The 57,671-nt window shown below is 66.7% G+C and carries 51 protein-coding genes, 4 tRNA genes and 3 pseudogenes (1 of these 58 running past the window's edge); 22 read left to right on the top strand and 36 right to left on the bottom strand.

Translation table 11 applies throughout. The features are described from left to right. Window positions 1-272, bottom strand: partial view of an ABC transporter permease gene (locus KIK15_RS06185; protein WP_214243333.1) — the beginning only. 379 nt of this gene lie to the left of the window's left edge; 272 of the gene's 651 nt are visible here — the first part of the coding sequence; the start codon lies at window positions 270-272; its stop codon lies off the left edge, out of view. 235 nt (window positions 273-507) lie between these two features. Here KIK15_RS06185 and KIK15_RS06180 point away from each other — a divergent pair, with 235 nt between their 5' ends. From KIK15_RS06180 to KIK15_RS06165, 4 genes and pseudogenes are all read left to right on the top strand, one after another. Further along, entirely contained in the window at window positions 508-942 is a 435-nt protein-coding gene (locus tag KIK15_RS06180; protein WP_214243332.1) for a VOC family protein, read from the top strand. A 67-nt stretch (window positions 943-1,009) separates the two neighbouring features. Beyond that, entirely contained in the window at window positions 1,010-1,516 is a 507-nt protein-coding gene (locus KIK15_RS06175) for a GNAT family N-acetyltransferase (protein WP_214243331.1), read from the top strand. Further along, window positions 1,513-1,929 (top strand): hypothetical protein, encoded by a 417-nt coding sequence (locus KIK15_RS06170; protein ID WP_214243330.1) that lies wholly within the window; start codon window positions 1,513-1,515, stop codon window positions 1,927-1,929. The genes KIK15_RS06175 and KIK15_RS06170 overlap by 4 nt, the downstream gene beginning before the upstream one ends. Before the next feature lie 154 nt (window positions 1,930-2,083). Then, window positions 2,084-2,731, top strand: a pseudogene (locus KIK15_RS06165) (aldo/keto reductase). 30 nt (window positions 2,732-2,761) lie between these two features. Here the strand turns inward: KIK15_RS06165 and KIK15_RS06160 are convergent. The 6 genes and pseudogenes from KIK15_RS06160 to KIK15_RS06135 form a co-directional block, all read right to left on the bottom strand. Continuing rightward, window positions 2,762-4,006: pseudogene (locus KIK15_RS06160) on the bottom strand (NADH:flavin oxidoreductase/NADH oxidase family protein); the annotation flags it as partial. Window positions 4,007-4,078: 72 nt separating this feature from the next. Then, window positions 4,079-4,436 (bottom strand): annotated as a pseudogene (locus tag KIK15_RS06155) (hypothetical protein). Between the two features lie 216 nt (window positions 4,437-4,652). Continuing rightward, window positions 4,653-4,726, bottom strand: a tRNA-Phe gene (locus tag KIK15_RS06150). A 70-nt stretch (window positions 4,727-4,796) separates the two neighbouring features. Further along, window positions 4,797-4,870, bottom strand: a tRNA-Asp gene (locus KIK15_RS06145). 55 nt (window positions 4,871-4,925) lie between these two features. Next, window positions 4,926-4,998: transfer RNA gene (locus KIK15_RS06140), tRNA-Glu, on the bottom strand. Window positions 4,999-5,109: 111 nt separating this feature from the next. Next, window positions 5,110-6,621 (bottom strand): DHA2 family efflux MFS transporter permease subunit, encoded by a 1,512-nt coding sequence (locus tag KIK15_RS06135; protein WP_214243328.1) that lies wholly within the window; start codon window positions 6,619-6,621, stop codon window positions 5,110-5,112. Window positions 6,622-6,790: 169 nt separating this feature from the next. Here KIK15_RS06135 and KIK15_RS06130 point away from each other — a divergent pair, with 169 nt between their 5' ends. Both KIK15_RS06130 and KIK15_RS06125 read left to right on the top strand, forming a co-directional pair. Then, window positions 6,791-7,465: a TetR/AcrR family transcriptional regulator gene (locus KIK15_RS06130; protein WP_307851763.1), complete on the top strand. Its 675-nt coding sequence runs from the start codon at window positions 6,791-6,793 to the stop codon at window positions 7,463-7,465. Window positions 7,466-7,531: 66 nt separating this feature from the next. After that, window positions 7,532-7,604: transfer RNA gene (locus tag KIK15_RS06125), tRNA-Lys, on the top strand. A gap of 71 nt (window positions 7,605-7,675) precedes the next feature. Here KIK15_RS06125 and KIK15_RS06120 read toward each other — a convergent pair. Together KIK15_RS06120 and KIK15_RS06115 are read right to left on the bottom strand one after the other, a co-directional pair. Next, window positions 7,676-7,933 (bottom strand): hypothetical protein, encoded by a 258-nt coding sequence (locus KIK15_RS06120; RefSeq protein ID WP_214243326.1) that lies wholly within the window; start codon window positions 7,931-7,933, stop codon window positions 7,676-7,678. Between the two features lie 54 nt (window positions 7,934-7,987). Beyond that, window positions 7,988-8,662 (bottom strand): response regulator, encoded by a 675-nt coding sequence (locus tag KIK15_RS06115; RefSeq protein WP_214243325.1) that lies wholly within the window; start codon window positions 8,660-8,662, stop codon window positions 7,988-7,990. 219 nt (window positions 8,663-8,881) lie between these two features. Here KIK15_RS06115 and KIK15_RS06110 point away from each other — a divergent pair, with 219 nt between their 5' ends. Further along, window positions 8,882-10,096, top strand: a complete 1,215-nt coding sequence (locus KIK15_RS06110; RefSeq protein ID WP_214243324.1) for a hypothetical protein — start codon at window positions 8,882-8,884, stop codon at window positions 10,094-10,096. A 9-nt stretch (window positions 10,097-10,105) separates the two neighbouring features. Here the strand turns inward: KIK15_RS06110 and KIK15_RS06105 are convergent, their stop codons facing one another. Beyond that, window positions 10,106-11,872 (bottom strand): ATP-binding protein, encoded by a 1,767-nt coding sequence (locus KIK15_RS06105; RefSeq protein WP_250324272.1) that lies wholly within the window; start codon window positions 11,870-11,872, stop codon window positions 10,106-10,108. 58 nt (window positions 11,873-11,930) lie between these two features. Next, window positions 11,931-13,421 carry a CitMHS family transporter gene (locus tag KIK15_RS06100; RefSeq protein ID WP_214243323.1) on the bottom strand — a complete coding sequence of 497 codons (1,491 nt, stop codon included), beginning with the start codon at window positions 13,419-13,421 and terminating at the stop codon, window positions 11,931-11,933. A 330-nt stretch (window positions 13,422-13,751) separates the two neighbouring features. Here KIK15_RS06100 and KIK15_RS06095 point away from each other — a divergent pair, with 330 nt between their 5' ends. The 4 genes from KIK15_RS06095 to phoU all read left to right on the top strand — a co-directional run bounded on the left by KIK15_RS06095 (window position 13,752) and on the right by phoU (window position 18,905). Next, complete coding sequence (locus KIK15_RS06095; protein ID WP_214243322.1) at window positions 13,752-14,744, top strand: acyl-ACP desaturase; 993 nt, start codon at window positions 13,752-13,754, stop codon at window positions 14,742-14,744. 95 nt (window positions 14,745-14,839) lie between these two features. Next, a complete protein-coding gene (gene dusB / locus KIK15_RS06090; RefSeq protein ID WP_250324316.1) occupies window positions 14,840-15,925 on the top strand; it encodes a tRNA dihydrouridine synthase DusB in 1,086 nt (361 codons plus the stop codon). A 148-nt stretch (window positions 15,926-16,073) separates the two neighbouring features. Further along, window positions 16,074-18,146 (top strand): LCP family protein, encoded by a 2,073-nt coding sequence (locus tag KIK15_RS06085; protein WP_307851761.1) that lies wholly within the window; start codon window positions 16,074-16,076, stop codon window positions 18,144-18,146. Between the two features lie 93 nt (window positions 18,147-18,239). Further along, window positions 18,240-18,905: a phosphate signaling complex protein PhoU gene (gene phoU / locus KIK15_RS06080; RefSeq protein ID WP_214243321.1), complete on the top strand. Its 666-nt coding sequence runs from the start codon at window positions 18,240-18,242 to the stop codon at window positions 18,903-18,905. Window positions 18,906-19,057: 152 nt separating this feature from the next. On the opposite strand, the gene pstB is transcribed toward phoU, so the two are convergent. The 6 genes from pstB to KIK15_RS06050 form a co-directional block, all read right to left on the bottom strand. Further along, the gene (gene pstB / locus KIK15_RS06075) at window positions 19,058-19,834 is read right to left on the bottom strand and encodes a phosphate ABC transporter ATP-binding protein PstB (RefSeq protein WP_214243320.1); all 777 of its coding nucleotides are present in this window, start codon (window positions 19,832-19,834) and stop codon (window positions 19,058-19,060) included. 30 nt (window positions 19,835-19,864) lie between these two features. Continuing rightward, on the bottom strand, window positions 19,865-20,764 hold the full coding sequence (pstA, locus tag KIK15_RS06070) for a phosphate ABC transporter permease PstA (RefSeq protein WP_214243319.1): 900 nt from the start codon (window positions 20,762-20,764) through the stop codon (window positions 19,865-19,867). 1 nt (window position 20,765) lies between these two features. Next, window positions 20,766-21,848 carry a phosphate ABC transporter permease subunit PstC gene (gene pstC / locus KIK15_RS06065; RefSeq protein WP_374222821.1) on the bottom strand — a complete coding sequence of 361 codons (1,083 nt, stop codon included), beginning with the start codon at window positions 21,846-21,848 and terminating at the stop codon, window positions 20,766-20,768. A gap of 83 nt (window positions 21,849-21,931) precedes the next feature. Next, the gene (pstS, locus tag KIK15_RS06060) at window positions 21,932-23,038 is read right to left on the bottom strand and encodes a phosphate ABC transporter substrate-binding protein PstS (RefSeq protein ID WP_214243318.1); all 1,107 of its coding nucleotides are present in this window, start codon (window positions 23,036-23,038) and stop codon (window positions 21,932-21,934) included. A 260-nt stretch (window positions 23,039-23,298) separates the two neighbouring features. Beyond that, window positions 23,299-24,207: a mycothiol synthase gene (gene mshD, locus KIK15_RS06055; RefSeq protein ID WP_214243804.1), complete on the bottom strand. Its 909-nt coding sequence runs from the start codon at window positions 24,205-24,207 to the stop codon at window positions 23,299-23,301. A 1-nt stretch (window position 24,208) separates the two neighbouring features. After that, window positions 24,209-24,979, bottom strand: coding sequence for a response regulator transcription factor (locus KIK15_RS06050; protein WP_214243317.1), 771 nt, complete (start codon window positions 24,977-24,979; stop codon window positions 24,209-24,211). 94 nt (window positions 24,980-25,073) lie between these two features. Here KIK15_RS06050 and KIK15_RS06045 point away from each other — a divergent pair, with 94 nt between their 5' ends. The 6 genes from KIK15_RS06045 to KIK15_RS06025 all read left to right on the top strand — a co-directional run bounded on the left by KIK15_RS06045 (window position 25,074) and on the right by KIK15_RS06025 (window position 29,032). Then, complete coding sequence (locus tag KIK15_RS06045; protein WP_214243316.1) at window positions 25,074-25,985, top strand: DUF2993 domain-containing protein; 912 nt, start codon at window positions 25,074-25,076, stop codon at window positions 25,983-25,985. Between the two features lie 39 nt (window positions 25,986-26,024). Then, window positions 26,025-26,105 carry a putative leader peptide gene (locus tag KIK15_RS18860; protein ID WP_374222833.1) on the top strand — a complete coding sequence of 27 codons (81 nt, stop codon included), beginning with the start codon at window positions 26,025-26,027 and terminating at the stop codon, window positions 26,103-26,105. A 198-nt stretch (window positions 26,106-26,303) separates the two neighbouring features. Continuing rightward, on the top strand, window positions 26,304-27,137 hold the full coding sequence (locus KIK15_RS06040) for a sulfurtransferase (RefSeq protein ID WP_214243315.1): 834 nt from the start codon (window positions 26,304-26,306) through the stop codon (window positions 27,135-27,137). A 5-nt stretch (window positions 27,138-27,142) separates the two neighbouring features. Beyond that, window positions 27,143-27,451 carry a DUF1416 domain-containing protein gene (locus KIK15_RS06035; protein ID WP_214243803.1) on the top strand — a complete coding sequence of 103 codons (309 nt, stop codon included), beginning with the start codon at window positions 27,143-27,145 and terminating at the stop codon, window positions 27,449-27,451. A 266-nt stretch (window positions 27,452-27,717) separates the two neighbouring features. Continuing rightward, a complete protein-coding gene (locus tag KIK15_RS06030) occupies window positions 27,718-28,374 on the top strand; it encodes an FABP family protein (RefSeq protein WP_374222820.1) in 657 nt (218 codons plus the stop codon). Window positions 28,375-28,468: 94 nt separating this feature from the next. After that, window positions 28,469-29,032, top strand: a complete 564-nt coding sequence (locus tag KIK15_RS06025; protein ID WP_214243314.1) for a DinB family protein — start codon at window positions 28,469-28,471, stop codon at window positions 29,030-29,032. A gap of 262 nt (window positions 29,033-29,294) precedes the next feature. Here KIK15_RS06025 and cydC read toward each other — a convergent pair whose 3' ends face one another. From cydC to KIK15_RS06000, 5 genes are all read right to left on the bottom strand, one after another. Continuing rightward, window positions 29,295-31,028 (bottom strand): thiol reductant ABC exporter subunit CydC, encoded by a 1,734-nt coding sequence (gene cydC / locus KIK15_RS06020; RefSeq protein ID WP_214243313.1) that lies wholly within the window; start codon window positions 31,026-31,028, stop codon window positions 29,295-29,297. Next, complete coding sequence (gene cydD / locus KIK15_RS06015; protein ID WP_214243312.1) at window positions 31,021-32,691, bottom strand: thiol reductant ABC exporter subunit CydD; 1,671 nt, start codon at window positions 32,689-32,691, stop codon at window positions 31,021-31,023. Before cydD ends, cydC begins: the two co-directional genes overlap by 8 nt. Further along, complete coding sequence (gene cydB / locus KIK15_RS06010) at window positions 32,688-33,740, bottom strand: cytochrome d ubiquinol oxidase subunit II (RefSeq protein WP_214243311.1); 1,053 nt, start codon at window positions 33,738-33,740, stop codon at window positions 32,688-32,690. Before cydB ends, cydD begins: the two co-directional genes overlap by 4 nt. Window positions 33,741-33,774: 34 nt before the next feature. Next, window positions 33,775-35,280 (bottom strand): cytochrome ubiquinol oxidase subunit I, encoded by a 1,506-nt coding sequence (locus KIK15_RS06005; RefSeq protein ID WP_214243310.1) that lies wholly within the window; start codon window positions 35,278-35,280, stop codon window positions 33,775-33,777. Window positions 35,281-35,460: 180 nt separating this feature from the next. Further along, window positions 35,461-36,381, bottom strand: coding sequence for an aminodeoxychorismate lyase (locus KIK15_RS06000; protein ID WP_214243309.1), 921 nt, complete (start codon window positions 36,379-36,381; stop codon window positions 35,461-35,463). A gap of 37 nt (window positions 36,382-36,418) precedes the next feature. On the opposite strand from KIK15_RS06000, the gene KIK15_RS05995 reads away from it, so the two are divergent. From KIK15_RS05995 to KIK15_RS05985, 3 genes are all read left to right on the top strand, one after another. Continuing rightward, window positions 36,419-37,579, top strand: coding sequence for a folate-binding protein (locus KIK15_RS05995; RefSeq protein WP_307851759.1), 1,161 nt, complete (start codon window positions 36,419-36,421; stop codon window positions 37,577-37,579). Beyond that, window positions 37,576-38,217, top strand: coding sequence for an MOSC domain-containing protein (locus KIK15_RS05990; RefSeq protein ID WP_214243308.1), 642 nt, complete (start codon window positions 37,576-37,578; stop codon window positions 38,215-38,217). The genes KIK15_RS05995 and KIK15_RS05990 overlap by 4 nt, the downstream gene beginning before the upstream one ends. 135 nt (window positions 38,218-38,352) lie before the next feature. Then, window positions 38,353-38,532 carry a DUF3073 domain-containing protein gene (locus tag KIK15_RS05985; protein WP_214243307.1) on the top strand — a complete coding sequence of 60 codons (180 nt, stop codon included), beginning with the start codon at window positions 38,353-38,355 and terminating at the stop codon, window positions 38,530-38,532. Between the two features lie 21 nt (window positions 38,533-38,553). Here the strand turns inward: KIK15_RS05985 and purM are convergent, their stop codons facing one another. The 9 genes from purM to KIK15_RS05940 all read right to left on the bottom strand — a co-directional run bounded on the left by purM (window position 38,554) and on the right by KIK15_RS05940 (window position 48,346). After that, window positions 38,554-39,660, bottom strand: a complete 1,107-nt coding sequence (gene purM / locus KIK15_RS05980; RefSeq protein WP_214243306.1) for a phosphoribosylformylglycinamidine cyclo-ligase — start codon at window positions 39,658-39,660, stop codon at window positions 38,554-38,556. A gap of 3 nt (window positions 39,661-39,663) precedes the next feature. After that, entirely contained in the window at window positions 39,664-41,331 is a 1,668-nt protein-coding gene (locus KIK15_RS05975; protein ID WP_307851758.1) for an ABC transporter ATP-binding protein, read from the bottom strand. Next, entirely contained in the window at window positions 41,328-42,329 is a 1,002-nt protein-coding gene (locus KIK15_RS05970; RefSeq protein ID WP_214243305.1) for an ABC transporter permease, read from the bottom strand. The genes KIK15_RS05975 and KIK15_RS05970 overlap by 4 nt, the downstream gene beginning before the upstream one ends. Before the next feature lie 13 nt (window positions 42,330-42,342). Beyond that, window positions 42,343-43,452: an ABC transporter permease gene (locus KIK15_RS05965; RefSeq protein ID WP_214243304.1), complete on the bottom strand. Its 1,110-nt coding sequence runs from the start codon at window positions 43,450-43,452 to the stop codon at window positions 42,343-42,345. After that, entirely contained in the window at window positions 43,452-45,086 is a 1,635-nt protein-coding gene (locus tag KIK15_RS05960) for an ABC transporter substrate-binding protein (RefSeq protein ID WP_214243303.1), read from the bottom strand. Before KIK15_RS05960 ends, KIK15_RS05965 begins: the two co-directional genes overlap by 1 nt. A 113-nt stretch (window positions 45,087-45,199) precedes the next feature. Further along, window positions 45,200-46,804, bottom strand: coding sequence for an amidophosphoribosyltransferase (purF, locus tag KIK15_RS05955; RefSeq protein ID WP_214243302.1), 1,605 nt, complete (start codon window positions 46,802-46,804; stop codon window positions 45,200-45,202). 121 nt (window positions 46,805-46,925) lie between these two features. Continuing rightward, the gene (locus KIK15_RS05950) at window positions 46,926-47,357 is read right to left on the bottom strand and encodes a DUF2752 domain-containing protein (RefSeq protein WP_250324271.1); all 432 of its coding nucleotides are present in this window, start codon (window positions 47,355-47,357) and stop codon (window positions 46,926-46,928) included. Next, window positions 47,354-47,887, bottom strand: a complete 534-nt coding sequence (locus KIK15_RS05945; RefSeq protein WP_214243301.1) for a CD225/dispanin family protein — start codon at window positions 47,885-47,887, stop codon at window positions 47,354-47,356. Before KIK15_RS05945 ends, KIK15_RS05950 begins: the two co-directional genes overlap by 4 nt. A 105-nt stretch (window positions 47,888-47,992) precedes the next feature. Continuing rightward, window positions 47,993-48,346 (bottom strand): sterol carrier family protein, encoded by a 354-nt coding sequence (locus tag KIK15_RS05940; RefSeq protein WP_214243798.1) that lies wholly within the window; start codon window positions 48,344-48,346, stop codon window positions 47,993-47,995. An 85-nt stretch (window positions 48,347-48,431) separates the two neighbouring features. On the opposite strand from KIK15_RS05940, the gene KIK15_RS05935 reads away from it, so the two are divergent. Next, on the top strand, window positions 48,432-48,968 hold the full coding sequence (locus tag KIK15_RS05935; protein WP_214243300.1) for a GNAT family N-acetyltransferase: 537 nt from the start codon (window positions 48,432-48,434) through the stop codon (window positions 48,966-48,968). Between the two features lie 71 nt (window positions 48,969-49,039). Here KIK15_RS05935 and KIK15_RS05930 read toward each other — a convergent pair whose 3' ends face one another. The 5 genes from KIK15_RS05930 to KIK15_RS05910 all read right to left on the bottom strand — a co-directional run bounded on the left by KIK15_RS05930 (window position 49,040) and on the right by KIK15_RS05910 (window position 55,289). Next, window positions 49,040-50,230: an RtcB family protein gene (locus tag KIK15_RS05930; RefSeq protein WP_307851757.1), complete on the bottom strand. Its 1,191-nt coding sequence runs from the start codon at window positions 50,228-50,230 to the stop codon at window positions 49,040-49,042. Window positions 50,231-50,300: 70 nt separating this feature from the next. Further along, entirely contained in the window at window positions 50,301-51,146 is an 846-nt protein-coding gene (locus tag KIK15_RS05925; protein ID WP_214243299.1) for a phytanoyl-CoA dioxygenase family protein, read from the bottom strand. A gap of 37 nt (window positions 51,147-51,183) precedes the next feature. After that, window positions 51,184-51,576, bottom strand: coding sequence for a hypothetical protein (locus KIK15_RS05920; protein ID WP_214243298.1), 393 nt, complete (start codon window positions 51,574-51,576; stop codon window positions 51,184-51,186). A 303-nt stretch (window positions 51,577-51,879) separates the two neighbouring features. Next, window positions 51,880-54,180: a phosphoribosylformylglycinamidine synthase subunit PurL gene (purL, locus tag KIK15_RS05915; protein ID WP_214243297.1), complete on the bottom strand. Its 2,301-nt coding sequence runs from the start codon at window positions 54,178-54,180 to the stop codon at window positions 51,880-51,882. An 86-nt stretch (window positions 54,181-54,266) separates the two neighbouring features. Then, window positions 54,267-55,289 carry a DUF3558 family protein gene (locus KIK15_RS05910; protein ID WP_214243296.1) on the bottom strand — a complete coding sequence of 341 codons (1,023 nt, stop codon included), beginning with the start codon at window positions 55,287-55,289 and terminating at the stop codon, window positions 54,267-54,269. 224 nt (window positions 55,290-55,513) lie between these two features. On the opposite strand from KIK15_RS05910, the gene eccA reads away from it, so the two are divergent. Beyond that, complete coding sequence (gene eccA / locus KIK15_RS05905; protein ID WP_214243295.1) at window positions 55,514-57,307, top strand: type VII secretion AAA-ATPase EccA; 1,794 nt, start codon at window positions 55,514-55,516, stop codon at window positions 57,305-57,307. Window positions 57,308-57,671 lie beyond the last annotated feature (364 nt).

Here is a 57,671-nt window from a genome sequence, read left to right as displayed (position 1 = left end):
AAGGTGAGCATGATGAACGCAGGCACCACCCCGAGACCGAACGGCACGATGAGCAGCGCCAGCAGAGCCAGCGACGGAATGGTCAGCGCCACACGGCTGGTGGTCAGCGTGAGCGCACTGAACAACGGCAGTCGGTAGACGGCCACCGCGATGGCGACCGCGATCAGCGACCCCACCAGCGTCGTCTGGAAGGCCAGCGACGCATGCTGATAGGTCAGGAAGGCGAGCGTGTGCTCGCGTCCGGAGATGTAATCCCAGAGCTTCACCAACATCCCCTCTGTGGGCGCCGAGAGAGGAATCGTGGTCTACGAGACCCGTCGGCGCAGTCGTGAGCGCAATAGACGCTACCCGGGCACCCAGGTCCACCCGTGCGAGTTCGCGGCGCAGAGCCCCATTCCGACAGGTTCGACACCGGGTGGGCGGATGCTCACCTGCACAGACACCACAAAGGTCACAAAAGGTAACGATCGCGATCAGGCTGGGCCGAACACGTCGACAATCGCGGGTATGGCTGACAATCTGCCCCCGACCTCGCCGTCACGCCACCTCGACATCGCCGCGGTGCGGTTTGCGCGACCGACCGCCCACTACGACGCGGTCCTGGAGTTCTACCGCGACTGCGTCGGGCTGCCTGTGTTGGCCGCCTGGCGCAACCATCGCGGCTACGACGGCATGGTGTTCGGCCTGCCGGGGTCGTCGGTGCAGATGGAACTGCTCCAGCGCACGCCGCCCGAGGACATCCCCGATCCCGATCCAGAGAACCAACTGGTCCTCTATCTGGGCAGCGGTGCGGCGCTCGAGGTGGTGGCCGCGCGCCTGCGTGCGCATGGCCACACACCGGTGCCCGCGGCCAACCCGTACTGGAACGAGCACGGCGCGGTGCTCTTCGCCGACCCCGACGGCTGGATGGTGGTGTTGGCGCCCTGGGTGTTCGGCGAGTGAATCCCCTGGGACCGACGTCGATGAGAAGTGTTCTGGCAACTCAGGTTCTGGGGGCTAGATTGATCTCATGCCTGCTGTACTCGCCGTTCGCCCCATGACGACAGACGATCTCGAGATGGTGCTGCAGATCTACGCCGAGGGCATCGCCACTTCTCAGGCGACATTCGAGACCGAGGTGCCGACGCCGGAGGCGTTCTGCGCGCGGTGGCATGCCGACCATCGCTGGGTGGCCGAGCTCGACGGCGAGGTGGTCGGGTGGGCTGCCCTGGCGCCGGTGTCGACACGCGCCTGCTACCGGGGTGTGGCCGAGGACTCGGTGTACGTGCGCAACGGATTCCGTTCGCGCGGAATCGGTCTCGGCCTGATGCGCCAGCTGGTGATCGCCGCCGACGAGGCCGGCCTGTGGACGTTGCAGACCTCGATCTTCCCCGACAACGAGACCAGCGTGCGCCTGCACCAGGCGGTGGGATATCGCATCGTCGGGTTGCGCGAGAAGATCGCTCAACTGAACAACCGCTGGCGCGACACGGTACTGATGGAGCGACGGACCGAACCGAGTTTCGAACCCATATGAGCGCGTGGGCGATTGCCCTGCTGTGCACGTCGTCGGCCTATCTGGGGTTTCAGGCGGTGGTGCGGTTCGTGGTCTACCCGCAGTTCGCTGCGGTCGGCGCCGACGAGTTCGCCGACTACGAGGCGCGGCATCAGACATTGATCAGCCGGGTGGTGGGCCCACTGTTCGCTGCACAGCTGGTGACCGGTGTGGGCGCGGTGGTGACGGGGCCGCTGATGCCCGCGCTGATCTCGGGCGCCGGGGTGCTGGTGGTGTTGGCGTTGACCGCAGGTGCCGCGGTGCCCGCACATTCCCGCCTGTCGGAGGGGTTCGATGCGCCGACGCATCGGCGACTGCTGCGGATCGACCTGCTGCGGCTGCTCGCCGCCTCGGTGACCGTGGCCGGCGCCATCTGGTTCGCCACCGCGAGCTGAGTGCCCACCACGTCGAGTGGGCGGTAAACACCGTCGAGTGGGCGGAAAACACCGTCGAGTGGGCGGTAACCGGCGTCGAGTGGGCGGTAACCGGCGTCGAGTGGGCCGCGCGGCCGGACCCCGCACCTGGTCCGGCGCGGTCGACGCAGGCAGAATGAGAGGTGGTCAGCTCACGCTCAACAACGAGGTCACATTCCCGGCCATCGGACTGGGTGTCTTCCAGTCGAGCCTGATCAGACGTGCGCCGCCGTGACACATGCCCTGCGGGCCGGATATCGACTGATCGACACCGCCGCGTCCTACGGCAACGAACGAGCCGTCGGTGAAGCAATCGCCGAATCAGGCGTTCCTCGCGACGAGGTGGTCATCGAGACGAAGGTGTGGATCAGCGACTACGGCTTCGATGAGGCGCGGCACGCTTTCGACAAGAGCGCAGGCACGGTCGGGGTTGATCAGATCGACCTGCTGATCCTGCATCAACCGCTGCCCACCGAGTTTGAGAGAACATTTGGCCGCCTACCGTGGGCTGGAGACCTTGCTCTCCGACGGGAAGGTGCGTGCGATCGGGGTGAGCAACTTCATGGTCGATCACCTGACGCAGTGTTGGACGCGGCGAACGTGGTGCCCGCAGTCAATCAGATCGAGGTTTATCCGTATTTCACTCAGCGCGACGTGCAGGAGCTGGGTGCCCAGAACGGCCGACCTGACTGCGATTGATTCCCTCGACACCGGGGTGCGGGGTGGGCCCGAACCCGAGGACATCACGCTGGAGCGGTTTCACCGCGACATCCCCGAGGCCTGATCACCTCGGGGGTGGTCAGCGAGATCCGCGACGCTTGCTGCGGAAGGCGTCGACACCGTTGCGTTTGACGGTGCTGATGGCCGTCCGCCAGGTGGCCCGACGCGGGTCGGGGTCTTTGCCCGCCGCCATCAGGTGCAGTTGGTCGGTATGCCACTGCAGGTCGAGGACCCCCTCGAGGGCACGCACCGTCGGCTTGGTGGCCAACGCCGAGGGAACGGGCAACCCGATGCTGGGCGTGAGGACCTTGTCGAGGGTGCCGGCCACCAGACCCGCCGCCACCGCAGGGTCGACCGCGGTGGGACGCCCCAAACCGACCACATCGCAGGCTCTCGACTCCACCGCATCGGCCATCGCCGCGCGGGTGCGGAATCCGCCGGTGACCGCCAACGGGATGTCGCCGGCCGCCACCCGGATGGTCTGGGCGTAGTCGAGGAAATAGGCTTCGCGGGCGCGGGTGCTCGCCGCCGCCGGTCGGCCCATCATCGCCTGCGATTCGTAACTGCCGCCGCTGATCTCGATCAGGTCGACCCCTTCACCGATGAGATGCTCGACCACCGCGCGTGATTCGTCCTCGCTGAAACCGCCGCGCTGGAAGTCGGCTGAGTTCAACTTGATTCCCACCGCAAACCCCGGGCTCACCACCGCCCGGATGCGCCGCAGCACCTCCAGCAGGAAGCGACGACGCCGCTGCGGGTCGCCGCCCCAGCCGTCGGTGCGCAGATTCGACAGCGGTGAGAGGAACTGCGAGACCAGGTAGCCGTGGGCGGCGTGGATCTGCACGCCGTCGAATCCGGCCGCCTCGGCCACCTGCGCCGCGGTGGCGAATCTCTCGATGATGTCGACGATCTCGGCCTCGGTGAGTTCACGCGGGGCGGGTAGTCCGGGCAACTTCAGCTCCACTGCCGACGGAGCGACCGGCTGGGCGCGAGTGGCATAGGGGTTGGCCTGTCGCCCAGGATGATTGATCTGCATCCAGATCGGTGATCCGCCGTCCTTGGTGGTCTTGGCCCACCGGGTGAGGCTGTCGAGGTCACGATCGTCTTCGATGACGACGTTGCCCGGCTCACCAAGGTGCGCCCGGTCGATGAGCACGTTGCCGGTGACAACGAGCCCGAAACCACCTGCCCCCCAACGCGTGTACAGCCTCTCCAACCGGATGTCGGGCGAGTTCGCCTCGGTGGCCAGGCTTTCGCTCAGCGCCGACTTCATCAACCGGTTGGGCAGCACCTGCCCGCACGGCAGTGACAGCGGGGTGGCCAAGGTGGCATCAGACATGAACGGCCTTTCGTAGACGAGCTCCCACCGACCCTATCGATCGACACTGGAACACCGGGTGACTGATGTCGCTCAGACGGCGAACGGGAGGGCGATGGTGTGGCCGGTGTGCTCGCTCGACCGCCAGGTAGCGCGCGTTGTTCGCCGACAGGTGCACACCGGTGGGGCAGCTGGATGCGCGTGGCGCCCACGGTCTGCACCATCTGCGCGGCGACGGTGTACTGGCGTTCGTCTCCGCCCCGACCAAGGGGCCACGTTGGCCCGATAGGTGTCCAACCCGCCGTCCTGCAACGCGTAGGCGTCGAGCTTGGCGTACAAACCGATACCGCGTCCCTCCTGACGCAGGCAAAAGGAAGCCGCCGACGTCGGTGATCCGTCGCGCCGCCTCACGCAGCCGCGGTCCGCAGTCGCAGCGTTGCGAGCCGAACACGTCACCGGTCAGGCGTTCGCTGTTGCCGATCCACGATGGCGGGGCCCAAGAGCCCACATCCCTGCGTCGAGATCGGGGGCTTGGGCCCAACCGACGCGATCTTCCGCCCACTCGACGCGATCTTCCGCCCACTCGATGCGATCTTCCGCCCAACCGACGGGTTCAGATCCTCCCCCGAAACCAGAAGAACCACCTGTTGCCAGGTGGTTCATGAAGTGGCCAGAGTCGGGATCGAACCGACGACCTTCCGCTTTTCAGGCGGACGCTCGTACCAACTGAGCTACCTGGCCGTACGGCATCTCACGCACCGATGCCGGGCTTGAAACAGCCGCCGGGCCTCGGTGTGAACCGAGAACCAAGCGACCCTGACGGGACTCGAACCCGCGACCTCCGCCGTGACAGGGCGGCGCGCTAACCAACTGCGCCACAGGGCCTTGCAAACCTCTCCGGCCACCTTCGACTTCACAGTCCAGGACGGCCGGGTCAGCGTACCCCCTACGGGATTCGAACCCGCGCTACCGCCTTGAAAGGGCGGCGTCCTAGGCCGCTAAACGAAGGGGGCCAGTCTCCGGTAGGGAGCTGTATGAGCTTAGGACACAGTCCCGAGAAACCTCAAATCCGCCCCCGACCGCCCCGGGGCCACCCTGTCGGATGGCCCCGGGACCGCATCGGATCACGCGTGGATGACCACCGCGTCCTTGTCCGGCTCGGGCAGCTTGCCGCTGGTGATGACAGCGGCAGCCAGCACCGACCCGATCACGAAAATGCCTGCCGCCCAACCGAAGGCGGTGGTGTAGCTGTGCACCGCAGCCATCGCCTCCAAGGCCTGCGGGTTGCCCACCTTGCCGAGGTTGTCGGTGACGTAGGCACTCGCCGCGCTCGAGGCGATGGTGCTCAGCAGCGCGGTTCCCACCGAACCACCGACCTGCTGCATGGTGTTGACCGTCGCCGAGGCGACGCCTGCGTCATCGGCGGTCACCCCGGAGATGGCGGCCTGCATCGACGGCGGCATCGACGCACCGATGCCCACCCCCATGATCAGCAGTCCGGGCAGGATGTCGGTCGCGTAGCTGCTGGTGGTGCTCAATCCGGTGAGATAGAGCATGCCTCCAGCGGCGATCAACATGCCGATCGCGACGATCCAGCGCGGGCCGAAGCGCGGCAGCAGCACCGAGGTGGTCACCGTGGCGGTGACGATCACCAGACCGATCATCGGCAGGAACGCCAGACCGGTCCGGATCGGCGAGAAGTCCAGGTTCTGCTGCAGGTAGTAGGTGAGGAACAGGAAGATCCCGAACATCCCGATACCCGAGACGAATACCACGAGGAACGATCCCCCGCGGGTGCGGTCGAGCACGATGCGAAGCGGCAGCAGGGCGTGGGTGGTGCGCATCTGCAGCACCACGAACACCGCCAGCAGAGCGGCACCGGCCACCAGCCAGGTGATGGTCGCCCAGTCGGCCCAGCCGTTGGTCTCGGCGTTGGAGAAGCCGTAGACGATGGAAAACAGTGCGGCCGAGACCGTGATGGTGCCGGGGAGATCAAGGACCGGACGGCTCTCCGGGGACTGCTTGCCGATGAACAACACGGCTCCGACCAGCGCGATGGCCGCGATCACCAGGTTCACGTACAGGCACCAGCGCCAGTCGGCCCACTCGGTGAGCATCCCGCCCAGCAGCAGACCCAATGCGCCACCGGCCCCGGCGATGGCACCGAAGATGCCGAACGCCTTGCCGCGTTCCTCGGGGTCGGTGAACGTGGTGGTCAGCAGCGACAGCGCGGCCGGCGCCAGCAGCGCACCGAACACGCCCTGACCGGCGCGGGCGATGACCAGCATCTCGAAGTTGACGGCGGCGCCTCCGAGGGCGGACATGCCCGCGAACCCGACGAGACCGACGATGAGGGTGGCCCGCCGTCCGAACAGATCCGACAGGCGGCCGCCGAGCAGCAGCAGGCTTCCGAAGGCCAACGCGTAGGCGGTGACCACCCATTGCCGCGACGAATCGCCGAAGCCGAGGTCGGCCTGGGCGTGCGGCAGGGCGATGTTCACGATGGTCGCGTCGAGCACGACCATCAGCTGGGCGAGAGCCAGTACACCGAGGATGGCCCACCGCAGACGGTGATGCCGATCGTGGCTCGACTCAGTCACCTCGGACTGGTCGGCCTGGGGAGACACAGTGGTCATGACGACCCCGCTTTCTAGGTGGAGAGATGTTCGTGTTTCACGCTCGGGCGCCGTTGCCCTGACGAGGCGCGCGACACCTCGCGGCGAAAATCCGGAGGAGTGGCCTCCGGTTACGCTGCTCAACGCTAGACTAAGCGGAGGACATTCCTCCAGTTGAGAAAGTGTGATCGTGAGCACCGCTGACCAGACGGCCGCCAAACCACTGCGCGCCGACGCCGAACGCAACCGACTTCGCATCATCGATGCTGCTCGGGACCTGTTCGCCGAACGGGGCCTCGACGTGACCCTCGACGACGTGGCCGGACACGCCGGCGTCGGGGTGGGCACGGTCTACCGCCGGTTCGACAACCGCGACCACCTCATCGAAGGCGTCTTCCTGGAACATCTGCGCAACGTCAACGCCCGGGTCGAAGCCGCATTGGCCACCGAGGATCCCTGGCAGGGGATCGTCGAGGTGTTCACCTTCGTCGGCGAATCCGTCGCCACCGACCGCGGCCTGGCCGCCATCGTCATGCGCGTCGACCCCACCGCCCCCGCGATCGAGGCCGCCAAGTCGGAGATGACCGGGCGGGTAGAACAGATGTATGTGCGCGGCATCGAGGCCGGTGTGTTGCGGCCCGGCATCGACCGCACCGACCTGTTCGCGTTCTTCACCATGCTCACCGCAGTCGCCGATGCCACGCAGGCGGTGGCGCCGGGAACCTGGCGGCGCTATCTCGAACTCATCCTCGACAGCATCCGCGCCAACGGGCGTCACCCGCTGACCACTCCCCCGATGAGCGAGGAGCAGGTCCTCGCCGCGCAGGTCGAACGGGTCGGCGGCCATCGCCGCACAACCTGCTGACCACTGTCGAAACCCGTCGCCGACGATCTGTAAACTCGCCACGGCACGGTGGTCGACACCGTGCACGCCCCTTTAGCTCAGTTGGTAGAGCTACGGACTTTTAATCCGCAGGTCCTCGGTTCGAGCCCGAGAGGGGGCACAATCGGGCGGTTTTGCGCCCACCCGACGCAGTTTTGCGCCCACTCGACGCAGTATTGCGCCCACTCGAGGTCAGACGGGGGTGCGGTCGATCAGGTAGCGCGAGGTCAGCGCATCGATGTGACTGCGGGTCTCGTACAACTCCAGGCGCCGGGCCCGGGCGTCGGTCATCAACCGCTCCGAGGTGCGGGCACCGGGCATCCGGGAGCTCGCCTCCAGGGCTTCGACCTGCTGCTCCAGGCGGGTCGCAATGACTTCCAACTGCTCGATGAACACCCTGGCCTGCTCCTGATCGGCCGCGGTGATCACGCGGTTCGTGCTGTCGCGCATGGGTAAGGACTTTAGTTCAACGGCGCGAACAATTCCGCGCGAACACATTCGCCCTCAGGTGGACCGACCCGCCACCCGGTACTCCTGTTTGGGTCGCCCGGTGCTGCCGTACCGCAGCGTCATCGTCAGCCGCCCGTCGGCGACCATGGCCGCGAGGTAGCGCCGCACCGTGGGCGGCGACACCCCCACCGCCTCGGAGACATCCTCGGCGAACATCGGCCGCGCAGCGTCGGTGATGGCGGTGAGGATCGACCGTTCGGTCTGCGACGACTCCACCGTCCGCGGAGCCGTCGGCCGCTCGCCACGTACCGCCGCCAATGCCGAATCCACTTGCGACTGAGTCAGATTCCGCGAGCTGACGATGCGTCGATACTGCGCGTAGCCGGCCAGCCGGCGGGCCAGCTCGGTGTTGTCGAACGGTTTGATGAGGTACGCCATCACCCCCGCGCCCACCGCGTGACGCACCGCGGCTGCACTGTCCTCGGCGGTGACCACGAATGCGTCGCACCGCATCTCGCGGACCAGCTCGATCCCCGAACCATCGGGGAGGTGCACGTCCACCAGGGCCAGGTCGATCTCGGGATGATCACTCAGTGCGCGGCGCGCCTCCACCACCCCACCGACCCGGGCCACTGTGGCAAAGCCCACCATCGCATCGACGATGGAGGCATGCAGGGCAGCCACCCGGAAGTCGTCGTCGACCACGAGCACCTTCAGTCCTGCGTTCACCCGTCACCGCCCCGTCCCTACGCGATAGTTCTCCGTCCCAGAGATCTCAGCACGTCGTGGCTGACGCAACCGAAGAATCTTGAGGACCCGCACGTTCGCGATCTGCGACGCGCATGCCACGCCTTCCCGAACGCAACGCCTTCGTGTACATCCGCTAAGTTCATAGTCTGTCTCCGAGCTCGGGCCCGGCATGCAGCTCAGAACCATGGAGGACGATCCTTGCCGAAGCACACCATTCTGGTCGCCGCCGCCACCGCGCTTGCGCTGGTCGTCGCCGGGTGCAGCAGTAACACCGCTGGAACCCCCACCCCATCCCCGTCATCGGCATCGGCATCGGCATCGGCATCGGTGAACCTCGCCGCGCTGGACACCGGAACGTATGCGACGTCGCCGCGCGCTCCGTTCGGTTTTGTCAGGGGAGCCGACCTCGCTGAGATCGAAAGCCAGCGGATGGCCGAATTCACGACCCTGCCGTTCGAGGTCGACCCGACATTCACCGAACCGTCGCTGCCGTACGGAACTTTTGTCTCCGAGCGTTCGACAAAGAGGTACTTCCAGCTGACACCTGATGAGTCATTGGCGGCCTTGAAAAAGTCAGGCGGGCTCCTGGCCGGGTTCTACGGGACCGCCGGCCCGACGGGAGATGCCAAGACCTCCTTCAGTCACGGTGTCATCCGCTTCACCGACGATGCGGCGGCCGCCCGCGCGGCACAGGCGCTGCACCAGGTGGACCTGGCACAGAAGTCGAAGTTTCGACCGATGATGCTGCCTTCATCGCCTGGAACCCTGGTTTCTGTCACCGAGGCCGCGGGCGTTCAAGGTTTCAACGCGTTCACTGCGTATAAGAGTTATCTGCTTCTCGACGGCTTCTCCGTGCCGACAGCCAACGCAGCTTCCCGGGCTGACGCGTTGGTGCGCAAGAGTCTCGACCTGCAGCGGCCACTCATCGACAGGTTCCCGCAGACGGCGGCCAAGGGTGGGTCAGTTCTCAAAGATCAGAACAAGATCCTCATCTATGCACTCGCGGACCCGGGATCGGTCAACCCGCTCAACGATGCCGTTCTGGGACCACGCGGCTTGTCGTTCTCCTACGGCCCCTCTGACGAGACGTACAAGCAGTTGATCGACGCAGGGATCGATCACGTGGCCAATGGGATGACGATTGTTGCACGGGCTCGCGACGATGCTGCCGCGATTCGATTCGACAAGGAATTCAACACCCCGAACCCACAGACCGAGGAAGTCGTCGCGGCCTCACCGCGTGGCCTGCCGACAGCGCGATGCAGGGTCAACAACAAGTCCCGCGCATCGTGCAGTGTGGTCGTCGGCCGCTACGTAGCCTCGACCGTGCAAGGTGAAACGCTGGAGCTGATGCAACAGCAGATCTCAGCCCAGTACAAGATCCTGCTCGAAGCCGATCAGAACGCGTCCTGAACCACGCCGTCATAGCGGCGCGTGACCTTCGATGACCGTCGGATCGGCCGGACGCAACACCCCGGGGATCCGCGCCACCATGATGGCCCCACCCAACCGGTTCTCCGCGCCGGGCCCGGCGATGGTGCTCTCGGCGTCCTCGGGCGCGCGGCCCGGGTCGCCGATCACCACGTCACCACCGTGGCCACGCGCGGACTGCCGGCTCAGCGCCAACCCCATACCCCGGCCACCGGGCACGGTCGGGTCGGCGTGTGTGGTCACGCCCTCGACGAACACCGACTCGACGTCGGTGCCCCCGATGGCCTCCAGCGCGATCCCGTCGCCGGAATCGGCCACGGTGACAAGCAGATCCGCTCCGACGGCCACCAGTTCCACCTCGACGATCGGCGGGCTGCGGTGGCCCACCCGGGCGGCGTCGACGGCGTTGTCGATGAGGTTGCCCAGGATGGTCACCACATCGATCGGCGAGGCGAGGGTGGCGTCGAGCCAGGTCTGCGGCCCCAGGGTGAGGGTGACGCCGTGCTCGCGTGCGCTGGCGGCCTTGGCGTCGAGGAAGGCGTGCAGATGCGGTTCGGTGACGTTCTCCAGACCCGACAGCACCCCCGCAAAACGTCCGGTCCCGGCGATCTCGTCGAGGTAGTCCAGCGCCGCACTCGCGTGGCCCGCCCGGATCAGCCCGGCCACCACATGCATCCGATTGGCCGACTCGTGGCGTTGCGCCCGCAACGCATCGCTCATCGCCTTGATCGACTCCACCTCGCGGGTCAACCCCTCGACGTCGGTACGGTCGACCACCGACATCACCACGCCCAGGTCGCGGCCGTCGCGTCGCACCCGCCGCGAGCTGGCCAGCACGATGCGATCGCCCACCGCCGCAGCCCGGGGGGTGTCGACCGGGTTGCGCGCGATTTCCATGATTCGCGGGGTCAGACCGATCTCGTCGAGCCGGTCACCCACCGAACCGTTGGGCGCCAACAGTTCTCGAGCCCGGTCATTGATGACGCGCACCACCCCGGCCGCGTCCACGGCAACCACCCCCTCACCCACCGAATGCAGCACCGCCTCCTGCTCGCGCACCAGCTCGGTGAGTTGATCGGGTTCCAGGCCCAGAGTCAGCCGACGCCACCGGCGAGCCAACGCCGCAGAGCCGACCACTCCCACCGCCAGCGCCGCGACCGCGATGCCGATGGTGGTCAGCAGGTCCGATCGCTGATCGTCACGGATGCGCTCGGTGGAGATGCCAACGCTGACCAACCCGACCACCCCACCCCTGGCGTCGAGGACGGGAACCTTGGCGCGCACCGACTCGCCCAGCGTGCCCCGCTCGGTGGTGATGTCCTCGGCGCCGGCCAACGCGCGGGCCGGATCGGTGCTCAGCGGCCTCCCGACCTGGGTCGGATCGGGATGGGCCAGCCGCATCCCGCGCACGTCGGCGATCACGACGAACAGCGCACCGGTCCGTCGGGTGACTGCACTCGCCTGCCTCTGCAACGGCCCGTCGAGCAGCCGCGCCACCGGACGTTCAGAGGCGGGATCGGCACTGTGACCAGCCACCGCATCGCGGACCTGCTGGTCGGCGGCCACCGAGCGGGCGATGGCCAGCGCGCGCTGGGCGTACTCGTCGCGCAGCCGGTCGCCCGACCCGGAGATCAACACCCCGAACCCGACCGCGAGACTCACCGCGATCACCCCGATCTGCAGCAACAACACCTGGGTGCGCAGCCGCAGGCGCGTGCGCCTGCGCCCAACGGGGACCGACGCACGCGACCACAGCATCTGCATCAGAGTAGGGATCGGCTGCAGCGACCGGGACCTGATCGGCCCAGGGGTCGGATCAGAAGGGGATCTGACCCAGCACCACCGCGACGACCAGCATCACCAGCGACACCACCGCCGCCCGCCACAACACCTTGCGGTGATGGTCGGCCAGCGACACCCCGGCCAGCGCCACCAGCAGCAGGATGGCCGGCACCAGCGGGCTCTGCAGATGCACCGGCTGCCCGATGATCGAGGCGCGCGCCACCTCCACCGGATCGACCCCATAGTTGGTGGCCGTCTCCGACAGCACCGGCAGCACCCCGAAGTAGAAGGCGTCGTTGGTCATGAAGAACGTCAGCGGGATCGACAGCACCGCCACCACGATGGCCAGGTGCGGTCCCAGCGACGACGGCAACAGGTCGGTGATGCCCTTGGCCATCGCCTCGACCATCCCGGTGCCCTGGAACACCCCGGTGAGCACCGCGGCCGCCAGCACCATGCCGACCACCGAGACGATGCTGGCCGAGTGCCGGGTGATGGCCTGCGCCTGATCGGCCACCTTCGGGAAGTTGACGGCCAACGCGACCGCGGCGGCGATCATGAACAGCACGGTCAGGGAGATGACGTCCATCCCGAGCACCACCAGCAGCGCCACGGTGAGGGCGGCGTTGAACCACAACAGTTTGGGCCGCAACGTCTCTCGAGCCGGATCAAGGGTGCCGTCGGTGAACGCATCGATACCGTCGGCGTCGTGGGGACCCGATCCGGTTGTGCCCGAACCCGATCCACCTGCGCCTGCTCCCGGTCGACCCGCATCGAATCCACCCGTGCCGGATCCACCCGTGCCTGATCCACCCCTGCCTGATCCACCCGTGCCTGATCCACCCGAGCCGGGACCGTCGACGACAGTGTCACCGCCGGCGGCGACCAGCACACGCTCACCGATGACGATCCGTCCGATACGTCGACGCTCCAGGACACCGAGGTGGTAGCTGAACGCCAACACGATGACCAGACCTGCGATCAGCGACGGGATCATCGGGACGAACACGTCGGACACCGGAACCTTGAGAGCGCTGGCCGCGCGCACCGTCGGGCCACCCCAGGGAAGGATGTTCATGGTGCCGTTGGCCAGACCGGCCACCACGGTCAACACCACCGGGCTGACGCCCAGACGCAGATACAGCGGCAGCAACGCCGACGTAGTGATGATGAACGTCGTCGAGCCGTCGCCGTCGAGTGAGACCACCATCGCCAGCACCGCGGTGCCCACGACCAGCTTGGCCGGATCCTCGTCGACCACCCGCACCACGAAACGCACGATCGGGTCGAACAAGCCGACGTCGATCATGATCCCGAAGAACACGATCGCGAAGAACAGCAGCGCCGCGGTGGGGGCCAGCGACTTGATGCCGTCGGTGATCATGTCGCCGATGCCCAGACCGGCACCCGCGAAGAGTCCGAAAACCACCGGCACCACGATCAGCGCCACCACCGGTGTGGCGCGTTTGGTGATGATGAGGGCCATGAACGAGGCCACCATCAGGAGGCCGAGAGTGACGAGCATGTCGGTTACCGCTTTCCTAGCGCCGACTCACGACCCGCTCGCACGATCAGCCGGGCCCGGTCGGCGATGACCAGAGGGGGTGGGCGCGGTGTTCTGCGCCACACTCGAGGAAGTTTCGGCGGTAATCCAGGTCACAGTCACGCTTGCGAGCTTTAGCAACCCTTTTGCGCATTTCGCGCATCGCTCTCGACGAACTTGGGATGCCCTGCCCGGTCCCGTACTCTGGAGCCTTGATCACGCTTTGATCACGCAGCCGTTGGATGGTCACGAGAACGGCACGGCCGTCGACAAGCCAGAAGAACGGCACGCCGTTCAGAGGGAACGAGGGACATGGCACGCGTACTGACGCAACTGGAACTCCTCAAGGAGCTCTCCCCCGCCGCCGAGGCGAACGTCAACCGGCACCTCGGGGTGGCCAAAGACTGGAATCCGCACGACTACATCCCGTGGGATGAGGGTCGCAACTTCGCCGCCCTCGGCGGACGGGACTGGTCGGAGGAGCAGTCCGAACTCGGTGATGTGGCCAAGGCCGCGATGATCACCAACCTGCTCACCGAGGACAACCTGCCCTCGTACCACCGCGAGATCGCCGACAACTTCTCCACCGATGACGCCTGGGGCCACTGGGTGGGCCGCTGGACCGCCGAGGAGAACCGGCACGGCATCGCGATGCGCGACTACCTGGTGGTCACCCGCGGCGTCGACCCGGTGGCCCTGGAAGAGGCGCGGATGATCCACATGACCAACGGGTTCACCTCCGTCGGCCTCGGTGGCGATCAGTCCGATCGGGTCATCCGCAACGGCGGCGGCATGGGACTGCTGCACACGGTCACCTACGTCACCTTCCAGGAGCTGGCCACCCGGGTGTCGCACCGCAACACCGGTCGCGCCTGCAACGATCCGGTCGCCGACAAGCTGCTGCAGCGGATCGCCGCCGACGAGAACCTGCACATGATCTTCTACCGCAACATCGTGACCGCAGCGATGGAGATCTCGCCGGATCAGACCATGGAGGCGATCACCGACATCGTCACCAACTTCCAGATGCCCGGAAACGGGATGCCCAACTTTCGGCGCCACGGCGTGTTGATGGCCAAGCACGGCATCTACGACCTGCGCCAGCATCACGAAGAGGTGCTGCTGCCGGTGCTGCGCAAGCTCAACGTCTTCGACCGCAGCGACTTCGGTCCGCAGGGTGAGCAGCAGCGCGAGCGGCTTGCGGCGTTCATGGAGAAACTGGCCGACGACACCCTCAAGTTCGAGGAGATGCGCGACCGGGCGTTGGCACGTGAGGCGGCCAAGCGCGAGGCCAAGGCCTCCTGAGGGCGGTTGTGACCACGTTCGCCGACACCCGAACCGAGACTCCGGCTCTGCGGATCGGGTCGATCCCGCTGAGCAGTCCGGTGGTGCTGGCCCCGATGGCCGGGGTGACGAACGTGGCCTTCCGCACGCTGTGCCGCGAGCTGGAACTCGAACGCACCGGCACGGTGTCGGGGCTGTACGTATGCGAGATGGTCACCGCGCGGGCGCTGGTGGAACGGCACGAGGCCACCATGCACATGACCACCTTCGGCCCCACCGAGAACCCGCGGTCGATGCAGCTCTACACCGTGGACCCCGACTACACCTACGCTGCGGCCAAGATGATCGTCGACGAGAACCTGGCCGATCACATCGACATGAACTTCGGGTGCCCGGTACCCAAGGTGACCCGGCGCGGTGGCGGCTCGGCCATCCCCTATAAGCGCCGACTGTTCGCCAAGATCGTGGCGGCCGCGGTGCGCGCGGTGCAGGGCACCGACGTTCCGGTGACGGTCAAGTTCCGCATCGGCATCGACGACGACCATCACACACACCTCGACGCCGGACGCATCGCCGCGGCCGAAGGGGCCAAAGCTGTTGCGCTGCATGCCCGTACCGCATCCCAGCGGTATTCCGGGGCCGCCGACTGGACCGAGATCGCCCGACTCAAAGAGCACGTCACCGACGTGCCGGTGCTGGGCAACGGCGACATCTTCGAACCCGCCGACGCCATCGCCATGATGGATCAGACCGGCTGCGACGGGGTGGTGATCGGCCGTGGCTGCCTCGGTCGCCCGTGGCTGTTCGCCGAGTTGAGCGCGGCCCTGCGTGGATTGCCCGCTCCCGCCCAGCCGAACCTCGGTGAGGTGGCGTCGATCATCGTGCGCCACGGCCGTCTGTTGGCCGACCACCATGGCGAGGACAAGGGCATGCGGGAGATCCGCAAGCATGTGGCCTGGTACCTGCGCGGTTTCCCGGTCGGATCCGATCTGCGTCGAGCCCTGGCGCTGGTCACCACCGTCGATCAGCTGACCGAGCTGGTGGGCGGCCTCGACGCCGACGCCCCGTTCCCCCCCGACGGGCACGGTCCGCGCGGTCGGCAGGGGTCGCCGGCCACGGTCGCGCTGCCCGATGGCTGGCTCGACGACCCCGACGACGAGTACGTGCCCGCCGGCGCCGACGAGATGCACTCGGGAGGCTGACCCGAGCGCGACCCGCTCGGCGGCGTCCACGTGCACGCGTATCAGTACGATCGGCGCAGGCGCGGGCAACAGGTCCACATGACCGCTTCAGATGGCGTGATCGGCTTTGATCCGGTGACGCAGGCACGACCCAGACAGGGGAACGACGGTGAGTGACGACACGACACCCGAATCGGGTGACGGAGGGACCCCTCCGGCGCGTGGCTCGTCGCGCCGCGACCCCGACCGACCGCGCCATTCCGATGCCGAGGCAGTGCCCGGTCCCCGCGAGGACATCCGCCGCCGCCTCGACCAGCCATCCGACGAGGTGCTGCGGGAACCGGCCGACCGCCGACCGTTCAACCAGGGCCGTAACCGCCGGATGACCGTGGCCGAACTGCTGGCCGCGCTGGAAGCCGAGAACTCCGATCGCCCGACCCCTCCGCAGCCGCCGTCATCGACACCTCCACCGTCGTCGACTCCTACGCCACCGGCGTCTGCACGCCAGGGCGCCCGACCGACGGACGAGGAGGTGACCGCGCTGCTGCCGCCGGTCGGCCCCGACCCGACCGTCACCGCGCCCACCACCCGCGTCCCCCCGGTCCTCGATCCCGCCCCCACCGAGTCGGCCGATCCTCCCGTGACCCGCCGGGTGGCCACCGTGCCGCCCGACGACGCGCAGACCCGCAGAGACAGCGCACGCAGACGCCGACGTCGCGTGGCCACTGCATCGGGTCGGGTGGTGGTGGCGCTGGCGTGCGTGCTGGCCCTGACCGGGACCGGTTTTGTCTGGGGTTACCTCAAGTCGTTCAACGGTGACTTCCAGAACGTCAAGGCGGTCAACGCCAACGACAAGAACATCCGCAACAAGGGCGCGCAGAGCGGCGATCAGACCTACCTGATCGTCGGTACCGACACCCGCGCCGGCAAGAACTCGACCGTGGGTGCAGGTACCACCGCCCAGGCCGACGGTGCCCGGTCAGACACCATCATCTTGATCAACGTGCCCGCCAGCCGTGATCGTGTGGTGGCGGTGTCGTTTCCGCGCGACCTGCAGGTGGACCGCCCCGAATGCCGGGCGTGGGACAACAACAGCGGCACCTACAGCGACACCGAGACGGTGCCCGCCGAGACCGGCGCCAAGCTCAACACCGCCTACGGCGACGGCGGACCCGAGTGCGCGGTGAAGGTCATCCAGCAGCTCTCGGGCCTCAACGTCAACCACTTCATCGCGATGGATTTCTTCGGGTTCGAGCAGGTGGTCAACAAGCTCGGCGGCGTGCAGGTGTGTTCACCCACGCCGCTGTACGACTACGAGTTGGGGCAGATCCTGTCCAAACCGGGTCGGCAGGTCCTCAGCGGCAAACGAGCGCTGAACTATGTGCGTGCGCGCACCATCGACACCGAGGGCAACGGCGACTACGGGCGCATCAAACGTCAGCAGCTGTTCCTCTCGGCTCTGCTACGAGGGATGCTGTCGGGCCAGGTGCTGTCCAACCCGGGCAAGCTGACCAACATCGTCTCCACGTTCATCAAGTACAGCTTCGTCGACCAGGTCGACACCGAGAACCTGCTTGACCTGGCGCAGTCGCTGGAGGGCCTGCAGGCCGGGAGGGTCACGTTCCTCACCATCCCCACCTCGGGCACCGCCACCGACGGCAGCAACAACGAGATCCCGCGGATCGACGACATCAATGCGATCTTCGACGCGATCATCAACGACCAGCCGTTGCCCGGCGAGAAGCGCAAGGTCGCACCGCCGAGTTCGTCGAGCAAGTCCAGCAGCGCCGCGCCCACCAGCACCACCCCCGAGGCGCCGAAGTCGGTGCAGTCCACCGCGTTGAGCCCCAGCGACGTGGGTGTGCGTGTGCTCAACGGCACCGGCCAAACCGGTCTGGCGTCGAAGACCTCGACCCTGTTGTCCAACTTGGGTTTCGACGTGCGCGGTGTCGCCGACGCCTCGGAGAACCAGACGCAGACAGTGGTCCGCTACGGTCCGGGCACCCAGGCGCAGGCCGCCACCGTGGCTGCCCTGTTCTCGGGCGCGGTGATCCAGCCCGACCGCACCGTCAAGTCGGGTGTGGAGGTGCTGCTGGGATCGGACTACTCAGGCACCGTGGGCGATGTGCCCACCGAGGGCAGCACGCTGACCGTCACCCAGAACCCGGCATCGAACTCGATCGTACAGTTGCCCAGCGACCTGACGGTCACCAACGCCGCCGACACCACCTGCCAGGGCTGATCCCACATCTTCTGAACATTCGTCCGCGACTCGTTCACCCTGCGTTCACCAGGTGACCACCGACTCCACCCATCGGGTCAGTACGCTCAGCGAATGCGTACCGCGTACCACGATCAGATGGCCGAGCTGAACAACGTCCTGGGCCAGATGTCCGAGTTGGCCGGCGTGGCCATGGAGCGTTCCACCCAGGCTTTGCTGCAGGCCGACCTCGCCGTCGCCGAGTCGGTCATCACCGATCACGAGCAGATCGTGCGTCTGTCGGCGCAGGCCGAGGAGATGGCGTTCGCGCTGCTGGCGCTGCAGGCACCGGTGGCCGGTGATCTGCGGGCCATCGTCAGCGGCTTCCAGATCGTCGCCGACGTGGATCGGATGGGCGCCCTGGCCCTGCACGTGGCCAAAGTGGCGCGGCGACGCCACCCGGCCAAGGCACTGCCCGAAGAGGTGAACGGCTACTTCGCCGAGATGGGCCGTCTGGCCGTGCAGCTGGCGATGAACGCCCGCGAGGTGCTCAACAGCCAGGACCCCGACGATGCGTTGCGCCTGCAGAGTGACGACGACGCCATGGACGATCTGCACCGCCACCTGTTCACGGTGTTGATGGACCGTGATTGGCGCCACGGTGTGGCGGCGGCGGTGGATGTGACCCTGCTGGGCCGCTACTACGAGCGTTTCGCCGACCACGCGGTGCTGATCGGTCGGCGCGTGGTTTTCCAGGCCACCGGCAAGACCCCCGAGCAGTTTCAGGAGTCCGAGGTCTGAGACTCGGGTTCGCCTGGCCCACAACGACATCAGCCCCGACCTGAAGGTCGGGGCTGATGTCGTCGAGCGAGTCGGTGCGAGGTCTAGCCGAACCCGCCGGAGAAGTAGTCCCCCCTCCGACGGTTCGGCCTCCTCAAGATCGTTGCGTGCTCTTAGCCGAACCGGCCGGAGATGTAGTCTTCAGTCGCCTTCTGCTCCGGGTTGGAGAAGATGGTCTCGGTGTCGTTGATCTCGATCAGCTGGCCGGGCTGCCCGATGCCTGCAAGGTTGAAGAAAGCCGTCTTGTCGCTGACTCGCGCAGCCTGCTGCATGTTGTGGGTCACGATGACGATCGTGAAGTCCTTCTTCAGCTCGGTGATGAGGTCTTCGATGGCCAGCGTGGAGATGGGGTCGAGTGCTGAACACGGCTCGTCCATCAGCAACACCTCGGGTGAGACGGCGATGGCGCGGGCGATGCACAGTCGCTGCTGCTGACCGCCCGACAGACCGCCGCCGGGCTTGGTGAGGCGGTCTTTGACCTCTTCCCACAGGTTGGCGCCGCGCAGGCTGCGTTCGGCCACTTCGTCGAGTTCCTTCTTGTTGCGCACGCCCTGCAGCTTGAGCCCGGCCACCACATTGTCGCGAATCGACATGGTGGGGAACGGGTTCGGGCGCTGGAACACCATGCCGATGGTGGAACGCACGCTGACGGGGTCGATGCCGCGTCCGTAGATGTCTTCGCCGTCGAGGAGCACCTTGCCTTCGACGCGGGCACCCGGGGTCACCTCGTGCATGCGGTTGAGGGTGCGCAGCACGGTGGACTTGCCACAGCCCGACGGGCCGATGAAGGCGGTGATGCTGCGCGGCGCCACCTCCAGGGACACGTCCTTGACCGCGTGGAAGGCGCCGTAATAGATGTTCAGGTCTTTGATGTCGAGACGCTTTGCCATGATGTGACTTTCGTTAGAGCGGAATCAGTTTCAGGACGTTTTGGGGGCGAAGAGCTTGGCCACGACCTTGGCACCGAAGTAGACGATGGCCACCAGGATCACCAGGGTCAGGGCAGCACCCCACACCTGAGGGAAGGCGTCGGACCCGTTGTTGTACTGCTGCACCATCATCAGCGGCAGCGACTGCTGGTTGCCCTCGAACGGGTTGTTGTTGATGGCGCGCGTCGAGCCGACCAGGATCAGCACCGGGGCCGATTCACCCATCACGCGCGCGATGGCCAGCATCACGCCGGTGATGATGCCCGACAGGGCGGTGGGCAACACGATGCTGATGATGGTGCGCCACTTGGGAACTCCCAGCGCGTAGGAGGCCTCGCGCAGATCCTGCGGCACGATCTTGAGCATCTCCTCGGTGGAGCGCACCACGATCGGGACCATCAGCAGCACCAACGCCAACGCCACCACGAAACCCGAGCGGGGCAGGTCCAGGGTGGTGCGCCAGACGGCGTAGACGAACAACGCGGCCACGATGGACGGCACACCGGAGAGGATGTCGACCATGAACGTGGTGAACCGCGCCAGCGGCGAGCGGTTGCCGTACTCCACCAGGTAGATGGCCACGAAGATGCCCAGCGGGATGGAGATCACCGCGGCCAGCAGGGTTTGCTGCAGGGTGCCGATGATCGCGTTGAACGCGCCGCCGTGCAGCTCGTCGTACTGCCACCAGTCCAACGAGGTGATCTGCCCGATGCCACGCGAGACCAAGGTGAACAGCAACCACACCAGCGGGGCCAACGCGATGAGGAGCGCGGCGCTCACCAGGATCAAGGCCACGTTGTCGGTGATCTTGCGACCCAGGGTGACCGGCGTGAAGCCGGAGGCATCCCGCTTGACGGGACCGAGGTCGGGACGATCGATGGTCGCGGTCATGTCAGTTTCCCTTCCGGGCGACGACTGCACGAGCCGCTGCGTTGACGACGAAGGTGAGGGCGAACAGCGCCAGGCCGGCCGAGATGTAGGCACCGGTGTTGAGCGGCGAGCTGAACTCGGCGTTGTTCAAAGCGATCTTGGTGGCGAAGGTCTCCCCACTCTCGAGCAGGTTGAAGTTCAGCGGACCGGTCGAGGAGATGATCAGCAGCAGCGCCATCGTCTCACCGAGTGCGCGACCGAGCCCCAGCATCGAACCGGAGATGTAACCGGAGAAACCGAACGGCAGGATGGTGGTCTTCACGACCTCCCACTTGGTGGCACCGAGCGCGAGCGCGGCCTCGCGGTGGCCGACGGGGGTCTGCACGAACACCTCGCGCGTCACCGCGGTGATGATCGGCAGGATCATCACCGCCAGCACGATGCCTGCGGTGAGCAGGGTGCCACCGGTGGACAGGTTGGTCACCTGGCTGGGCGACTTGAAGAACGGCAACCAGCTGAAGTGGTCGACGAGGAAGTTGTTCAGCGGGACCAGCGCGGGCCCGAGCACGAGGATGCCCCACAGGCCGTAGACGATGGAGGGCACCGCGGCCAGCAGGTCCACCAGGTAGGTGATGGGACCCACCAGGCGGCGGGGTGCGTACTGGGTGAGGAAGATCGCGATGCCCAGCGCGATCGGCATGGCGATGATCAGCGCGATGATCGACACGACGCCCGTCGTGTACAGCAGGTTGAGGATGCCGAAGCGCAGGTTGTCGCCGCTGGTCACCCAGTCACCGGTGTAGGTGAAGAAGTTGACGGTGTTCTTGCTCAGCGCCGGGATGGCTTGGACGATGAGGAAGATCGCGATCAACGCGATCAGCACCGACACCAGCACACCCGCGCCCACCGAGAGGCTGCGGAAGATCTGGTCACCGAGTCGGGTGACCGATCCGGCGGTGTCGCTACCGCCTGGGGAGTCGCCGGGCGCGGCACCGGCCTTGCGCAGCTCGACGCCGTCAGGGTTGGTCGAGCCGGTCGACGATGAACTCATGGTTCCTTCGATGTCCTCGCCGGCGCGAACGCCGCCACCGTGCACTTCGGTCATGCGTGATACTCCCCAAGTCTTTCAACCTGTGCCGCGGAGTCGCAACGTGTGCGACTCCGCGGCGTCAGGTGATGGTGTGCAGATCAGCTCAGGGCGTCGATGGTGCCCTTGAGCGTGGTCTTGTAGCTCTCCGGCAGCTCGACGTAGCCGGCGTCGGACAGCCCGTCCTGGCCCTTCTCGAGGATCACGTTGAACGCCGACTTCAGGGTGGCAGCGGTGTTGCCGTCATAGCCCTTGGAGCAGACGATCTCATAGCTGGTCAGCAGCAGCGGCCACGCGCCGGCACCGTTGGAGGCGAACAGCTTGTCGGTGTCGACGACGAGGTCCTTGCTGCCGGGGGTCTTGAAGGTGACGCCCTCGAGCGCCTTGCCTGCCGAGTCGTCGTTGAGCTCCACCGCGCCGGAACCGAAGTCGACCTTGGCCAGACCCAGGTCGTTCTGCTTGGCGTAGCCCCACTCGACGTAGGTGACCGCGCCGGAGGTCTTCTTCACGGTGTCGCCGACACCGGTCGACTTGGCCGCACCCGAGCCGCCCTGGCCCTTGAACAGCTTGTCGTGCTCGTAGGGCCAGTCCGCCTTGGCGGTGTCCTGCAGGAACCGCTGGAAGTTGTCGGTGGTGCCCGAGCTGTCGCTGCGGTGCACCGGGACGATGGCCTTGTCGGGCAGGGAGACACCGGCGTTGACCGCGGCGATGGCCGGGTCGTTCCACTTGGTGATCTTGGAGTCGAAGATCTTGGCGATCAGCGACGGGGTCAGGGTGAGATCGTCGACGCCGTCGAGGTTGTAGGCGATGGACACCGGGCCTGCGACCAGCGGGATGTGCCAGGCGTCGTTGCCGCCGCAGCGATCCTTGGCCTTGGTGATCTCGTCACCCTTGAGGGCCGAGTCCGAACCGGCGAAGTCGACGTCCTTGCTGAGGAACTTCTTGACGCCGTCGCCGGAGCCGCTTCCGGTGTAGTTGAGGACGGTGCCGCCGTTCTTGGTCAGCACGTCCTGGAAGATCTCGATGGCCTTCTGCTGCGCGGTCGAGCCCTCGCCGCTGATGGTGCCGCCGTTGGACACCGCACCAGTCGAGCCGCTGTCGCTCGAGCCGCCGCCGCCGCTGCAGGCGGACAGGGTGAGGGCTGCTGCGGCAGCGATACCGACAGCGATGGTGCCGCTGCGGGTGGTCGAGCTGCGATTGAAGTTCACGCGAGGGTCCTCCGTTGTGTGTTGGTTCGCGACCGAACCGGACGTTTCTAGACGGTCGTGACCTGGCTCAGCGCACACCCGGACCCATGGTGGAGTACGGGCGAATCCGACGCCGTGTCACCGAGAAAACTAGGGTGCGGCGATGGACTACCCGCCGACAAAAGGTGAACGGGAGGTGAATAGATCGCGGTGTCCACGCTGGTCAATGGTGTGTCCTGCTAACCACAGCAGGGGGCGATGTGACCTGTCCGACCCTCGGGTCAGCCGTAGGCGACGTCGACCGAATGCTGGGTGAAACCAAGCCGCTGGTAGGTGTGCAGCGCTGCGGTGTTGTCACCCTCCACGTAGAGCTCCACCTCGGACAGATCACGCGACTGCAGATGGTGCAGCCCCGCCAGGGTGAGCAGACGCCCCAGTCCCCGGCCCTGGGTGCCGGTATCGACGCCGACGATGTAGACCTCGCCGATCGCGGGGACGACCACGCCGCGCTCACCGGTGCCTGCGGGGTGCACTTTGGTCCAGTGGAAGCCCAGCAGCGTGCGCGGATCGGCGCGGTCGAACACCAGAAACACCCCGGCTGGGTCGAACCAGTCGGCGCCCGTGCGCGCGGTGATGTCCGCCGACGACCAGCCGCCCTGCTCGGGGTGCCAGTCGAAGGCTGCGTTGTTGACCCGCAGGATCTCCGCGTCGTCGTCAGACCCGGCGTAGGTCCGCAACAGAAGATCGTCGGGAACCACCAAGGGCGGCAACGGATTCCGCAAACCCAGTGGGCGCCGTAATGACAGCAGCTCACGTGTGGCGGTGAGGTGCAGCGATGCGGCCAGCGCCTGCGCGGCGGGAAGGTTCCCGTGCGCCCAGATCCGCGCCGATCCGGCTGCGGCGTCGAATGCGCGGCGCACCAACGCTTTCCCGTGTCCTCGTCGGCGAACCGAGGGGTCGACTATCGCCTCGATCATCGCCGGATCGTCGTCACGGCCGGCGGTGATGTTGGCGTAGCCGAGCACCGATTCGTCGCCGTCACGCACCACGACATGGGTGACCGAATCGGATCTGATTGCCGCCGTGGACTGTTCGGACAATCCGTCCACACCGTCGACCTCGGCCACCCGCGCGGCCATCGCCGTCACCGTCGCGGCCACGTCCGCAGACAACCGGGTGGCCACCGTCAGCTCAGCCACCGTTGGGGACGGTACTGAAGTCTGGATCGTCGATCTCGGCCTCGAGCAGGTCCTCGACGGTGTCGACCGACCCGTCGGCGTCGTCGCGACCACGGCCACTCGGCCGCACTGCCTTGTATCCGACGTTGCGCACCGTGCCGATCAACGACTCGTGCTCGCTGCCCAGTTTGGCGCGCAGCCGACGCACGTGCACATCCACCGTGCGCGTCCCACCGAAGAAGTCGTACCCCCAGACCTCTTGCAGCAGTTGCGCTCTGGTGAACACCCGTCCCGCGTTCTGCGCCAGGTACTTCAGCAGCTCGAACTCTTTGTAGGTGAGGTCGAGGGGACGGCCGCGCAGCCGCGCGGTGTAGGTGCCCTCATCGATCACCAGCTCCCCCAGCGAGACCCTGCCCCCGGACTCCTCGGTGGTCACCCCCCGGGTGCGGACCACCAGCAGCCGCAACCGGGCGTCGAGCTCCGCGGGACCCGTTGCGGGCAGCAGGAAGTCGTCGAGGCCCCATTCAGCATTGACGGCCACCAGGCCACCCTCGGTGAGAACGGCCACGACCGGGATGGCCGATCCGGTGCTGCCCAGCAACCGACACAGGCCTCGGGCAGCGGCCAGATCGATGCGGGCGTCGACGATGGCGACGTCGGCGTTGCCCGCCTCCATCAGGGAGGACACCTCGGTGGGCAGGACGCGAACTGTGTGAGCCAGCAGTGACAACGACGGCAGAACAGACTCAGGTGTGGGATCGGCTGTCAGCAACAAGAGATCCACAAACCACTCCGATCTCGAGAGTTCATATGTGTACGTTGCCTTACCAACGCGTACGCAGTAGGTGACAGAATAACCGCAGCTGGGCTTCCCGTCGGTGTCGGCCATCGCTCTGGCGGGCGACGCCGAACACCGCGCGCGTCCCCGACTCGTTCCCGAACCGACCGAAGGGGTGCTGATGCGCCGGGTGGTGATCGCGGGTCTGGTCACCGTGCTCGGCCTCACCCTGGCCGCCGTCGGAGCCGACTATGTGGTGGCCATCCGCGCCGAACGCAGCATGGCCCGCGCGCTACTGGCCGCGCCCGGGATGACATTCGAACCCGAGGTCACCATCTCTGGTTTCCCGGTAGCCACCGACGTCCGCGATCGCCGTCTGGCGCAGATCGGGATCACCGCGCGAGGGGTGGCGGTGTGCTCGGCGTGCGATCCCGCCGCCGGGGTGCGCCGCGCCGATCTACGCGCCACCCTCACCGATGTCGGGGTGATGGGTGCGGCTCGACTGATCCAGGCCGACACCACGTTGCGGGTGGCCTCCATCTCGTCCTCGGCCACCATCGACTCGGTGTCGATGGGCCGGTTCCTCGGAGTCGACGACCTGACCGTGACCACGCCGGCACCCGCGGGTGTCCCCGGCGGTGGCGGACCCCAGGACGGACTGCTCAGCCGCACCCGCGGGGTGATGCTGACCGGAACCGTCTCGATTCGCACCTCGCCTGGACAGCCGATCCGCCGGGTGACGGTGAGCGTGACGGTCGACCTGTCGATCGTCGGCGGTCGCCTGCACGTGCAGGCGACCGGTTTCTACACCGGACCGCAGGAGCACAGCGAGGCGACGGTGTCGGCGACCGAGCGGCCGCACGTGCTGGCCGCGTTCACCGCCACCCTCCCGGCGATCGCGTTGCCGTGGGGAGTACGGCCCACCGGGGCCAACAGCTCCGGCAGCGACATCCAGCTGACCGCGCGCACCACAGCCGCACTTCTCACGCCGCGTCAGTTCCGTCCCGCCTGAGAATCGGGCATCCCCACCTGCTGTTGTAGGCTCGCAGCCATGCAGTCGCGCCGTGAGTTCCTGCTCACCCGTCGCCGGGCGATCGATTTCTGTCGAGTCGCCACCTGCTGCTGTCGCTGAACACCGGGCACCTCTGGCCTGCGGACAGCCGGATTCCCTCACCCGATCAGCGGGTCGAGTGGGCCGAATGTTCGGCTCGATGGCACTTCGGAGTCATCCCGCACAGGCAGGTCTGTGCCCGACTATCGACTGCGTCTCACCTCACATCCTCTGCGCCACCGACGATCTCCGGCGCCACCCCTTTGGAAAGGAATCCCCATGGCTCGCTCCGATGTCCTGGTCAGTGCCGACTGGGCTGAGCAGAACCTGACCACCGACAAGGTCGTCTTCGTCGAGGTCGACGAGGACACCAGCGCGTATGACGGCGGCCACATCGCCGGCGCGGTGAAGCTGGACTGGAAGACCGACCTGCAGGATCAGGTCCGTCGCGACTTCGTCAACGCCGAGCAGTTCGGCGACCTGTTGTCGGCTCGCGGCATCGCCAACGACGACACCGTGGTCCTCTACGGCGGCAACAACAACTGGTTTGCCGCCTACGCCTACTGGTACTTCAAGCTCTACGGCCATCAGGACGTGAAGCTGCTCGACGGTGGCCGCAAGAAGTGGGAGCTCGACGGTCGCCCGCTGAGCACCGACGCGGTGACCCGCCCCGCCACCACCTACACCGCTGCGGCCCCGGACCTGTCGATCCGCGCATTCCGTGACGAGGCCATCGACGCAATCGGCAGCAAGAACCTCGTCGACGTCCGCAGCCCGGACGAGTTCAGCGGCAAGATCCTGGCGCCCGCCCATCTCCCCCAGGAGCAGAGCCAGCGTCCCGGCCACATCCCCACCGCCATCAACGTGCCGTGGAGCAAGGCGGCCAACGAGGACGGCACCTTCAAGAGCGACGAGGAGCTGGCCGAGTTGTACGCCGAGGCCGGTCTCGACGGAAGCAAGGACACCATCGCCTACTGCCGCATCGGCGAGCGTTCCAGCCACACCTGGTTCGTGCTGCACGAGCTGCTGGGCCATTCCAACGTCAAGAACTACGACGGCAGCTGGACCGAGTACGGCTCCCTGGTGGGTGCCCCGATCGAATTGGGGGCGTGAGCATGATGTGTGCCGCACCCAAGCAGGGTCAGAAGCTTCCCGCCGGGGTCGACGTCGAGAAGGAGACGGTGCTGACCGGTCAGGTCCTCGACACCGACGGCACCCCGGTGGCGGGCGCGTTCGTGCGTCTGCTCGACTCGACCGGCGAGTTCACCGCCGAGGTGGTGGCCAGCGGGACCGGTGACTACCGGTTCTTCGCCGCTCCCGGCACCTGGACCATCCGGGCGCTGTCGTCGCGGGGCAACGGTGACATCACCGTCTCGCCCGACGGGGCCGGCATCTACGAGAGCGACGTCACCGTCCTCGCCGGCTGAGGCCACCGCGTCCTCGATCGCCCCTGTCCGCCGCGTGCGGGCGGGGGCGATCTTCGTCAACCAGGCCCATGTCGACGCCGAGAGCCACCACCGGTGGTACTCGCGCCCAGGCCCCGTAGAATCGAAGCGTGGTCATCTTCTTCGAAGTTCTACTGGTCTTGGCGTCGCTGGCGATCGTCTGGTTCGGCCTGTACACCCTGTACCGGCTGTTCTACGACAAGTCGTGACCGCTGGCACCGACACACCGAATCCCGCTGGGCGTCGGTGTGTCTGACGTGTCCGCAGCCGGCGACGATGCCGGTGGCGCGCCCGTGCCGACGTCGGCCTCGCGCAACATCAGCACGCTGGCAGGCCTGCCGCTACCCGACGACACCGCCAACCTGCGTCATGGCCCCGATCTGCACCCCGGCCTGCTCGGGTTGCTGCCCCTGATCGGGGTGTGGCGCGGTGAGGGTGAGGGCAACGATCCGGGCACCGGCGACTACCGGTTCGGACAACAGATCACCGTCAGCCACGACGGCCAGAACTACCTGATGTGGGAATCGCGGTCGTGGGTGCTCGCCGACGCCGAGCCGGGTTCGGGGTCTGGCGAGGACTACGTCGGTCCGAGCCTTCGCGAAACCGGCTTCTGGCGCATCGGAGGACCGGATTCCGACGAGACCATCGAGTTGTTGCTCACCCACGCCGAAGGCTGGATCGAACTGTTCTACGGTCGCCCGCTCAACCAAACATCCTGGGAGCTGGCCACCGATGTGGTCATCACATCGGCCTCGGGCAGCGCCGACGGCCGCACCATCGGCGGGGCCAAGCGGCTCTACGGCCTCGTCGACAACGGCGACTTGGCGTACGTGGAAGAGCGAATCGACGACGACGGTGAGTTGACGCCTCGGCTCTCGGCGCGGTTGTCGCGTTTCGCGGGCTGAGATCAGACCGACCTTTCGGTCAAGTCGGACAAGTTCGGCCCGCTTTTGTCGCAGTCGCGTGACCGTTGCGACCGATCGGTGATTAGGTGGACAGATGATCATTGCGGCCGCCAACGTCCCCCGAGAACGCGAGACACTCATCGAGATCTACGGTGAGCAACGACGGAATTTCCTTTGGACACTTAAGGATATCTCTGAGGACGATGCGCGGCGCGTCTCGACGGTGTCGAAGCTGACACTGGGCGGCTTGGTCAAACACCTGACCAATCTGGAGCGGTACTGGATCGCCACCGTGCTCGAGAACGACCCCGACGCCACCTTCGAGATGACCCTGGACACCCTCGACGATGCCTACACGCTGCTCGACGGCGAAAGCCTGGAATTCTGGTTGGGCGAGTACCGCGACCAAGCCCGGCTGACCGATGAGTTCATCGCCACCGTTCCCGACCTCGACGCGCTGATCCACATCCCGCCCGCAGAGTGGGCCACCACCCGACAGCAGCAGACGGTCCGGCGCATCCTGTTCCATTTGTTCCGCGAGACCGCGCAACACAGCGGGCACGCCGACATCATCCGCGAGGCCATCGACGGACAGAACACCACCCACACACTGCGGATCGACGGCCTACGCACCATCGATCACTCCGAAACCATCTGAGGATTGTCGGGGCGGATCGGCGGAAACGTCTGGGGCGGTTCGGTCCTGGCGTGGAGTCGCCCAGAGACGGGACGACCCCCGCACCCGCTCCCGGTGAAGGAGCGAAACCGCCTGGACGGGCGGGGTGCGGGGGTCGGGTGACCACCGTGGATTCGCGTCGGTGACATCGAACCCGAGGGTGACGCCACCTAGCTGATGGCCACCTCACGTATCCATAAGTCAATCAACTTCGGACCACCTCCTTCCTCGTGTACCCACGAAGTTACGCGGGGATCTGATCCTCGGCAACGGATTTTGTCGTGAGCTGGTCCACTGGGTCGGCCCGGGCCGCGTCGAGATCGATCACCACGTCGGCGGCCGTCTCGGCGGGCAGGTGGTGGGCCACCACCACGACCGCACGCTCGCCGGCCACCAGTCCCGAATCGCGGTCCAGCAGCTCTCGGTGCAGCCGGTCGGCGTCGGTGCGATCGAGGTGCTCGCAGGGTTCGTCGAGCAGCACGATCGGTGCCGGGTTGATCACCACCCGCGCCAACAGCAGCCGGCGCCGCTGTCCGGCGCTGATCGCCTCGGTTCCCGCGGCAAGGATCGTGTCGAGGCCGTCGGGCAACCCGGTCAGCCACGGGCCCAGCCCCACCCGCCCCAGCGCGTCAGCGCACTGCGTATCGGTGGCAGATCCGTTGGCCACCAACAGGTTCTCGCGCACCGTGGTGGCGAACACGTGTGCGTCCTCGGCGAAATAGCGCACCACCTCGCCCGCGGCGGCGTTGCCGCCCACCACCTGCACCGTGCCCGCCAGCGGGGGCAACAACCCGGCCAGCGTCAACAGCAACGACGTCTTGCCGCAACCGCTGGCCCCCACCACCGCGATCCGCGCACCCGGTCCGATGGTCTCGATCCCGCAGATCGGTCCGACCGCGTTGTGGGCGCTGTATCCGAATCGCACAGCCGTGGCGTGCAGAGCCGTGTCACCGGTGGCAGTTGGCCGATCGACCGATGAGATGTCTCGCGTTTCAGTGGATCCGACACCCGAACAGTCGATCATCGCGAGCACCCGCGCACCGGCCTGACGGCTCAGCCACAGGTGGCGAGCGGCATCGACCAACCCGCTCGCCGCCTCGAAAGCGCTGAGCGGCAACAGGATCAGCACACCGACCGTGGTGGCGTCGACACGATCGGCCATCCCGACCGCCAGCAGACAGGCAACCAGCACCACGGCACCGACCACGACGGGCACCGCTGCCGCTGCCCATGAGCGAATGGCGTTGCCGCAGTCCGCGGCCCGCACCGCGCGTAGCTGCGCCGCTCGTGCCGCAGCGAGCAGCTCCTCGCGTCGGCCCGCCACCCACATCTCCGGGCCGTGCCACAGCAGCAGGGCTGCCAGTTCGCCTGCGTCGTCTCGGGCACATCGGTCGTCGCGTTCGGCGCGCGCCGCGCCGACCGCGGCCAGGACCGGAGCCAGCACTCCGGCCACCACCCAGCCCAGCGCCACCGCCGAGCCCAGCCACGGTGACACCCACATCCCCACCCCGACGGCGAATGTCGCGGTGACGACCGCCGAGCCCAGTGGGATGAGTCCGCGGATCAGGGCGTCGCCGATCTCCTCGATGTCATCACCGGCCCGCGAGACGATCTCCGAGCGCCGCAGCGTCACCGAGTACGACGGCGACCCGCCGGCCACCGCCGCATAGATGCGACTGCGGGCGGTGGCCATCGCATCCAGAGCCAAATCGTGGGTGGCCAGACGCTCGAGGTAGCGAAACAGCGCACGCGAGATGCCCAGGGCGCGCACCGAGGTGACCGCCACCGACAAGGCCAGCACCGGCGGCATCTGCCAGGCCCGGGTGATCAGCCAGGCCGAGAGCACCGCCAGCGCCAAGGCGCTCAGCGACGACGCCGATCCGAGCGCCACCGACCTCAGCACCGGCCCAGGCGCCACCCCGAGCAACGCCGCCGCGCGCACCGCGGGGTCCGCACGCCAATGGCGTCGTTCAGACATGAGCCACCGCCGAGGTCGTCACGATCGCATCGGCGGCGGCGAGTACCGCCGACCGGTGGCTGACCACGACGATCGTGGCCCCATCCGCTGCGCGTCGGCGCAACGCCTCGATCACCTGCGTCTCCGACCGTTCGTCGAGGTGCGCGGTCGGTTCGTCGAGCAGCAGCACCGACGCAGGAGCGGCCAACACACGCGTCACGGCCAAGCGTTGACGCTGCCCGGCCGACAAACCCACCCCGCCGCAGCCCACGCGGGTGTCGCGGCCCGCAGGCAGCTGCGCCAGCACCGTGTCCAACCCCGTTGCCCGACAGGCACCATCGAGCCGCGCCGGGTCGGGGTGACCGAACAGGGCGAGGTTGCTCGCCACCGTTCCCGGTAGCACCACCGGCGGCTCGGCCAGCCACGCGATCGACCCGATGATGGCCTCGGGGTCGGCCACCGGGTCGAGGTCGCCGATCCGCACCCAACCGGTATCCGGTGCGATCATCCCGGCGATCACCTGCAGCGCAGTCGATTTGCCACTCCCGTTGGCACCGGTGAGGACAGTGATGGCGCCGGGTTCACAGCGCAGCGACAACCCCCGCGGCGCCCAGCCGTCACGGTCACGCACGCCCACCTGGTGCAGCACCACCGCCGCCTGCCGCAGGTTCACGGCGTCGGTGTGCTGCTCGATCCGCCGGATGGGGGCGCGGTCGATGAGATCGAGGACGTCGGCGGCGACGGTGCGCCCGGTCTCGGAGTTGTGGAACTGCGCCCCCACCGAGCGCAGCGGCAGGTACACCTCGGGCGCGAGGATGAGGGCGAGAACACCGTCGTGCAGCGTCATGTCGCCGTGCACCAGGCGAAGTCCGATGCTGACGGCCACCAACGCCACACAGAGGGTGGCCAGCAGCTCGAGGACTGCGCCGGAGAGGAACGCGACCCGCAGTGCACGCATGGTGGTCCGCCGATGGGTCTGCCCCAATGCACGTACCTGCACCACGGGACCATCAGCCCGATGCAGTGCGCGCAGAGTGGGTACCCCGGCCACCAGGTCCAGCAGCTGCGCGGACTGGGCGTTCATGGCCTCCAGTCGCCGCCGGGTCCGATCACGGGTCATCAGCCCGATCAGAACCATGAACAGCGGTATCAACGGCAGCGTGACCACCACGATGATCGCCGATGTGAGGTCGGCCCAGGCGATCACCGCGACGACCGCCGGCGTGACGGTCACGGTGAGCAAAAGCGCCGGGATGAAGGACGACAGGTAGGGCGCCAACGCGTCGAGCCCGCGCCCGGTGACGGTGAGAAGATCGCCCCGCATCCGCGCCAGCTCCCGTGGGCTGGTGCGACGCACGTCGGTCACCGCATCGATGGCCGCGATCCGCAGCTCGGCGATCGTCTGCGCCGACGCCCGCTGCGCGTAACGCGCGTGACCCACGGCGGCCAGGGCGCGGACCGCCAGCGCCACGCCCAGGATAATGAGGTGATCGGATTGGGCAGCAACATCTCTCGATGCCGGATCGGTCACCAGCTCGGCGAGTGTGGCGGCCACCATCAGGGCGCTGACGATGACCGCACCCGCGGTGACGACTCCCATCGCCGCCGTCACCAGGACGTAACGCCGGGCGCTCGCAGACCAGCGCAGCAGCCGCGGATCGATGGGTGGCTGCGACGCCGTCATGATCGCCGAACCCGCAACGACAGTCCGATCGACGGCGGGATGTGAGCGGTGGAGATGCGTTGACGAAAAACCCAATACGTCCAGATCTGATAAGCCAGCACCACCGGCACCATGACCACCGCCGCCCACGTCATCACCGTCAGCGTGTAGTGGCTCGACGCCGCCGCGGCGATGGTGAGGTCGTTGGCGCGCGTGGTGGTCGCGCGAATCACCACCGGCCACAGCGACCCGAAGATCAGCACCACCAACGACAGGATCGACACGCTGGTGGCCGCGAAGGCCACCACTTCCCGGCCCGCCGCCGCAGCCGCAGCGATGACGATCGACGCCGCCACACCGACCGCAAGAACCGTTGCCAGCCAACCCTTCTCGCCGTAGGCGAGGGTCCAGCCACCGAACACCGCGAAGACGATCACCGTGGGTACGGCCCACACACGAGCCGCTCGCATCGCCTCGATGCGCAGATGACCGTCGGTCTTGAGGGTGAGGAACACCAAGCCATGGGTGCCGAACAGCAGCAGGGTGGTCAGCCCTCCCAGCAGGGCATAAGGACTCAGCAAGTCGAAAAACGTTCCGGTGAAACGCTGTCCGGAATCCAGCGGGAGTCCACGCACCAGGTTGGCGAAGGCGACACCCCACAGCAGTGCGGGCAGCCACGATCCCAGTCCGATCCCGACATCACACCACCGACGCCACCGCGGATCGTCGATCTTGCCGCGCCATTCGATCGCGACCACGCGGGTGATCAAACCGACCAGGATGACCAGCAGGGCCAGATACATCGCGCTGAACATCGTCGCGTACCAGATGGGGAACGCCGCGAACATCGCCCCGCCACCGGTCAACAACCACACCTCGTTGCCGTCCCACACCGGTCCGATGGTGTTGATGAGGGTGCGCCGCCGAACGTCACCGTCCTCGGCGGTCTCGTCGCGACCACGACCCAGGAACGGCAACGCCATCCCCACCCCGAAGTCGAAGCCCTCCAACAGGAAGTAGCCGGCGAATAACACGGCGACCACCACGAACCACACTTCTGGAAGTGTCATCACGAATCCCTTCTGAATCCGTTGCAGGACAATGTCAGTAGGCGAACGACAGGGGCGCGGGCCGGTCTGCGTCGGTGTCGTCGCCGTCGTCGCGACCTCGATCCGGGTGCGGGGACGAGTCGTGGGCCAGGGGCCCGTGCACGGTGTAGCGGCGGACGAGGATGAACCACACCACCGCCAGCGCCCCGTACAGCAGCGTGAAGGTGGTCAGCGAGATCATCACCGTCCACACCGACTGGTTCGACACGCCCTGCGCGACGGTGAGGTGGATGCTGGGATCGCCCGTCGGATTGGGCGCGACCATCCACGGTTGGCGCCCCATCTCGGTGAACACCCAGCCCGAGCTGTTGGCCAGGAACGGCGTCGGGATGGCTGCCAACGCAAGCCATCCCAGCCACCGCTGGTCGGGCACCCGCCCGCGCCGCGTGAACCACAGGCCCGCAGCGGCCAGCACCGCCGACCCGATGGCCCAACCGATCATGGCCCGAAACGCCCAGTAGGTGACGAAGAGGTTGGGACGGTAGTTTCCGGGCCCGAATCGCTGCTGGTACTGCTGTTGCAGATCGGTCACACCCGACAGCGTCGCGTTGACGTCGTTGGTGGCCAGGAAGGAGGTGAGGTTGGGCAGCTCGATCACGCGGGTGATCGAGTCGCAGTTGTTCTGGGTACCGATGGTCAGGATGGAGAACGAGGCACCGGTCTCCACGTGGCACAGCGATTCGGCCGAGGCCATCTTCATCGGCTGCTGTTCGAACATCAGCTTGGCCTGAGCGTCCCCGGTGACCGCCAACGCCACCCCCGAGGCCAGCATCACCCACATCGCAAACCGGGTGACCGGACGGTAGAGGGTGCGCGCCTCGGTGTTGAGCTCGCCTGCGAGCACCACGTCGTCGGTCACCCTGGCGCGTCTACGATCTCGGATCATCCACCAGGTCCCGATGCCCGCGACGAAGGTACCGGCGGTGAGGAACGCCCCGGCCACGGTGTGCGGGAACGCGGCCAGGGCGGTGTTGTTGGTCATCACGGCCCAGAAGTCCACCAGCTCAGCGCGTTGGGTGTCCGGATTGAACCGGGCGCCCACCGGGTGCTGCATCCACGAGTTGGCCGCGATGATGAAGAAGGCCGATGCGTTTACCCCGATGGCCACCAGCCAGATGCAGGCCAGATGCACTCGCGCCGGCAAGCGCTGCCACCCGAAGATCCACAAGCCCAGGAAGGTCGACTCCAGGAAGAAGGCGACCAGCCCTTCCAGGGCCAGCGGCGCACCGAAGACGTCCCCGACGTAGCGGCTGTACTCGCTCCAGGCCATGCCGAACTGGAACTCCTGCACGATGCCGGTGGCCACCCCCAGGGCGAAGTTGATCAGGAACAACTTCCCGAAGAACTTGGTGGCGCGATACCACTGCTCATTGCCGGTGACGTGCCACACCGTCTGCATCACCGCGATCATCGGCGCAAGACCGATGGTCAGAGGGACCAGCAGAAAGTGGTAGACCGTCGTGATCCCGAATTGCCAACGCGAGACGTCGAGCGCGTTCATGTGGCGACCTCACTGTGCGAACCCCAGAGCACTACTACATGCCGTAGTAGTCACCACGGATTCAACTCCTCAGCGCCGGTCGACACCATGGGACAAAGGTGTTCGACCCACCACACAAGGTCCCGGGAACTGCACGCCACACAGGGGACGAAAGTCCTCTGTGTGCCTGAGAGATCGAGGTCAGTCCAGCTCGATCGCGCGGTTGATCAGCGCGTTGAACTCCTCGAGGCGGGCGGGCACCGGCATGGGGTATCCGTTGAGGACCGCCACTCGGGCAGCCAGGGTGATGCTGGACACCAGCCAGACCCCGTCGGCGGTCACCAGGTCCGAGCCACGCAGCGCTGCGGCGCGGGTGCGAAACCCTTCTTTCTCGGCGATGGTGAACAGCGCCTGCTGTGTGGTGCCGTGCAGGATCCCGTTCTCGGCGGGCGGGGTGATGAGGGTGTCGCCACGCAGCACCACCACCGTGGCTCGGGGGCTCTCGAGCACCTGACCTTCACTGCTCAGATAGATCACGTCGTCGGCGCCCTCGGTGGCCGCGTGACGCAGCGCGGCCATGTTGGTCGCGTAGCTCAAGGTCTTGGCACCCAACAGTTGCCACGGGGCGCGGGCGGCGAGGTCGACCGAGTATCCGCGGTCGAGGGTGATCACGGTGATCCCCTCGGCCCGGGCGGTGGCCACCCGCTCGGCCACCGGGCCGACGGTCAGATACGCGGTCGCCTCGTTGGATTCTCGACTGATGCCGGTGTCGGCCCGGTCGGAACCTTTGGGCGGGGCGTCGACCGGCGCGCTCTCGCGACCACGCGAGTACACCAGCCGCATCACACCCTCGGCGGACGGGTTCTCCTCTGCCCACACCCGAGCGCCGGTGCGGATGGCCGCGAGCCACCGGTCGAGATCAGGGTCGGGCAGTCCCAACGCCGCGGCGCTGCGGGCCAACCGATGCAGGTGCAGGTTCACGCAGCGGGCGCGTCCGTCGCGCACCAGCAGCGTCTCGAAGACGCCGTCACCGCGCACCGCGGCGAGGTCGTCGGCGTGCAGGAAGGGGACATCGGCGTCGAGAACCGCGCCGTCGTAGGTGACCAAGATCGGATGCGCCATGGCGCTCACCCTATCGGGTACTCGTACCATGGAAGCCGTGACCGCCTCCCCGTCCACCGTGCTGCTGGCCCACCGTGGATCCGGTGCCGTACCCGCCCCCGACGACTCCCCCGATGCAGGCGTCGCCTGGCATTTCGGCGACCCGCTCGGTGAGCAGCGCGCCGCGCTCGACGGTGTGATCGTGGTCGACCGATCCCATCGTGGGGTCATCGAGATCAGCGGCGAGGAGCGGCTGAGCTGGCTGCACACCATCTCCAGCCAACACGTGGCGACGCTGCCCGATCGGCGCAGCGCCGAAGACCTCAGCCTCGACGGCAACGGACGCGTTGAGGATCACTTCATCGTCACCGACATCGACGGCGTCACCTATCTCGACACCGAACATCAACGGGCGCAACCGCTTTTAGATTTTCTGAGCCGAATGGTGTTCTGGGCCAAAGCAACCCCGGTCGCGCGGCCCGACCTCGCCGTGCTCACCCTCGTCGGGCCCGGCGCGGTCTCGGGCCCGCTCGCCGCGCTGTTGGAGATCCCCGAGCACGCGCAGGTCTATCAGGCCGGCTCGCTGCCCGAGCAGCATCACGACGACGAACCGCAGGGGTTCTGGCGCGTGATGCCGCCGCTGGGCGAAGCCGATGCACCGCTGCCGCGCGTCGACGTGATGGTGCCCACCGGCCATCTCACCGATTGGTGGACGCTGCTGACCCAGACCGGCGCGCGCCCCGCGGGCATCTGGGCGTTCGAGGCGCTGCGGGCGGTGGCCGTGATGCCACGGCTGGGTGTGGACACCGACGAGAAGACCATCCCGCACGAGGTGGCCTGGATCGGCGACCCCGACCACCACGGCGCAGTACACCTGGACAAAGGCTGCTACCGCGGGCAGGAGACCGTGGCCCGAGTCCACAACCTCGGCCAACCGCCGCGTCGACTGGTCCTGCTGCAACTCGACGGCAGCGCCGACGCTCGCCCGGTCACCGGCGATCCGATCACCGCAGGCGGACGGAGCGTCGGACGGGTGGGTACCGTCGTCGACCACCACGAATACGGCCCGGTCGCCGTGGCCCTGGTCAAGCGCACCATCCCGGTCGACACCCCGCTGTTGGCCGGGGGGGTGGACGCCCGCATCGACCCCGCATCGGTGCCCACCGACGATCGGGTGCCGGCCGGTCGGGCCGCGATCGAGAAGCTGCGCGGTCGATGACCGGCACCGTGGTCGCGGTCTGTGCGGCCGGCACGCCGGTGACACTGGCCCGAACCGGCGACACCGGAATCGCCAAGACACCGCTCGCCGGCGCCGTCGCGTTCACCACCGAGGGCATCGACGGCGACCTCATCCTCGATCGCACCCACCACGGCGGTCCGGACCAGGCCGTCTACGCCTACAGCGAGGCCGAGGCGAAGCGCTGGTCGCAGGAGATCGGGTTCACACCGGCACCGGGCTGGTTCGGCGAGAACCTGCGCTTGGCGGATGTGGCCGTCTCGGATGCGCTGATCGGGGAACGCTGGCGCATCGGGACCGACGTGGTGGTGGAGGTGTCGATGCCACGCGTTCCGTGCCGCACCTTCGCCGAATGGGCTGAGCGACCACAGTGGGTGAAACGCTTCACCGAGCGGGGCGACGTGGGCACCTACCTGCGGGTTGTCACCGAAGGGGAGGTGCGTGCGGGGGATGCGGTGCAGGTGCTCAGTCGCCCCGACCGTCAGGTGAGCATCCGTGACTTCTTCGCCGGCACCGTGTCCGACGAGTTGCTGACGCAGCTCGCGTCGGCGCCGGAGGTGGCGGCCAAGGTCCGGTCGGAGGCGCAGCGGGCGTTGCGCGTACGCGCTCGCGACCGGTGAGGCGCGCGGGCGTACCCGCCGGTCCACGTTGCGCTCGCCAGCGCGCTAGACTGTAGCCACGACAAGATTTGTAAACTCAGAACGGGGCCGCCAGTCTTGATTGGCCGCCCCGTCATTGTGCGAGGGGGTCCCCCTATGGGCCGCGGCAGAGCAAAAGCAAAGCAGACGAAGGTGGCTCGGGAGCTCAAGTACAGCTCCCCGAACATGGACCTCGACAGCTTGCAGCGTGAACTGGCGAACAGTCCGGACCAGCCACTCGACCGGCCGGACCCCGCCGACGCGTGGGCCGACGAAGAGGAATGGCGTCGAGCCTGACGCTCGAGGTCGTGTGACGGCCTAGAACCGCGGGTGCTCCCCGGCGAGCACCGCGGTTCCCGTCCCAGCCACTCCCTCGCCGCCACTCTCGGCGCTCGCCTTCTTGACCGTCCCCAGCACCCAGCTGTCGAGGTGCCGGGCGGTCAACACTGCCAACGCTCGGTCGGTGTCGGACGGTGAGACGATGGCAACCATGCCCACCCCCATGTTGAAGGTGCGCTCCATCTCGCGGCGTTCGACCCGACCGCGCTGCCCGATCATCGCGAAAATCGGTGCGGGAGTCCAGGTTCCGCGGTCCAGCTCGGCCATCAGGCCCCGCGGCATCACGCGCGCGAGGTTCTCGGCCAGGCCACCACCGGTCACGTGGGCGAAGGTACGTACCTCGGTCTCGGCGATCAGCGCCAAGCAGTCCTTGGCGTAGATGCGGGTCGGTTCCAGCATCTCCTCGCCCAGGGTGCGCCCGAACTCCTCGACGTGACCGCCGAGATCCATGTGTCCCCACTCCAGCAACACCTTGCGTGCCAACGAATATCCGTTGGAGTGCAGCCCAGAGGACCCCATCGCGATGACCACATCGCCGGGCCGCACCCGATCGGGCGAGAGCACGGCGTCGGCTTCGACCACACCCACGCCGGTGGCCGACAGGTCGTAGTGGCTGTCCTCCATCAGGCCGGGATGCTCGGCGGTCTCGCCACCGAGCAGCGCGCACCCGGCTTCGACACACCCGTCGGCGATGCCCGACACCAGTTCGGCGATCAACTCGGGGTTCACCTTGCCGACTGCGATGTAGTCCTGCAGGAACAGCGGTTCGGCCCCACACACCACCAGGTCGTCGACCACCATCGCCACCAGGTCGCGTCCCACCGTGTCATGTTTGCCCATCGCCTGTGCCACAGCGAGTTTGGTGCCCACACCGTCGGTGGACGAGGCGAGGACCGGCTCACGGTAGTCGCCGCGTAGCGAGAACAGGCCGGCGAATCCGCCGATGCCGCCGAGGACTTCGGGGCGCGATGCTCGTTTGGCGTGCGGGCTGAGCAGCCGGACCGCCCGATCGCCTGCGTCGATGTCCACACCGGCGGCGGCGTAGGACGCACCTGCGCTACCGGTCTCCGCACCCTGGCTAGTCACGCGTCATACGGTACTAGAGGGTCCGCCCCGTTCGTGTGTCTGCTCCCGGCGTCGACGCTGCTCCACCGGATCGGGAACAGGTACCGCCGCCAACAGCCGTTTGGTGTAATCAGCGCTGGGCGCGCGCAGGATCGTGGCACCGGTGTCGAGTTCCACCACGGCCCCATCACGCAGCACCGCCACCCGCTGTGACACCTGTTCGACCACCGCGAGGTCGTGGCTGATGAACAGGGCACCGAAATCCCACTGCTGCTGCAGGTCGATGAACAACTCCAGCACCGAGGCCTGCACCGAGACGTCCAGGGCACTGGTCGGCTCGTCGGCCACCAGCAGATCAGGTCCCAGAGCCAACGCCCGCGCCAGGTTGGCGCGCTGACGCTGCCCACCGGACAGTTCGTGGGGGTAGCGGTCCTCGGTGCCTGCGGGCAGGCGCACCGAGTCGAGGAGTTCACGCACCCGTGCGGTTCGGGTGGCGCGGTCACCGTAGGCGTGCACGACCAGTGGTTCGGCGATGCACGTACCCACCGTCATCCGCGGGTTGAGCGCGGTGGCGGGGTCCTGAAAGACGAACCCGAAACGCTTGCGCAGCGGCCGCATGGCCCGCGAGGACAACCCCGCGATGTCGGTGCCGAGCACCACCACGCTGCCCGACGTCGGCTTCTGCAGACCCGCCACGCACCGACCGATCGTCGACTTGCCCGACCCCGATTCGCCGACCAGACCCAGAGTCTCCCCTCGGCGCACGGCCAGTGAGACATCGTCGACGGCGCGAAAGGTGCCGCTGCCCAACCCGAGTGGGAATTCCACGGTCAGCCCGGTCACCTCCAGCACGGTCTCGGCGTCGGCGGCCACCGGCGTGGTGCGGGTCGGTTCACCCAGGTGCGGCACCGCGGCCAGCAGGGTGCGCGTGTACTCCTGCGTGGGCGCGGCGAACAGGTCGTGCACCTCGGCTTGCTCCACCACGACACCGGCGTTCATCACCACCACGCGGTCGGCCATGTCGGCCACCACGCCCATGTTGTGGGTGATCAGCACGATCGCCGCCCCGATCCGCTCTTTGAGATCGCGCAGCAGATCCAGGATCTCGGCCTGCACGGTCACGTCGAGAGCGGTGGTGGGTTCGTCGGCGATGATCACCAGCGGGTCGCAGGCGATGGCCATCGCGATGACCACCCGCTGCTTCTGCCCACCGGAAAGTTCGTGCGGGTAGTAGTCCACGCGCCGCTGCGGCTCGGGCAAGGCCACCATCTGCAGCAGCTCCACCGCGCGGGCCGCGACCTCCTTCTTCGACATCATGGTGCCCGAGATCGGGTGTGCGCGAATGGCTTCGGCGAGATGGGCGCCCACGGTCAACAACGGGTTGAGCACCGCCCCGGGCTCCTGGAACACCATCGCGATGTCCTGGCCGCGGATACCGGTCAGCTCGCGGGCCGACATCGACGTCACCTCACGCTCACCGAGCCGAACCGTTCCGGTCACCTGCGCGGTCTCGGGCAACAGACCGATGGCGGCGCGAGAGCTGACCGATTTCCCCGAACCGGATTCGCCGACCACCGCCAGTACCTCGCCGGCGAAGACCTCGAAGCTCACGTCACGTACGGCGTCGACCACACCGCCGTCGGTGGCGAAGGTGACCGACAGGTTCTGCACCGCAAGTGCGGGAGTGTTCACGATGCGACCTCCGAAGCGTCATCGGTGCCACCGGCGGCCTTGCCCAGCCGGCGGGTGCGCAGCAGCGGGTTGGTGGCCTCGTTGATGCTCTCGCCCACCATCGTGATGCCCAGCACGATCAACACGATCGCCATGCCGGGAAACACGCTGGTCCACCACAATCCGTTGGCCACATCGGGCAGCGCCCGGTTGAGGTCGTAGCCCCATTCCGAGGCGGCAGTCGGTTCGATGCCCAGGCCGAGGAACCCCAACCCGGCCAGGGTGAGGATGGCTTCGGAACAGTTGAGGGTGGCGATCACCGGCAGCGAGGTGGTCACGTTGGGCAGGATGTGGACGAACGCGATGCGTGCGGGACCGGCCCCGGTGACCCGGGCAGCGTCGACGAACGGTTCGGTCTTCACCGACAGCGTGGCGTTGCGGATCACCCGGTAGTACTGCGGGATGAACACCACCGTGATCGACACGGCCGCCGCCATGATGCCGCCGAACCCGCCCTTGAAATGCGGTCCGAGCGACGCGGACACGACGATCGCCAACAGCAGCGACGGAAAGCCGAACATGGCGTCCATGAAGGTGACCACCACCCGGTCGAACCATCCGCCGGCATATCCAGAGACCAGGCCCAGCGCGACGCCGATGAGCACCGAGAGCAGCAAGGCCAACACGATGACGATCAGCGCGGTGCGCGCGCCGTAGACCGTGCGGGAGAACACGTCGAGTTGTCCGACGGTGGTGCCGAACCAATGCGCACCCGACGGTCCGGCCAACGACGGGAAGTCGCCGGACGAATCACGTTGCTGTTTGAACGAATACGGCGCGATGAGCGGCGCGAACACGGCCAGGATGATGAAGATCGCCACCAGCACCAAACCGGAGATCAGGGTGTAGCGCTGTAGACCCGACGTGCTGCGGATGAGAGCCAGCCCCGGGATCTGACTCCGGCTCGGCGGGCGGATGGGCGACGGCTGTGCCGATGGGTCGGCGGCGGGAACGGTCATCGATTCACCTGTCCTAGAACCGGATCCGAGGATCGATGAGCGCCACCACGGCATCGATGACGAAGCTGATCACCGCGATGAGGACCGCGATGAAGGCGATGATGCCCTGCACTGCGATGTAGTCACTGTCCTGTAGGTAGCGCGCCAGCTGGTAGCCCAGACCCTTCCACTCGAAGGTGGTCTCGGTGAGCACGGCACCGCCGAGCATCATCGCGATCTGCAGGCCGATCACGGTGACCACCGGCACCAATGCATTACGGAAAGCGTGTCGGGTCACCACTTTTCGTTCCGACACCCCGCGGGCGCGGGCGGCCTCGACATAGCCCGACCGCAGCGTCTGCAACAGGTTCACCCGCACCAACCGCAGGAAAACGCCTGCGGTGAGCAGACCCAGGGCCAACGCGGGCAGCACGGCGTGTTTGAGGACGTCGATCAGATAGCTCGAGTCGCCGTAGAGGATGGCGTCGATCAGCAGGATGTTGGTCTTCGGCGAGACGTTCTGCAGGGCCAGTTCGGCATCCACACTCGCCCGTCCCGAGGACGGAAGCCAGCCCAGATGGACCGCGAACACCAGCTTGAGCAGGATGCCGATGAAGAACACCGGCGCCGCGTACAGCAGGATGGCCAGGATGCGCAAGGTTACGTCGGAGATCTTGTCACGGTGGGTTGCCGCGAAGCGGCCCAACGGGATTCCCACCACGAAGGCCACAATGAGGGAGTAGCACACCAGCTCCAGCGTTGCCGCACCAGAGGTGACGATCACATGGCTGATGCGTTCGCCGTCGAGGTTGGCCTTGCCCAGATCACCGTGGATCAGGCTGTTCAGATAGCTGAAGTACTGCTCCAGGATCGGCCGGTCCAGCCCGGCGGCCTTGCGACGGGCCGCCAGTTGATCGGGCGGCAGGATGCCACCGAGCTTCGCGGTGATCGGGTCGCCGGCGATCCGCAACACGAAGAACACCACCGTCACCAGGATCCACACCGTCGGGACGACCAGCACCGCGCGAATCAGCAAATAGCGCACCAGGGCACCGCGACGCGACGCGAACACCCCACCCCCATCGGACTTCTCGACAGAGGTGGGGTCGTCGAGCGTGGTCGAGCTGGTGGTTGCCTCGCCCATCACTTCTTCGACAACGTGCCCACGTGCAACGTGAACGACTTGTCGAGGGTGACCCCGTCGATGTTGTTGCGCGACACCGCGATCTGCTTGCCTTGCAACAGCGGCAGCGTCGGGATGTGGCGGTCGGCGACGATGTTCTGGATGTCGGTGATGATGGCCGCCCGCTTGGCCGGGTCGAGCTCACTGCGCTCCTGGCTCAACATCGCACTGATCTCGGGGTTCTCGAACCCCGACTTGAGGAAGTTGTTCTTGTCCAGGAACGGGGTCAGGTAGTTGTCGGCGTCCGGGAAGTCCGGGAACCACCCCAGCTGGTAGACGGGATAGGTGTTCTTCACCCGGTCCTTGCTGTAGGTCTGCCAGTTCGCCGAGCTCAGCGTGATCCGGAACAGTCCGGTCGCCTCGAGCTGCGCCTTGACCTTCGCGTACTCGTCGGCCGAGCTTGACCCGTAGTGGTCGGGGTTGTACCAGAGGTTCACCGAGACCGGCGTGGAGATACCGGCATCGGTCAGGTACTTCTTGGCCGCGGCCGCGTCGGGCTTCTCGCCGTACTTCTTGTAGGCGTCGGTGGCGCCGGGCAAGCCGCCGACGATCATGCTGTAGGCGGGGCTGAAGGTGCCCTGGTAGACGTCCTTGGCGATGGCGTCACGGTCGACCGAGCTGGCAATCGCCTTGCGCACGGCCAACTTCTGCTCCGGGGTGCCGCCCGGCATGGTGTTGAGGTTGAACACCAGGTAGCGCAGCTCGCCGCCGGGACCCTCGTGCACGGTCAGCGCGGAGTTCTTGCGCAGGGCACCCACGTCGGTCGGGGTCAACGAGCGGTAGGCCAGGTCGATCTCACCCTGCTCGATGGCGAGTTTGAGGTTGGTGGCCTGGGTGTAGTACTTCAGCCGCACCTTGTCGGTCTTCGGAGCGCCCAGCAGCCCTTGGTAATTCGGGTTCTTGACGAACTCGACCAGCTTGTTCTTGTCGTAGCTGTCGATGGTGTACTGCCCGCCGAAGGCCTTGCCCTTCACGATCGCGTCGTCGTCGAGAACCTTGTCGGCCGGAAACACCTTGGGGTCGACGATGGGACCGACGTTGGTGCCCAGCAGCTGAGGGAACGTCTGGTCGTTGGGCTCGGTGAGGGTGAAGTTGACGGTGGTGTCGTCGGGCGCATCGGTCGACTTGAGATTGGCCAGCAGCGACGACGGACCGTTGGGATCGTTGATCTTCACGATGCGGTCGAAGGAGTACTTGACCGCCTGCGCGGTCAGCGGATCACCGTTGGCGAAGGTGAGGCCCTTCTTCAGCGTGCAGCTGTAGACGGTGGTCGAGGTGAACGAGCAGGACTGTGCCGCAGACGGTTTCAAGGTGCCCGAGCCCGGCTCGAAGTCCATCAGGAACGGGTAGACCACCTTCATCACGGCCAGCGACCCGTTGTCGTACGAGCCGGCCGGGTCGATGAAGGACACCTGGTCGGTGGTGCCCACGGTGATGGCCGCACCGGAGTCGCTCGACGAACCGCTGTCGGTGCGACCCGAGCCGCACGCAGAGACGACCAGCGACCCCACCGCCACCGTGGTGACGGCGATCAGGCCGACCCTGGTCTGGCGCGAGGCCCGACGCCGAAATGAATTGGCCTGATGGGCAGACATTGTCACCGTTCCTTGATGTCACTCCGGATCTGATCGCCTGATGATAGCCGTGGCCTCCGGCCCCGTGAGTGAATTAGGAGGGCGGGCGGGCCAAAATCACGCACGGGACCTGATCAGGGGCGACGCAGGGCGCTGGCGTTGTCGTTGGTCGCCGACACCACATCAGAACTGGCGGCGTTGGCCAACATGGTCTCCAACACTGCCTTGCCCATCGAGGTCTCGCGCGGCAGATCGATGGGATAGTTGCCGTCAAAGCAGGCCGCACACAGCTGTTCGCGTGGTTGCTCGGTGGCAGCGATCATCTCGTCGATGCTGAGATAGGCCAGCGAGTCGGCGCCGATGGCCTGGCGCACGCCCTCGACCATCCCCTCCTCCGATTCCATACCGTTGGCGATCAACTCGGCCGGAGAGGCGAAGTCGATGCCGTAGAAGCACGGCCACCGCACCGGACTCGACGCGATGCGGACGTGGATCTCGGCCGCACCCGCCTCGCGCAGCATCCGGATGAGAGCACGCTGGGTGTTGCCGCGCACGATCGAATCATCAACCACCACAAGACGTTTGCCGCGGATCACCTCCCGCAGCGGGTTGAGCTTGAGCCGAATCCCCAACTGGCGGATGGTCTGTGAGGGCTGGATGAAGGTGCGTCCCACGTACGCGTTCTTCATCAGGCCCTGCCCGTACGGGATTCCCGACTCCGCGGCGTACCCGGTGGCCGCCGGCGTACCCGATTCGGGCACCGGGATCACCAGGTCGCCGTTGGCCGGGAACTCGCGCGCCAACCGACGACCGATCTCCACCCGTGAGGAGTGCACCGAGCGGCCGTTGATGACCGAGTCGGGGCGCGCGAGGTAGACGTATTCGAAGACACAGGCTTTGGGGGTCGGTTGGGCAAAGCGGGAACTACGCACGCCGTCGGCGTCGATGGCCAGCAGTTCGCCGGGCTCGATGTCGCGGACGAACGACGCACCGACGATGTCGAGTGCCGCCGTCTCCGAGGCCACCACCCAGCCACGATCGAGCCGGCCCAGACACAGCGGCCGGACACCGTGGGCGTCGCGGGCAGCGTAGAGGGTGTGCTCGTCCATGAACGTCAGGCAGAACGCGCCCTTGAGGGTGGGCAGCAGTTCCATCGCGGCCTGCTCGATGGTGCGATCGGCAGCGCCGTGGGCCAACAACGCCCCGACCACGTCGGAGTCAGAGGTGGCTCCGCCGTGCATCCGCGATTCCATCAACCCGGCGGCGCGGGCGATGCTGGCGAGGTCGGCGGTGTTGACCAGGTTGCCGTTGTGACCCAACGCCACTCCGGTCCCGGCCGCGGTGGTCCGAAAGATCGGCTGGGAGTTCTCCCACGTGGTCGATCCGGTGGTGCTGTAGCGGCAGTGCCCGATGGCGACGTGGCCCTGCATCGAAGCCAGCGTCTGTTCGTCGAACACCTGGCTGACCAGACCGAGGTCTTTGAACACCAGCACCTGTGAGCCGTCGCCGACGGCGATCCCTGCGGCCTCCTGGCCACGGTGTTGCAGTGCGTAGAGGCCGTAGTAGGTGAGCTTGGCGACCTCCTCACCGGGGGCCCAGACACCAAAAACCCCGCATTCTTCGCGGGGTTCGTTTTCTGGGGTGTCCAGCGCCGGGTGGTTGAGCGCGGCCGCCGAGGAGCACGGGGCGGGAGCGGCGGAGGCGAGGAGATTCGGGCTGTGGATCGACAGCTCGGTCACGGTGACGCTCCCAAAGTGGACGGCAAGGGCGTGGCTCGAGTCTACGGTCCACCGTGACAGCCCGACGAATCCTCGCCGCCTCGTGTTCGTCACATCGGCAAGGGCGCTCCCCCCGATGCGGTCAGACGCGCAGCCCGGTGAACGGGGCGAATGGCAGGTTGCGGACCACGAACCACCCGATGACAGCGATCAGCACCAACATCGGAGCCCACCGGCGGTCCTGCCAGCGGGGTAAGCGTGCCACCCCGAATCGGGCGAGCACCCATCCGATGTAGGACACCACCAGCAACACCACCGCGACCAGACCAAGAGCGTTGTAGCGCAATGCGGCACCGATGTCGGCGTGCAACAGCGAATAGATCATCCGCATGGAACCACAACCGGGACAGTCGATTCCCAACAGCGCCTTGGTGGGGCACACCGGGATCACCCCGCCAGGTGTGGTCGGGTCGGCCAACCAGATACCCACGCAACTCCCCGCCGCGACCGCCGCCACCCCAGCAGGGGCGGCGAGCGCTCGCAGCGGGGACGCGGCGGCGAGTCGTGCGGTCAATACGACGTCGTGGAGTTGACAGTCGCCGCGATGACGATCACGTAGGCGATGATGCCGAGTACCGAGCCGACCACCCCGATGATCGCCCCCCACATCGCCCACTTCTTGGCTTCCTCAGATGCTCGCGCGGCGCCCATCTGATCGCCTTGGGCCCACAGGGTGTTCACCGAGTTGGACTTGATGATTGACACGATTCCCAGCGGCAAGCAGCACAAGACGGTGCACAGGATGGCCCAGACCAGGTAGTTCTCTGGCGGCAGACCCGCAGGCGAGCCGTACCCGCCCGGATATCCCTGGCCGTACTGGGTAGGTGGACCGTAGGCGGGCTGCCCGTACTGCGGTTGTTCGTAGGCGGGCTGCCCGTACTGCGGTTGTTCGTAGGACGGCTGCCCGTACTGCGGTTGCCCGTACTCGGGCTGGCCGTACTGGGGTTGGGTGTAGTCGGGCGGGCCGGCGGGCGGCTGCTGACCGTACGGGGGTTGCCCGTCCTTCTTGAACGGCTCGGTGGAATCGCCGTACGGATTGCCCATTGGTTCAGACGCCTCACAGTGGTAGGGATGGTGTTCGCGGGCTCACAGTACCCACACTGACGCCTGTCCGGTGCACTGACAGATGTGAATTTTGGGCACCGGAGATCACAGCCGAAGCAATGGGAGCAGACCCGCCACCTCTGCCGCCCGTGACCCCGACGCCGACACCGTCCCATGCGTCACCGCCGTCGACAGGTCCAGCAGCCCGACGACCAACAACAACCACGTCCGCGGATCGGTCTCCACCACGTTGGGTGGGGTACCGCGGGTGTGGCGCGGACCCTCGATGCACTGCACGGCCACGAACGGCGGGATACGGACCTCGACCGAGTTGCCCGGCGCCACCTGCGGAAGGGTCCGCGCGCTGAGCCGTACCGCAGCGGCCAACTCGGCCCGAGCCGGAGCGTCCACCGATTCGTCGTACAACCAGTCGGCCACGGCGAGTACGGCCGCCCGCATCACCGCAGGATCCACCGCCTTGCTCGCCACGGGCCCACTGTAAATCGGGTTGCGCCGCGGACCCGAACCCGGTGAGGTGACATGCGTGACCGTCACCCTGCGCGTGGCCGAACCAGGCGATGAAGCTCGGGTCGCAGTGACCCATGTGCGGTCATGGCGCGCCGGCTATCGAGACCTGATGTCGGCCGAGGCACTGGGCGAGCTGAACACGCAACAGTTTGCCGCCCGCTACACATTCCACGATCAGGCTCCGGTTCGGACCATCCTCGCCGCCGACGAATCCGATTCGGTCGCAGGCTTTGTCAGCGTGTGTGAGGACCGTCGAGAGGAATCCGACCAATCGCGCGGAGAGCTGGCGGCACTCTACGTCGACCCCGATCACTGGGGCAGCGGCGTCGGTGTGGCTTTACACCACGCGGGGTTGCGCCAGTTGCAACACTGGGGTTTTCGCGTCGCGGTGTTGTGGGTGTTCGCGGCCAACATCCGAGCTCGAACCTTCTACGAGCGGCGCGGCTGGGAGCTCACCGGACGCAGTCGGATGTACGACACGCCACGCAGTTCATGCCAGCTCGAGGTGCTGGAGTACCAGACACCCCTGTGTGGTAACCCTTCTGACGAGTGAGGTGCCGGCGACACCGGCCCGTCCGCCGGATGGCGAACAGGCCGGTGGCTGCCTGGCCTGCCCCGGTGTTCTCAGGTTCCCTTGACGTTGAGGATCTGGCGCAGCGTGTGGTCGACCGACACCAACCGATCGGCATCCGCCATCACCACGTCGATGTCCTTGTATGCCTGCGGGATCTCATCGATCCACTGCGCACCGTGCCGGTATTCGATGCCCGCCATCGCCGCGGCAAGATCGGCTTCGGTGAAACGCCGCTTGGCCTCGGCACGCGAGAATCGCCGACCAGCACCATGCGGCGCCGAACACAGTGCGCCCCCATGGCCTTTGCCGGTGACGATGTAGGACCGTGTCCCCATCGAGCCGGGGATGATGCCACGCACGCCCTCGTGCGCGTCGATGGCACCCTTGCGGGTGAGCCACACATCCTTGCCCCCGTGCTTCTCGCGCACGGTGTAGTTGTGGTGGGTGTTGATCCGCTCCGCTTCCATCGTGGCCGGGTCGCCGACGTGACCGACCCAGTGGGCCAACGCCTGTCTGAACCGATCCATCATCTCCGCACGATTGGCCAGGGCGAACGCCTGCGCCCACCGCAGATCCCGCAGGTACACCTCAAGCTCGACGGTGCCGCTGGGCAGGTAGGCAAGGTCGGGGTTGGGCAACTCGATATGCCAACGGCGACACAGCTTCTGCGCAATCGCGATGTGCCGCTGCGCTATCCGGTTACCCACACCGCGCGACCCGGAGTGCAGGAACATCCACACCCGGTTGGTCTCGTCGAGACACAACTCGATGAAGTGGTTCCCACCGCCGAGCGAGCCGAGCTGCTCCCGCCACTTCGGCGAGTGTGACAGGTCCACGTCGTCGTCGATCGCCTGCTGTTCCAGCTCGGCCATCCGGGCTGCGGTGAACACGAACCGATCGGTGGTGCGGTTGTAGTTACCTGGTGAGAGTGGGATGGCCGACTCGATGGAGGAGCGCAGTGCGGCTCGATCGAGATGATCGATATCACTGTGGCACAGGGTTGTTCGTGCTGCGATCATGCCGCAGCCGATGTCGACACCGACCGCCGCGGGAATCACGGCGTCGACGGTGGGGATCACCGTCCCCACGGCTGAACCCTTGCCGTAGTGCGCGTCGGGCATCAACGCGACGTGCGGGTGCACGAATGACAACGCCGCGGTCTCCTTGGCCTGCTCGATCGTCTTGTCGTCGATCGAGGAGGCGAAGTTGAGCAGCTTGAGGTTGTCGATGCGGGTGGTCACGGGAATCTCCTTTGTGGTCAGCACAGGAGTGTGCCGCACGAGAACCACCTGCAGCCAATGATTTAACTGCTCAGCGTGCCGCGTTCTTGATGAACTCCGCCACCCCCGCCGGTTGGCGAGCGCCACCGAAGTACCCGCCGCGTACGTGCCGGCGCCGCTGTGTGTCGTTGGTCGCGCGTGCCGCCGAATGCCACAGGTAGGCGTCATGCAGGATGATGTCACCCGGTTCGGCATACACCGCCACCTCGCCGCGCACCTTCTCGAAACTCAAGGGCATGGCGAACGGCGGTGTGCGCGTGGTCCGTCCGCCCGCAGCCCGCGCCCCGTCCGGCACCACGGCCCCGTTCACGTTCCGATACGGCGCCGGCGTGGCCCAGAGATGGCTACCGGGAACAACTCTGAGGAATCCATTGGCCGGACTGGTGCCGTCGATGTGGATGGTGAATGCTGTCGAGGGCCAGATGTCGAGGCTGGGACTGGCCTGCCAATCCGAATGCCACCCGATGCGGGTGTAGCCAGATTCCCTGCCGGGCCGTGCATCCTGGTAGACCACGCCGAACTGTTCGTGGGCTCGCAACCAGCAGTCGGGACCCAACAACGCGACCATGATGGCCGCCAAGGTCGGATCGGTCACTGCCGAGGCCACCGCCGGCGAGACCTCGTTGACGTACTCGACGTAGTTGGCGAAGCGTTCGGCCTTGGCGGCCTCGTCGAGAAACACCGTTGAGCCGTGGCGCTCATCGAGTTCCCCTGCGATCACTCGGTTTTGCGCATGCACGCATTCGGCTTCGATGAGCGCGAGCTGATCTTCCTCGATCAGTCCACGTACGGTGGCATAGCCGTGCATGTCGTAAAACCAGATCAGCCCGTCGAGGTCATCGGGCGCGAACACGCCGGGCTCAGGTCGCCACATCATGGACCAACGCTAAACCTGCTGCAACGCCTCCGCAGGTTCAGCGCGGCGCGGCCACCCAGCGACGGGTGGCCGGCAGCAGTGCCAGGATCATCGTCGCGATGGGGAAGATCGCGAGAATCACACTGACAGCGCCGCTGCCGGCCAACTGGCCAGCATTGAGCTGATCGTCCGAGATCAGTGTGCGCATAAACGCCATTATCGAGAAGAGAATACTTGCCCCGCAGCCGGCCGCCAGGATCACTGGGCCACGGGCACCACGCCTGAACAGCGCTATGGAGCCCCAACCGAGCAGCACGGCTTCCACGAGGCGCACGACCGCGAAGGCGATCGCCCACACCACGGAGTCGATGGACTCAGAATCGCGCAACGTCAGCACCACGGCGACCACGAACAACACAAAGAATAGGACCGCCACGATCGCACCGAGCACACCCAACACCCCGGCGAAGATCGCAGAGACGCCCGACGGCGTGCGAGGCTGCGGATAACCAGGCTGTGGCGGGTACCCGCCCGGATAACCCGGGTACGAGGGCTGGCCCGAGTACGCCGGTGCGGCCGGGTACGCCGGTGCGGCCGGGGACACGGGTGGACCGGTGAACGGCGGAGGCCCGGGATACCCCGGGCTGCTTGGATACGGCGGCTGGCCCGGATACTGCGGTGGGACACCCGAAGGTGGCGGGTATTGCCCAAAAGGGTGGTTCACGGTGTCGGACGTTAGTACACCAGCGACATCTCAGCCGAACAAAGCGGGCAGGGTCGCCTCATGCACCTCGCGCAACTCGGCGAGAGTGATGGAGAAGTGGTCTTGCACCTCCACCGAATCACTGCCCTGGTCCACCACACCGATACGCGTCCACGGCATCTTTCGGGCATCCAGCATGGCGCAGAACCGGGTCTCCTCGGTCCGCGGCACGGCCACCAGCACCCGGCCAGCCGACTCGGAGAACAGCCACACGAACGGGTCGGCACCTTCGGGAAGGATGATGCGGCAACCGGTTTCACCGGCCAGAGCCGATTCGATCACCGCCTGGATCAACCCGCCCTCGGACAGGTCGTGGGCGGCCGACAGCAGGCCGTCGCGGGAACCGGCGGTGAGGATCTCGGCCAGCAGCCGTTCACGTTCGAGGTCGACCTGCGGCGGCACCCCACCGAGGTGGTCGTGAACGACCTGCGCCCAGATCGATCCATCGAACTCGTCGCGGGTGTCACCCATCAAGATCAGGGTCTCGCCGGGTTCGGTGCCGATGCCGGTCGGCAGCCGCCGATGCACGTCGTCGATCACCCCGAGCACCCCGACCACCGGCGTGGGCAGGATGGGAGTGGACCCGGTCTGGTTGTAGAAGCTCACATTGCCGCCGCACACCGGGATACCCAATTGCGCACAGCCATCAGCCAATCCGCGCACTGCCTGCGAGAACTGCCACATCACGGCCGGGTCTTCCGGTGATCCGAAGTTCAGACAGTTGGTGACTGCCTTCGGGGTGGCGCCGGTGACGGCGACGTTGCGGTAAGCCTCGGCCAGCGCCAACTGAGCACCGGCATACGGGTCGAGAAAGGTGTAGCGACCGGACGCATCGGTGGCCAAAGCGATTCCGCGACCGGATATCTCATCGATGCGGATCACACCGCCGTCGGCGTTCTCGGCCAGCACGGTGTTGCCGCGAACGTAGCGGTCGTACTGCTCGGTGATGAACTTGCGGCTGCACAACGCAGGCGAGGCCAGCATCGTGAGCACCGTGGAACGCAACTCCTCGTCGGTGGCAGGACGCGCCAAATCGACTGTGGTGGCAGCGATCACGGCGTCGTGACTGTCGGGGCGGGCGACCGGCCGCTCGTACACCGGGCCTTCGTGGGCGACGGTGCGCGGCGGCACGTCCACCACGGTCTCGCCGTGCCAGGTGATCTGCAGGTGATCGCCGTCGGTCACCTCACCGATGACGGTGGCCAGCACATCCCATTTGCGGCACACCGCCATGAAGGCGTCCACGTTGTCGGGCGTGACGACAGCGCACATGCGTTCCTGCGATTCGCTGGAGAGCACCTCGGCCGGGGTCATCCCCTCGGCGCGCATCGGTACCTGTTCGAGTTGAATACTCATGCCGCCATCGCCGGCTGACGCCAACTCTGATGTGGCACAGGACAATCCGGCACCACCGAGGTCTTGGATGCCCACCACCAGGCCGGCTGCATACAGCTCCAGGCAGCACTCGATGAGCACCTTCTCGGTGAACGGGTCACCCACCTGCACGGCGGGCAGTTTCTTGCGGCCGGCGCCGGGTGTCCCCGAACCGTCGTCGTCGAAGGTCTCAGACGCCAGCACCGACACCCCACCGATGCCATCGAGTCCGGTGCGGGCGCCGAAGAGGATGATCTTGTTGCCCACCCCGGAGGCGAACGCCAGGTGCAGGTCCTCGGCGCGCAACACGCCTGCGCACAGCGCGTTGACCAACGGGTTGCCCGCGTAGGAGGCGTCGAAGACGGTTTCACCACCGATGTTGGGCAACCCCAACGAGTTTCCGTAGCCACCCACCCCACGCACCACCCCGTCGACCACGCGACGGGTGTCGGGGGCATCCGCGGCACCGAAGCGCAGCTGATCCATCACCGCGATCGGCCGGGCTCCCATGGCCATGATGTCGCGGACGATGCCGCCGACGCCGGTCGCGGCACCCTGATACGGCTCCACATACGACGGGTGGTTGTGCGACTCGACCTTGAAGGTGACGGCCCAGCCGTCGCCGATGTCGACCACACCGGCGTTCTCCCCGATGCCCGCCAGCATGGAGGCGCGCATCTCATCGGTGGTGGTCTCACCGAAGTAGCGCAGGTGCACTTTCGACGACTTGTAGCTGCAGTGCTCAGACCACATCACCGAATACATGGCCAACTCGGCGTCGGTGGGGCGGCGACCCAGGATCTCGCGGATGCGGGCGTACTCGTCGTCTTTGAGTCCCAGCTCGCGGTAGGGCTGTGGGGTGTCGGGAGACTGCGCGGCGTGATCGACGGTATCGACGGAGCGGGGGTCGACGGACAAGGCGTCGGGGTCCTTCCCTGCGGTGGCGAGGGCCGTGCAGACGGCCGAGTCGAGTGTATCGGTCGACCAGAACCACCTCGACGCGCTCAGGTCAACGCGCGGTAGCTCTCGATCAGCGCGTGAACCATCTGCCTGGCGGACCAACAGTTCGGCGCCCCGGCCTCCAACATTGCGATGAGTTGCGTATCCGAATCGGTGAAGCCCGGCACGGTCAGTCGCCGCTTCGGTTCCGGGAATGCTCTGACCGTGCACGCCACACGCACGTCCTCGACCGTCGCCGGCACACCGTCCAACCTGATGTATTGCTTCGTCGACATCGCACCCCGCTGACGTTTCGAGTCCGTGACCAGCCCCATCTTGACCGCTGCCAGCGCAAACTTCGAACCGGTCTCGTTCAAGGTGATGACGCACACTGCAGGGTCGACACGGGGTGCGGTGGGCTCGGCGAAGAGCGGATTGCTGAGCGCAGGCGCAGCCATCGGCATGGTCGGGAGCAGCCGGTTGAGAGCTGTGCACGGGTCGACCCGCGACGCCGGAGTGGTCACGGTCGCTGTCGGCGGCGGCCGCTTGCTCCGGATCTGCGGCAACGACGCCGCGACGATCGCGCGCAGCGGATCGCACGCCGTGGAAGAGTCGTCCACCTCGTAGCCAGAGGCGCCGAACTGGACAAATGACCCCGCGGCAGTGTTGATGCTGATCAGACACCCAAGGCTGTCGGTGGTGACGAAGGCAGGCTGACCGGCGACTTCGGTGTTCATCGTCGTCTCCGGCGCCTCGGTGAACGCGATGCTCACATCATTGATCCCGACTTTGTTCTTCCGGGGGTCGACGTTGAAGTGGCATGTGCTGAGCGCCCTCCCGGCGAAGGGTCCGATGTAGTTGGGCGCACTCAGGACTGAGGTGACCGCGGCCAGGTCGACGTATCCGCACACGTCCACGGCACGCAAGGCGTCGAGGGTGGCGATGTATTGGCGTTCAGGCTCGGAGAGGGTGGTCCGATAGTCGACTGACGGACCCGTCGCCACCTCGTTTGGCGAGTCGGTGCCGCACCCGACCGCCGACACCAGCAGCACAGCCACCGCCACAGCGAGGATTGACCAACGTTTCACCAGACACCTCCGACGGTCTGTTGCGCCGACAAGCCTCTTGAGTGGGCCTAACGACTCTCGCTCAGGCTAAAAGCCGGGGGCGCACAGGCAGTCTCACGGTTGTGTCATCTATGCGATCGTCCGTCGCCGATCCCACGCTGTGGCCGGGATATCCTGGTGGCCGTATCCGTAGTTCCGTGCGGGCGTGACAGCGCGCGCAATCAGACTCCCGGGGGTCGTCTCACGTGACCGATATCCGCCACGCACGCCAACTGTTCGACCTCGGTGTGCTGTCTCTCGGCATCCCGGTGGACGGTCAGCAGTCCGCGCGCGATGAGAACCAGGCGGCGTTGGCCTTCCAGCGGGCCAGCGAGTTCGCCCCCGACATGGCTGATGCGTGGATGGGTCGGCTGGCGTGTGGCGACAACTCCGACTACGTGGTCAGCAATCTGTACCGGACCCGGGGCGCGTTGCACGCAGACCTGCGCCGACTCGGGTTGCCGCCGCGCACGCTGTACGGGTCGTTTTCCACGCTCTACATCCAGTACCCGTTGTCCGACACGCCTGAGGTGATCGCCGCGTACGCCGCGACGCTGATCAACGGAAAGGATTTTGACGGTGCCGAAGAGGTGCTCGACGAGATCCCGGCGGCGTCGGCCAGCCCGATCGTCACCTACGTGCGCGCCACCCTGCACTACTTCACCCAGCGTTGGCCCGACGTGTTGACCATCCTCACCGCGTCCGCGACCTGGGGAGACGAATACATGGTCGCCGGGGCCAACGTGATGGCCGGCGCGGCGTGCGCACAGCTGGGGATGTTCACCGAGGCCAACCGACGTCTGGAGGAGGCCGAGACCGGCCCCATCCCGGCGGCGGCCACCTCCGCGATGTACACCCACGCGCTGGTGCAACGTGAAGAAGGTAAGGAGGACAACGCTGTTGCCCTCTTCGAGCAGGTGTACTCCCGCAACCCCCAGTTCCCCGGGGTGGCCGACGCGATCCGCAACCCCAAGTTCCGACTGGTGGTGGTCGAGCCCGGTCAGATCGCCAAACGCACCAACCGGTGGGATCCAGCGTCGGTGCCCGACGATGCCCCCGCCGCGTCGGAGGAGTCGAGTGCCGCGCAGACCGACGCACTGGCCGCGGCCAAAGCCGAGTTGGACAGGCAGGTGGGGCTGACGTCGGTCAAAACCCAGGTGGCCAAGCTGTCGTCGTCGGTGGCGATGGCGAAAGTGCGTGCAGACAAGGGGCTTTCGAGTACCTCACGGTCGTTGCATTTGGCCTTCACCGGCCCTCCGGGTACCGGTAAGACCACCATCGCGCGCATCATCGCCAAGACGTATTGCGGTCTGGGGCTGTTGAAGACAGACACCATCGTCGAGGCCAGTCGCCGCGACATGGTGGGTGAGCATCTGGGTAGCACCGCGCCCAAGACGTCTGCGTTGATCGATCGCGCGCTCGACGGGGTGCTGTTCATCGACGAGGCGTACACCCTCATCCAGACGGGCCTGTCCGGTGGTGACGCGTTCGGTCGTGAGGCCGTCGACACCTTGCTGGCGCGAATGGAGGACAACCGGGATCGTCTGGTGGTCATCATCGCCGGGTACGACGGGGAGATCGACCGGATGTTGGCGTCGAATGACGGTCTGGCGTCACGTTTTGCCCGCCGCATCAGGTTCGAGTCGTATCAGCCCGAGGAGCTGGCGCAGATCGGTGGGGTGATCGCGAAGTCACGCGATTCCCTGCTGCCGAGCGAGTCGGCGCGCATCTTGGCAGAGGCGTGTCGCCCGCTGTACGACTCGATCGTCACCGACCAGAACGGCGAAAAGGTCCGCCTGATCGACCTGGCCGGTAACGGGCGTTTCATCCGCAACGTGATCGAGGGAGCCGAGGAAGAGCGCGAATTCCGTTTGACCTCAGGCGATCTCGACATCGCCGAACTGGATTCCGAAGCGTTGATGCGCATCGAGCCCAGCGATATCAAGACCGCCATCGATAACATCATCACCGCCATGAACCTCAACGCGCGGATGCGTTAGGTCTACCCGCCTCGCCTGCTCGTTCGCACGACTTGGTTCGGTTCGCACGGTCGGAGCGCGTTCGCACCCCGCATGCACCGTGCGAACCGCCGCACACCGTGCGAACTGCAGCCAACCGTGCGAAACCCCCGGTCCAGGTCCAGTTCGCGTGGCCGGGTCGCGTTCGCACGACTTGGTTCGGTTCGCACGGTCGGAGCGCGTTCGCACCCCGCATGCACCGTGCGAACCGTCGCACAGCGTGCGAACTGCAGCCAACCGTGCGAAACCCCCGGTCCAGGTCCAGTTCGCGTGGCCGGGTCGCGTTCGCACGACTTGGTTCGGTTCGCACGGTCGGAGCGCGTTCGCACCCCGCATGCACCGTGCG

This window comes from Williamsia sp. CHRR-6, from assembly GCF_018474015.1.
Classification (GTDB): domain Bacteria; phylum Actinomycetota; class Actinomycetes; order Mycobacteriales; family Mycobacteriaceae; genus Williamsia_A.
The sequence above is the reverse complement of the archived record's forward strand: the minus strand, read 5'-3'. Positions and strand labels throughout refer to the sequence as shown.

Coding starts and splice junctions, on each gene's coding strand:
- KIK15_RS06180 (WP_214243332.1), top strand. CDS start 508: ATGGCTGACAATCTGCCCCCGACCTCGCCGTCACGCCACCTCGACATC.
- KIK15_RS06175 (WP_214243331.1), top strand. CDS start 1,010: ATGCCTGCTGTACTCGCCGTTCGCCCCATGACGACAGACGATCTCGAG.
- KIK15_RS06170 (WP_214243330.1), top strand. CDS start 1,513: ATGAGCGCGTGGGCGATTGCCCTGCTGTGCACGTCGTCGGCCTATCTG.
- KIK15_RS06135 (WP_214243328.1), bottom strand. CDS start 6,621: ATGACCACTGTGTCTCCCCAGGCCGACCAGTCCGAGGTGACTGAGTCG.
- KIK15_RS06120 (WP_214243326.1), bottom strand. CDS start 7,933: ATGCGCGACAGCACGAACCGCGTGATCACCGCGGCCGATCAGGAGCAG.
- KIK15_RS06105 (WP_250324272.1), bottom strand. CDS start 11,872: ATGCTGTGGTCGCGTGCGTCGGTCCCCGTTGGGCGCAGGCGCACGCGC.
- KIK15_RS06100 (WP_214243323.1), bottom strand. CDS start 13,421: ATGCTCGTCACTCTCGGCCTCCTGATGGTGGCCTCGTTCATGGCCCTC.
- KIK15_RS06095 (WP_214243322.1), top strand. CDS start 13,752: ATGGCACGCGTACTGACGCAACTGGAACTCCTCAAGGAGCTCTCCCCC.
- dusB (WP_250324316.1), top strand. CDS start 14,840: ATGGCCGGGGTGACGAACGTGGCCTTCCGCACGCTGTGCCGCGAGCTG.
- phoU (WP_214243321.1), top strand. CDS start 18,240: ATGCGTACCGCGTACCACGATCAGATGGCCGAGCTGAACAACGTCCTG.
- pstB (WP_214243320.1), bottom strand. CDS start 19,834: ATGGCAAAGCGTCTCGACATCAAAGACCTGAACATCTATTACGGCGCC.
- pstA (WP_214243319.1), bottom strand. CDS start 20,764: ATGACCGCGACCATCGATCGTCCCGACCTCGGTCCCGTCAAGCGGGAT.
- pstC (WP_374222821.1), bottom strand. CDS start 21,848: ATGACCGAAGTGCACGGTGGCGGCGTTCGCGCCGGCGAGGACATCGAA.
- KIK15_RS18860 (WP_374222833.1), top strand. CDS start 26,025: ATGCAGTCGCGCCGTGAGTTCCTGCTCACCCGTCGCCGGGCGATCGAT.
- KIK15_RS06040 (WP_214243315.1), top strand. CDS start 26,304: ATGGCTCGCTCCGATGTCCTGGTCAGTGCCGACTGGGCTGAGCAGAAC.
- KIK15_RS06035 (WP_214243803.1), top strand. CDS start 27,143: ATGTGTGCCGCACCCAAGCAGGGTCAGAAGCTTCCCGCCGGGGTCGAC.
- KIK15_RS06025 (WP_214243314.1), top strand. CDS start 28,469: ATGATCATTGCGGCCGCCAACGTCCCCCGAGAACGCGAGACACTCATC.
- cydC (WP_214243313.1), bottom strand. CDS start 31,028: ATGTCTGAACGACGCCATTGGCGTGCGGACCCCGCGGTGCGCGCGGCG.
- cydD (WP_214243312.1), bottom strand. CDS start 32,691: ATGACGGCGTCGCAGCCACCCATCGATCCGCGGCTGCTGCGCTGGTCT.
- cydB (WP_214243311.1), bottom strand. CDS start 33,740: ATGACACTTCCAGAAGTGTGGTTCGTGGTGGTCGCCGTGTTATTCGCC.
- KIK15_RS06005 (WP_214243310.1), bottom strand. CDS start 35,280: ATGAACGCGCTCGACGTCTCGCGTTGGCAATTCGGGATCACGACGGTC.
- KIK15_RS06000 (WP_214243309.1), bottom strand. CDS start 36,381: ATGGCGCATCCGATCTTGGTCACCTACGACGGCGCGGTTCTCGACGCC.
- KIK15_RS05990 (WP_214243308.1), top strand. CDS start 37,576: ATGACCGGCACCGTGGTCGCGGTCTGTGCGGCCGGCACGCCGGTGACA.
- KIK15_RS05985 (WP_214243307.1), top strand. CDS start 38,353: ATGGGCCGCGGCAGAGCAAAAGCAAAGCAGACGAAGGTGGCTCGGGAG.
- KIK15_RS05970 (WP_214243305.1), bottom strand. CDS start 42,329: ATGACCGTTCCCGCCGCCGACCCATCGGCACAGCCGTCGCCCATCCGC.
- KIK15_RS05965 (WP_214243304.1), bottom strand. CDS start 43,452: ATGGGCGAGGCAACCACCAGCTCGACCACGCTCGACGACCCCACCTCT.
- KIK15_RS05960 (WP_214243303.1), bottom strand. CDS start 45,086: ATGTCTGCCCATCAGGCCAATTCATTTCGGCGTCGGGCCTCGCGCCAG.
- KIK15_RS05945 (WP_214243301.1), bottom strand. CDS start 47,887: ATGGGCAATCCGTACGGCGATTCCACCGAGCCGTTCAAGAAGGACGGG.
- KIK15_RS05940 (WP_214243798.1), bottom strand. CDS start 48,346: ATGCGGGCGGCCGTACTCGCCGTGGCCGACTGGTTGTACGACGAATCG.
- KIK15_RS05925 (WP_214243299.1), bottom strand. CDS start 51,146: ATGATGTGGCGACCTGAGCCCGGCGTGTTCGCGCCCGATGACCTCGAC.